Source organism: Lysinibacillus sp. fls2-241-R2A-57 (genome assembly GCF_030209535.1).
GTDB lineage: Bacteria > Bacillota > Bacilli > Bacillales_A > Planococcaceae > Lysinibacillus.
In genome coordinates this window covers 1-47,990 of record NZ_JARVRU010000133.1, presented here as the reverse complement: position 1 = coordinate 47,990, position 47,990 = coordinate 1, and the positions used below count along the sequence as shown (strand labels likewise).

The 47,990-nt window shown below is 36.1% G+C and carries 41 protein-coding genes and 1 other annotated feature; of the genes, 28 read left to right on the top strand and 13 right to left on the bottom strand.

Annotated features, from left to right (window positions below; genetic code table 11):
• Nucleotides 1-143 precede the first annotated feature (143 nt).
• Complete coding sequence (locus tag QRN68_RS19235) at nt 144-1,292, top strand: DUF418 domain-containing protein (protein WP_285398509.1); 1,149 nt, start codon at nt 144-146, stop codon at nt 1,290-1,292.
• Between the two features lie 78 nt (nt 1,293-1,370).
• On the opposite strand, the gene QRN68_RS19230 is transcribed toward QRN68_RS19235, so the two are convergent.
• Nucleotides 1,371-2,066: a helix-turn-helix transcriptional regulator gene (locus QRN68_RS19230; protein WP_285398508.1), complete on the bottom strand. Its 696-nt coding sequence runs from the start codon at nt 2,064-2,066 to the stop codon at nt 1,371-1,373.
• Nucleotides 2,067-2,369: 303 nt separating this feature from the next.
• Here QRN68_RS19230 and QRN68_RS19225 point away from each other — a divergent pair, with 303 nt between their 5' ends.
• From QRN68_RS19225 to QRN68_RS19200, 6 genes are all read left to right on the top strand, one after another.
• A complete protein-coding gene (locus QRN68_RS19225) occupies nt 2,370-3,980 on the top strand; it encodes a flavin-containing monooxygenase (protein WP_285398507.1) in 1,611 nt (536 codons plus the stop codon).
• A gap of 43 nt (nt 3,981-4,023) precedes the next feature.
• Nucleotides 4,024-4,749: an SDR family NAD(P)-dependent oxidoreductase gene (locus QRN68_RS19220; RefSeq protein WP_285398506.1), complete on the top strand. Its 726-nt coding sequence runs from the start codon at nt 4,024-4,026 to the stop codon at nt 4,747-4,749.
• 19 nt (nt 4,750-4,768) lie between these two features.
• Nucleotides 4,769-5,722 carry an alpha/beta hydrolase gene (locus tag QRN68_RS19215; RefSeq protein ID WP_285398505.1) on the top strand — a complete coding sequence of 318 codons (954 nt, stop codon included), beginning with the start codon at nt 4,769-4,771 and terminating at the stop codon, nt 5,720-5,722.
• Between the two features lie 396 nt (nt 5,723-6,118).
• On the top strand, nt 6,119-6,280 hold the full coding sequence (locus QRN68_RS19210; protein ID WP_285398504.1) for a hypothetical protein: 162 nt from the start codon (nt 6,119-6,121) through the stop codon (nt 6,278-6,280).
• 12 nt (nt 6,281-6,292) lie between these two features.
• Entirely contained in the window at nt 6,293-6,460 is a 168-nt protein-coding gene (locus QRN68_RS19205; RefSeq protein WP_285398503.1) for a hypothetical protein, read from the top strand.
• A gap of 83 nt (nt 6,461-6,543) precedes the next feature.
• The gene (locus QRN68_RS19200; protein WP_285398502.1) at nt 6,544-6,969 is read left to right on the top strand and encodes a universal stress protein; all 426 of its coding nucleotides are present in this window, start codon (nt 6,544-6,546) and stop codon (nt 6,967-6,969) included.
• 109 nt (nt 6,970-7,078) lie between these two features.
• Here the strand turns inward: QRN68_RS19200 and QRN68_RS19195 are convergent, their stop codons facing one another.
• The 8 genes from QRN68_RS19195 to QRN68_RS19160 form a co-directional block, all read right to left on the bottom strand.
• On the bottom strand, nt 7,079-7,936 hold the full coding sequence (locus tag QRN68_RS19195) for a DUF6612 family protein (RefSeq protein WP_285398501.1): 858 nt from the start codon (nt 7,934-7,936) through the stop codon (nt 7,079-7,081).
• Between the two features lie 347 nt (nt 7,937-8,283).
• Nucleotides 8,284-8,445 (bottom strand): hypothetical protein, encoded by a 162-nt coding sequence (locus tag QRN68_RS19190; RefSeq protein ID WP_285398500.1) that lies wholly within the window; start codon nt 8,443-8,445, stop codon nt 8,284-8,286.
• A gap of 643 nt (nt 8,446-9,088) precedes the next feature.
• Complete coding sequence (gene qoxD, locus QRN68_RS19185) at nt 9,089-9,373, bottom strand: cytochrome aa3 quinol oxidase subunit IV (RefSeq protein ID WP_285398499.1); 285 nt, start codon at nt 9,371-9,373, stop codon at nt 9,089-9,091.
• Entirely contained in the window at nt 9,373-9,972 is a 600-nt protein-coding gene (qoxC, locus tag QRN68_RS19180) for a cytochrome aa3 quinol oxidase subunit III (protein WP_285398498.1), read from the bottom strand. The genes qoxD and qoxC overlap by 1 nt, the downstream gene beginning before the upstream one ends.
• A gap of 1 nt (nt 9,973) precedes the next feature.
• On the bottom strand, nt 9,974-11,917 hold the full coding sequence (gene qoxB / locus QRN68_RS19175) for a cytochrome aa3 quinol oxidase subunit I (protein WP_285398497.1): 1,944 nt from the start codon (nt 11,915-11,917) through the stop codon (nt 9,974-9,976).
• A gap of 27 nt (nt 11,918-11,944) precedes the next feature.
• A complete protein-coding gene (qoxA, locus tag QRN68_RS19170; RefSeq protein WP_285398496.1) occupies nt 11,945-12,919 on the bottom strand; it encodes a cytochrome aa3 quinol oxidase subunit II in 975 nt (324 codons plus the stop codon).
• An 834-nt stretch (nt 12,920-13,753) separates the two neighbouring features.
• On the bottom strand, nt 13,754-14,596 hold the full coding sequence (locus QRN68_RS19165; RefSeq protein ID WP_285398495.1) for a DUF2785 domain-containing protein: 843 nt from the start codon (nt 14,594-14,596) through the stop codon (nt 13,754-13,756).
• A gap of 374 nt (nt 14,597-14,970) precedes the next feature.
• Complete coding sequence (locus QRN68_RS19160) at nt 14,971-15,438, bottom strand: hypothetical protein (protein ID WP_285398494.1); 468 nt, start codon at nt 15,436-15,438, stop codon at nt 14,971-14,973.
• Nucleotides 15,439-15,669: 231 nt separating this feature from the next.
• On the opposite strand from QRN68_RS19160, the gene QRN68_RS19155 reads away from it, so the two are divergent.
• From QRN68_RS19155 to hemL, 15 genes are all read left to right on the top strand, one after another.
• Complete coding sequence (locus QRN68_RS19155; protein WP_285398493.1) at nt 15,670-16,659, top strand: hypothetical protein; 990 nt, start codon at nt 15,670-15,672, stop codon at nt 16,657-16,659.
• A gap of 112 nt (nt 16,660-16,771) precedes the next feature.
• Nucleotides 16,772-18,061, top strand: a complete 1,290-nt coding sequence (tig, locus tag QRN68_RS19150) for a trigger factor (RefSeq protein WP_285398492.1) — start codon at nt 16,772-16,774, stop codon at nt 18,059-18,061.
• A 797-nt stretch (nt 18,062-18,858) separates the two neighbouring features.
• Nucleotides 18,859-20,130, top strand: coding sequence for an ATP-dependent protease ATP-binding subunit ClpX (gene clpX, locus QRN68_RS19145; protein WP_285398491.1), 1,272 nt, complete (start codon nt 18,859-18,861; stop codon nt 20,128-20,130).
• A gap of 231 nt (nt 20,131-20,361) precedes the next feature.
• The gene (gene lon / locus QRN68_RS19140; protein ID WP_285398490.1) at nt 20,362-22,686 is read left to right on the top strand and encodes an endopeptidase La; all 2,325 of its coding nucleotides are present in this window, start codon (nt 20,362-20,364) and stop codon (nt 22,684-22,686) included.
• Between the two features lie 4 nt (nt 22,687-22,690).
• Nucleotides 22,691-23,272, top strand: a complete 582-nt coding sequence (gene yihA, locus QRN68_RS19135) for a ribosome biogenesis GTP-binding protein YihA/YsxC (RefSeq protein ID WP_285398489.1) — start codon at nt 22,691-22,693, stop codon at nt 23,270-23,272.
• A gap of 119 nt (nt 23,273-23,391) precedes the next feature.
• Nucleotides 23,392-23,565 carry a YjfB family protein gene (locus QRN68_RS19130; protein ID WP_285398488.1) on the top strand — a complete coding sequence of 58 codons (174 nt, stop codon included), beginning with the start codon at nt 23,392-23,394 and terminating at the stop codon, nt 23,563-23,565.
• 170 nt (nt 23,566-23,735) lie between these two features.
• Nucleotides 23,736-25,406: a hypothetical protein gene (locus QRN68_RS19125; RefSeq protein WP_285398487.1), complete on the top strand. Its 1,671-nt coding sequence runs from the start codon at nt 23,736-23,738 to the stop codon at nt 25,404-25,406.
• Nucleotides 25,407-25,578: 172 nt separating this feature from the next.
• Nucleotides 25,579-27,030, top strand: a complete 1,452-nt coding sequence (locus QRN68_RS19120) for an S-layer homology domain-containing protein (RefSeq protein ID WP_285398486.1) — start codon at nt 25,579-25,581, stop codon at nt 27,028-27,030.
• A 17-nt stretch (nt 27,031-27,047) separates the two neighbouring features.
• Entirely contained in the window at nt 27,048-29,954 is a 2,907-nt protein-coding gene (locus QRN68_RS19115) for a VWA domain-containing protein (RefSeq protein ID WP_285398485.1), read from the top strand.
• Between the two features lie 588 nt (nt 29,955-30,542).
• A complete protein-coding gene (hemA, locus tag QRN68_RS19110) occupies nt 30,543-31,907 on the top strand; it encodes a glutamyl-tRNA reductase (protein WP_285398484.1) in 1,365 nt (454 codons plus the stop codon).
• Between the two features lie 196 nt (nt 31,908-32,103).
• Nucleotides 32,104-32,931, top strand: a complete 828-nt coding sequence (locus tag QRN68_RS19105) for a cytochrome C assembly family protein (protein WP_285398483.1) — start codon at nt 32,104-32,106, stop codon at nt 32,929-32,931.
• 18 nt (nt 32,932-32,949) lie between these two features.
• The gene (gene hemC / locus QRN68_RS19100; RefSeq protein ID WP_285398482.1) at nt 32,950-33,882 is read left to right on the top strand and encodes a hydroxymethylbilane synthase; all 933 of its coding nucleotides are present in this window, start codon (nt 32,950-32,952) and stop codon (nt 33,880-33,882) included.
• Nucleotides 33,872-34,627 (top strand): uroporphyrinogen-III synthase, encoded by a 756-nt coding sequence (locus tag QRN68_RS19095; protein ID WP_285398481.1) that lies wholly within the window; start codon nt 33,872-33,874, stop codon nt 34,625-34,627. Before hemC ends, QRN68_RS19095 begins: the two co-directional genes overlap by 11 nt.
• Before the next feature lies 1 nt (nt 34,628).
• On the top strand, nt 34,629-35,609 hold the full coding sequence (gene hemB / locus QRN68_RS19090; RefSeq protein ID WP_285398480.1) for a porphobilinogen synthase: 981 nt from the start codon (nt 34,629-34,631) through the stop codon (nt 35,607-35,609).
• Nucleotides 35,610-36,902 (top strand): glutamate-1-semialdehyde 2,1-aminomutase, encoded by a 1,293-nt coding sequence (gene hemL, locus QRN68_RS19085; RefSeq protein WP_285398479.1) that lies wholly within the window; start codon nt 35,610-35,612, stop codon nt 36,900-36,902.
• 355 nt (nt 36,903-37,257) lie between these two features.
• Here the strand turns inward: hemL and QRN68_RS19080 are convergent, their stop codons facing one another.
• Together QRN68_RS19080 and QRN68_RS19075 are read right to left on the bottom strand one after the other, a co-directional pair.
• Complete coding sequence (locus tag QRN68_RS19080) at nt 37,258-37,656, bottom strand: hypothetical protein (protein WP_285398478.1); 399 nt, start codon at nt 37,654-37,656, stop codon at nt 37,258-37,260.
• Between the two features lie 97 nt (nt 37,657-37,753).
• Nucleotides 37,754-38,317 carry a hypothetical protein gene (locus QRN68_RS19075; RefSeq protein WP_285398477.1) on the bottom strand — a complete coding sequence of 188 codons (564 nt, stop codon included), beginning with the start codon at nt 38,315-38,317 and terminating at the stop codon, nt 37,754-37,756.
• Nucleotides 38,318-38,603: 286 nt separating this feature from the next.
• On the opposite strand from QRN68_RS19075, the gene QRN68_RS19070 reads away from it, so the two are divergent.
• Nucleotides 38,604-39,053: a hypothetical protein gene (locus QRN68_RS19070; RefSeq protein ID WP_285398476.1), complete on the top strand. Its 450-nt coding sequence runs from the start codon at nt 38,604-38,606 to the stop codon at nt 39,051-39,053.
• A 331-nt stretch (nt 39,054-39,384) separates the two neighbouring features.
• Here the strand turns inward: QRN68_RS19070 and QRN68_RS19065 are convergent, their stop codons facing one another.
• Both QRN68_RS19065 and QRN68_RS19060 read right to left on the bottom strand, forming a co-directional pair.
• Complete coding sequence (locus QRN68_RS19065; protein WP_285398475.1) at nt 39,385-39,837, bottom strand: hypothetical protein; 453 nt, start codon at nt 39,835-39,837, stop codon at nt 39,385-39,387.
• Between the two features lie 109 nt (nt 39,838-39,946).
• The gene (locus QRN68_RS19060; protein WP_285398510.1) at nt 39,947-40,894 is read right to left on the bottom strand and encodes a phosphotransferase enzyme family protein; all 948 of its coding nucleotides are present in this window, start codon (nt 40,892-40,894) and stop codon (nt 39,947-39,949) included.
• Between the two features lie 906 nt (nt 40,895-41,800).
• On the opposite strand from QRN68_RS19060, the gene QRN68_RS19055 reads away from it, so the two are divergent.
• From QRN68_RS19055 to QRN68_RS19030, 5 genes are all read left to right on the top strand, one after another.
• Nucleotides 41,801-42,313: a GNAT family N-acetyltransferase gene (locus QRN68_RS19055; protein WP_285398474.1), complete on the top strand. Its 513-nt coding sequence runs from the start codon at nt 41,801-41,803 to the stop codon at nt 42,311-42,313.
• Nucleotides 42,314-42,774: 461 nt separating this feature from the next.
• Complete coding sequence (locus tag QRN68_RS19050; protein WP_285398473.1) at nt 42,775-43,221, top strand: SRPBCC family protein; 447 nt, start codon at nt 42,775-42,777, stop codon at nt 43,219-43,221.
• 281 nt (nt 43,222-43,502) lie between these two features.
• Nucleotides 43,503-44,243, top strand: a complete 741-nt coding sequence (locus QRN68_RS19045) for a valyl-tRNA synthetase (protein WP_285398472.1) — start codon at nt 43,503-43,505, stop codon at nt 44,241-44,243.
• Between the two features lie 248 nt (nt 44,244-44,491).
• Nucleotides 44,492-44,743: a hypothetical protein gene (locus tag QRN68_RS19035; protein WP_285398470.1), complete on the top strand. Its 252-nt coding sequence runs from the start codon at nt 44,492-44,494 to the stop codon at nt 44,741-44,743.
• A gap of 50 nt (nt 44,744-44,793) precedes the next feature.
• Nucleotides 44,794-45,081: a binding site (T-box leader), on the top strand.
• A gap of 127 nt (nt 45,082-45,208) precedes the next feature.
• Nucleotides 45,209-47,854, top strand: coding sequence for a valine--tRNA ligase (locus tag QRN68_RS19030; protein WP_285398469.1), 2,646 nt, complete (start codon nt 45,209-45,211; stop codon nt 47,852-47,854).
• Nucleotides 47,855-47,990 lie beyond the last annotated feature (136 nt).

The following is a 47,990-nucleotide window of genomic DNA, read 5'->3' as shown; positions in this document are numbered from 1 at the left end:
GCTACAAAGCGCCCAGTCGGAACGGAAATCAACCACACGTTTTGGTGAAGAGCCAAATTTTAAGACCACCTTAAGATAACTATTAAATGGCGATAAGGTTATTTCGTTATCCTTTGATTAAATGAATGGAAAGGGGAAACATGGTGGGAGTGAAACGGGTTTCGTTTATTGATAGTCTACGTGGATTTAGTTTGCTAGGGATTTTGCTCGCTAATTTAGTAGTTTTTCAATATGGTATGCATGGAGCCTTAAAAAATTTATCGTCGCAAAGTGCAGGGGATTTTGTAAGGGTGTTTATCGGCGGATCTTTTATGCCTATTTTTACGCTGTTATTTGGATTTTCGTTTATAAAGTTAATTGAATCTGTTCGTGAAAAAGGGCTGAAAAGTCGGTGGGTTATACTTCGACGAAGCATGGGGCTTATTTTATTAGGCTGGCTGCACACTACTTTTATATGGGAAGGTGACATACTCCTATTTTACGGTATTATGATTTTGTTTTTGTTACGATTCATTAATCGAAAAGCAAAAACGATCATCATATGGGCTAGTATCTTCTTTGTATGCTCAGTTGCATTTATGATGAATATTAACTTGGATTTTACGGCAAATCAGCAGGAGATAGATGCGTATATTGAAAAAGCAAATAACGTTTATGCACATGGTAGTTATTTAGATGTCGTGAATCATCGTTTAAGTAGGCTGATGCCTGAACAGGAAGAATCAATTCTATTACTAGTAGCACCTTTATTCTATGTACCGTTGTTTTTACTTGGCATGGCTCTTGCGAAAATGCGAGCATTTGAAAATATGGAGCGGGAGCAAAAGTGGTATAGGTTAGGTATGATACTTGTACCGATTGGATTATTATGTAAATATTTGAGCTTAAAAGAAGGAGATTTATCGACTATGCTTCAGATGAGTGGGGCACAAGTTCTAGCGCTAGGTTATGTATGTGTGGCTGCTTTACTCTATAAGAAATGGAGTACGTCATCTTTTATTTATGCTCTTGAATGTGTTGGCAAGCTTTCTCTAACTAATTATTTAATGCAATCTATTATTTGTACAACTGTATTTTTTGGATACGGTTTTGGGCTGTACGGAAAATTAGGAATCCTGAATGGGATGTTATTTGGGTTAGTAATTTATTGTGCGCAATGCATAGGCAGTGTATTGTATTTAAAAAGATATAAACGTGGTCCATTTGAACATGCTCTAAGGATGTGGACGAATTGGTCCCTTGATGGTCGATTAAAGCGAAAAGAACAGAATACAAATTATATAATAGAGTGATTGAAAAGAAACTTTCTATAATAGATTTCAAGTTAATAACTTTACAAAGAAGGGGATGGGAGAATCCCCTTCTTTTATTTATAAAATAATGCCTTGCTGAAAAAGTAAACTAATAGCATGGGATCGGTTTTTAGCCTTTAGCTTTTTAATGGCTGACTTTACATATTGATTGATCGTTAATTCGCTTAGATCCATAATATTTGCAATTTCCTTCGTACTATCTCCGTTAGCAACCAGCATCATAACCTCTAACTCCCGTTTACTAAGGGAAATATCTTTACTTTTCCTATTGGATTGAATTAATAGATGTCCAACCATATGACCAAAGCTAGTTAAATCATCTAGAAACGTATCGTTTATTTCGATATCGTCTTTAAAGTGAGTGCTACAAATATAGCCAAAAACATATGGTCCGATAAATATAGGCACGATTAAAAGCTTGTTGTGTTTAGAGTCGACAACATATTTAATACTAATGTTTTTTAAATAATCCATGCCTGTACAATATTTTGCCTTTTTATCGATAATGGCAGAATAAATTATTGGAAAACTACGTATCTCCTCTCTAATTTCTCCGATATGAGCTCCTTCAGATTCATTTAAATAAATAATGCCTTCAGCAACAAATCCTATTGGAGAATATCTCAATAAATAAGCATCTTTAATAGGTAATGAGTTCAAATATACCTGCAAAATATGTATCAATAACTCTTCATGATTTGAAAAATTATCAATAGTGTCAAAATGTTTTTGAATGGTATAAAGACTTGGCATGATGTATCCCCTTTTTTAAGTATATACTACGCATAAAATGAGGAATTTTCAATATTTTCTGTAAACTGTAGTATTAATGCTAAGATATTCATTCTTTTCTTTGAGTATTGGATTTGTGGAACTGTGGAAGTAAGTTTCTATGACTGTTTATAAATTTACGATTCATCACCAAAAGTTGTAGATGAGATTTGTTAAGACGTATGCCATTTATCGGATGCTCCCAGGAAAGCGCCCAGTCGGAACGGAAATCGACTACACGTTATGGTGATGAGCCGAATTTATGAGGTGGGGGAGGAAGAGTGAGTGAAAAATCATTCAATCAAAGAGGTAGATGCTGTCGTACTTGGAGCAGGGTTTGCAGGACTTTATATGTTATACCAACTAAGGAGTAAGGGATTTTCTACAGTCGTTTATGAAGCAGGGGACGGAGTAGGGGGCGTATGGTATTGGAATCGTTATCCTGGTGCTAGATGTGACGTTGAAAGCATTTATTATAATTACACGTTTTCAAAAGAATTATATGAGGAATGGAATTGGACATCTAGATTCCCGGAGCAAGAGGAAATATTAAACTATTTAAACTATGTAGCAGATCGTTTTGAGTTGCGTAAGGATATTCAATTTAATATACGTGTAAATGCTGCTCACTTTGATGAGGAGCGTAGTAAGTGGCTAATATATTTAAATAATGGCAGTCAAGTGTATGCAAAGTATTTTATTACAGGAATAGGCTGCTTATCAGCTGCAAATATTCCAAACATGAAAGGATTAAATCAATTTAAAGGTAAGTGGTATCATACGGGGCATTGGCCACATAAAAAAGTTGATTTTACTGGAAAACGAGTAGGGATTATTGGGACAGGCTCGAGTGGAATTCAAGCAATTCCAGTATTGGCAAAAGAGGCAAAGCATTTAACAGTATTTCAGCGTACACCACAGTATACAATTCCTGCACGAAACCATTTTTATGATGAGGAATTTATTCGAAGTACAAAGGAAAATTTTGAAACATTAAAGCAAGCTATGAGGAATTCTGTAGCAGGTTCACCTCACCAACAAAATAATCGATCTGCTATGGAGGATAGTGAAAGTGAACGGCAGCTAGTTTTTGAGGATGCTTGGGCAGAAGGCGGATTTGCTTTTGCGATGTCTTATAATGATTTATTAACAAATGAACAATCGAATGAAAAGGCTGCAGATTTTATCCGCTCGAAAATCCGTGAAATTGTCAAAGATCCAAATGTAGCAGAGAGGCTAAGTCCAAAGTATATGTATGGTACGAAAAGACAAGTACTAGATACCGATTATTTTGAAACGTACAACAGAGACAATGTTTTATTAGTTGATATAAAGGAATCAGCAATAGAAGAAATAACAGAAACTGGTGTTAAAACAGTGGATGAACAATATGAATTAGATATTCTTATTTTCGCTACTGGTTATGATGGTATGACAGGTCCATTGTTTAAAATCGATATTAAAGGAAGAGACGGCATTGCATTAAAGGATAAATGGGAGAACGGTGCGTCGGTTAGAACGTATTTAGGCTTAACGACAGCAGGGTTCCCAAACTTGTTTATGATTACAGGTCCCGAAAGTCCATCGGTGCTTGTCAATATGCCAATTGCTATTGAACAGCACGTTGAATGGATCGCTAATTGTATAGAATATTTACGTGAGCACGACATAGATTTAATGGATACCAATGTGCAGGCAGAGGAAGAATGGAGCAAGCATTGTCGTGAAATTGCAAATACAACATTATATGTTAAAGGCGACTCTTGGTATACTGGTGCCAATATTGCTGGAAAGCATCGAAGTTTTTTAATTTATCTTGGTGGATTTGATTATTATACAAAACGTTGCAATGAGATTGCCCAAAACAATTTTGAAGGTTTTACGTTGCAAAAATAAAAAACAATGTCTTAATCAATGTACAAGGAAGGGAGAACTAGGGATGAAACAGCAGGTAGCAATTATTACGGGAGCTGGGAGCGGTATAGGAAGAGAAACTGCTAAACTTTTAGCGAAAAAGGATATGGCGATTGTTTTAGTAGACTTTGATGACAGCAATGGTCAAGAGACTTTAGAAGCTGTAAAAGAACATAATCAACATGCTATTTTTGTACATGCAGATGTGTCCAAAAGTCAGGATGTCAAGAAGTATGTAGCAGCAGCAAAGGAGAACTTTGGGAAGATTGATATTTTTATTAATAATGCTGGTATATTAAGCCCTCCATCTTTATTAGGAGATTTAGAAGAAGAGACATTTGATAAAGTTATAGCAGTTAATCTTAAAGGAGCATTTCTAGGCTTAAAATATGTATTAAAAGAAATGGAGCAACAAAAATCAGGAGTTATTGTGAACACTGCATCTGCAGCAGGCATTCAAGGTCAGCCATATTTAGGTGGCTATGCAGCGAGTAAACATGGTGTCATTGGACTAACAAAAACAGCAGCCATCGAATATGGTCCTAGTGGAATAAGAGTAAATGCTATATGCCCTGGTGGTGTTGTAACGAATATGACGAAGGGATTAGAGTCGAGTCCAGAGGAAAACGGACCTATGCGAAGACTCGCAACACCAGAAGAGATTGCAAATGTGATCGGTTTCTTAATTTCAACGAATGCTTCTTATGTAAATGGTGCAGTTATGACGATTGATGGTGGATTAACATCTTAATGATGAAAGGATGAAAAGGATGGAAAATCGTATTAACCCAGAATTAAGAGAAACGTTATCACTATTCCCGCCTTTAGATTTAGACAATGTAGAGGCTACTAGAGAGGGGATGGCTGCTACTGCTCAACCTGCTGCAATAGCTGACAATATTTCTGTTGAAAACAAAGTTATTCAAGGACCAGATGATAATGATTCACTGCGTTTAAGAATTTATAAACAGAAGGAAAAAAAAGGGGATTTACCAGCACTTTTATGGATTCATGGAGGGGGATATGTAATAGGTGCTCCAGAGGGCGATGATTTACTATGTCAACGTTTCGTGAATGAAGCAAATTGTATCGTTGTGTCAGTAGACTATCGACTCGCACCTGAGCATCCATATCCTGCACCACTCGAGGATTGCTACGCAGCTCTAAAATGGATAGCTGATCATGCAATTGATCTAGGCATTGATAGTGCCCGTATTGGCATAGCTGGAGCAAGTGCGGGAGGTGGGTTAACAGCAGCCTTAGCATTGCTAGCTCGTGATAGAAATTATCCTAAGCTTAGCTTTCAAATGCCACTTTATCCAATGATTGATGATCGCAATAATACGCCTTCTTCTTTGGAGATTACAGGACATATGATATGGAATCATGATTTAAATCAAAAGGGTTGGGAAATGTATTTAAATGGGGAGAATGGTAGTGATAATGTGTCACAATATGCTGCAGCTGCAAGAGCAGAAGACTTATCTGGTTTACCATTTACTTATACATGTGTTGGTCAATTAGATCCTTTCCGTGATGAAACATTACAATATGTAACAAGGCTATGTCAGGCTGGTGTTGATGTTGAATTTCATTTGTATCCGGGCTGTTATCATGCCTTTGAAAGCATCGTTCCAACAGCAGCAATTAGCCAAAGAGCAGCAACAGAATATGTTGAGGCCGCTAAATATGTTTTAAATCGTAATGTTTCTGTTCATTTATAGTCTAAAAATATAAAATCCGCTAGACAGGAATAGTCTGGCGGATTTTTAAGTTGTTTTAGTTGTTTTCTAAACATCCGCTGAAAAGAGGAACTTCACCTCCTTTGAAAACGCCTGAGTGACCAATATCGTGTTGGCCTAAAATCTCTGGTGGATGTCGTCTATCTTTTCCATTGGGTTTAGATACCTAGGGAGAGGGGATTGAATCTAAAGTTAAATTACTCTAAATAGGGAATATGTCTAAGAAGTTTAGACAACTACGAATGTTAAGCCAATAATTTATATCTTTTAGCCTTCATGCAATTGGTACGTTATAATCAAAAACAATAAATATAATTGTCAGAAAAAAATACCAACATTATAATAGTGATAATAGAATCTACTTTATGAGGTGAGTTAATGGAAAAAGCAGCTAGTTATGACTTTCTTAATTCATACCAAAAATTGCAGCAGGAACGACTCATCAATCGAAAAGAAGAGTATTTAGAGGTGCTGGAAAAAACAAAGGCTAAAGGTGAAATATTAGAGTTTGAAAGCATAATGGAAAAGGCGTCTAAGTGACGTCTTTTTCTTTTGGAGTTAAAAGAAAAAGGTGAAGAAAAGTTAAAGAAAAATATCATTCCGAAATTGCTAACAATGCTTCTGTTCGTAGGATGCTCTGAAGGTAGCGAAAAACGGCAAGGGATGGTTCTTCAGCTCTTTACATCGAGCAATGATAAGACTTGGGCTCTTTGGGAATAAATTATGACAATAACTGTATCGAATTCCATTTGTGATATAATGATAAAAAACATTCAATTATGTTGAGGACAAGGAGAACTACTATGCCAAAAAATAATTATAAAAAAATTGCTGTGGCAATTGATTTTTCAGAACAGTCATTAAATGCATTCGAACAAGCTACTGAATTAGCATTACAGTATGATGCAACTTTAATGTTAGTTAATGTCGTTGATACAAAGTCCTTTGGGTCAATTTCCGCTTATGATTTAAAATACGCTGAGGAATTAAAAAAAGAGAATATAAGTAAAATAGAAAATCTAAAAAAGACAGGGTTAGAAGCAGGGGTGAAAGAAATTGAAACTGTAGTAGAAACTGGTTCTCCGAAAGGGATTTTAACTCAACTACCTGATGTTAGCTTAATTGTATGTGGCGCAACAGGGTTAAATCAGTTTGAGAAGATGGTACTAGGTTCAGTTGCAGAGAGAATCGTTCGACATGCTAAATGCGATGTTCTAATTGTTCGTTAAAAAGGTGTTTTAAATTGAATTGGTATTCCAAATAAAAAGAAATCTGCGTGCAATTCCTATAGGAAGCACGCAGATTTCTTTTTTATAAACTTTGAAGATACTATGTTAATTATTGTGGTGTTGTTGCTGCCTTATCGATAATGTCTTGTGGGATGTCAATTGTTTTTAAGTTATTGAATTCAGTATAAGTCACAACTGATTTTGTTGACGTTGATATTTCCTGATCTTCAACTTTCATTTTTATATCAAAATTCATATCCATTTTTTCTGTATCGAAAGTTTCTTTATCGATTTGCAGAACGTAATTTAATTTATCGATTGTCATGTTATCAAGTGGATTTTCTTCAAGACCAAGGTCTTTCATTGACTTTTTCATTTCAGAATCGATAAGTTCTTTAAATTTATCACCTTTTGCTTCTAACGTTAAGATATATGCATCATCAGTTTGCTCAAATTTGAAATCACCGATAAACTTTTTAAGCTGCTCTAATTGTTCTTTAGCGTTTGCAGATGATGCCGTTTGCTCTAAAACTGCATCAAATTGTTCGCTTGGTAATTTAAACCAGCCGTCAGTTGTTGGATCCTTCATGAAAAAGCCTTGATCCTTCTTCATGTACATATCGATCGGCATATCCATAGTTTTGCCTTCAGTAGTCATATCAGGCATTGTCATTGATCCTGTTATGTGCGCAGCAAGTGGATCAGAGATTACATCCATCTCCATTTTTGAATCCATGGCAATCTCCATAGCTTGATCACCTGATCCAGCTTTTGTTTTTTGAGACATCTCCATTTTTGCACTCACGCTTTTAACGTCTGCTTGACGCTCTACCGCTTTGTCATAAACTTGCTCTAAAGTGAGATCACTTTTTTTAGTTGAGTCTTTCGTTGGGGTAGCGCTACTGTTACAAGCAGCTAGTGTTAGTGCTAGTGCTCCAACACTTAAAACTTTAAAAACTTTGTTCATTAATTTCATCTCCTATTCTTAGTAAAAAACAATATCTACTAGTATACATTACTATAAAAGGAAAAGTTTCATTATTTATAAAATAATGCTAATTCAATGTCGAAATAATAGTAAATTCCTAATTTATCCTTATGTTTATAAGTCTTCGTGCTTAGTTAAATAACAAGAAAAAGTAGTACATGAATAATGATTGATGTAAAAAAATTCTTTATTAGCTATAGTAAAATATTGCAAAGGTGGTATAAAAGTGGCTCTTCACCAAAACGTGTGGTTGATTTCCGTTCCGACTGGGCGCTTTGTAGCTGCCGCTTTGCTTTCGCTACAGAAAACATTTGTTGTTGCTGTCGCTACGCTTTCGCACAGATAAAACAATTGCTGACGCTTCGCTTTCGCGCAGATAAAACAGCCGCTTTGCTTTCGCTCAGAGCAGAGCTTCCTGGGGGCGTCCGATGAGCCGCTTCACTCGCGTTGCTCGCTCCAGGGTCTCGGACCAACACGATGTTGGTCACGAAGGCGTTATCACAGGATGTGATGCTCTTAGTCTTCGTTCCTCTATCGCTGATCCCCAAGGAGTCGCCCAGTCGTAACGAAGATCAACTAAAATACAGCGCATATATTTTAAAAAATGTCATCCACAACTTTTGGTGATGAGCCATAAAAGTCAGTAAGCTAACGCTAGTAATCAGTTTTTTTGCTAGAAGATTCAAATGATGTTGATGTTGTAGTAAAGGAGTATTTCAACTAGTATCTTATCCCTTGCTGCTGACAGTGATTTTATGCACTTAGCCTAAAATAAGTTTTGTAAATACTCTCTAAAAGCCGAGATTTTCAAGTTAAAAGGCTCATCATCACTATAATGTGTGGTTGATTTCCGTTCCGACTGGAGCTTCAGGGGGTGTCAGTTGAGCTAGTTGATAGATTACCTTACAACTTTTGGAAATTGATGTTTGACTTGAAATAGGTGAGCACAGGATCTAGTGTTGATTCAGTGTTCGAGGCATTAGAGTTATTCGTTGCTATTAGAGCATAAAATAATTAGGACTAACTGTACCTAATGTGAGTTATGCGAAAGGGCGTTCATAAACTGACGAAAAAAATTTTTTCCAAAAAGAAAAAGCCGAGAAAATGAAATCATTTTCTCGACTTTTTTTATCAGTTATAGCCCCAGATCATTGCGAATAATGTACCTAGGATTGTAACAACACCTACGAATACTGCATATAAAATCGTTATATATAACGCTTTCTTATCTTCAGATTCACCGATGTGCATGAATAATACTAATTGTACAGTTGCTTGTGCAATAGCAGTCACTAGTAAAATACCAAGTGCCATGTTAGCAGACATATCAAACTTAACAACAGCTAAAGCTACAACTGTTAGTAATAGTGAGAAGGCAAAGCCCATCACATGTTGTTTTGGGAATAATTCCTTCATCAGCTAATCAGTCCTTTCAAGTAGACGAAGCTGAAGATGAAAATCCAAACAACGTCTAGGAAGTGCCAGTACAGTGAGAAGATAAACGCTTTGTTAGCCGTTTGTGGGTTTAAACCACGTTTTGCTACTTGGATTAAAATTGCAACGCCCCAGAAGAAACCGAATGTTACGTGGGCACCGTGCGTACCAAGTAAAGTCATTAATGCTGATAAGAATGCGCTAGTTTGAATTGTAGCACCTTCCTGAACATAAGTGACAAACTCATCAATCTCAATACCTAAGAAGCCAAGACCTAATATAAGCGTGATGATGAAAAATGTCATCATCGCTTTTTTATTGCCAAGGCGCATTGCATGAACACCAAGGCCAATTGTGAAACTACTTGTTAATAATAAGAATGTTTCCCATAATACTGGTGTTAATTCAAAAATTTCAGCGCCATTCGGGCCACTACCTGTACGTGTATGAAGTGTGAAATACACTGTAAATAGTGTGGCGAATAACATGATTTCGGCACCAAGGAAAATCCAGAAACCAAAGATTTTCAGGCGATTTTCCTCTGTACTATATTCTAATGGAAGTGAAGAATCGATTTTCATTTTATTTATCACCTCTCAAGCTTTTTTCAGTTGCCATAACTTCTTCAACTGAAATGTAACGACCATGATCTTTTTCAAATGAACGATGTATCATAAAGCCAAATACACATAGCATACTAATGATGGCTGGAGTCCATAAACTAAATACAGCGAAAAATGCTGCAAGGAAGAAGAATCCACTCATCCAGAAAGGTGCGCCAGTGTTGTTAGGCATATGAATTTTTTCGATCTTACCTGCTGTAATATCGCGACCTTCTTTTTTAGCGAACCAGTATTCGTCTAAACGTGAAACAGTCGGAACTACTGCAAAGTTGTATTCAGGTACTGGAGAATGAGTAGCCCATTCTAACGTACGACCATCCCAAACATCTGCTTTTTCATTACGAGGCATATGTTTCCAGCTGTAGTAAATGTTGTATACGATTAACGCGAAGCCGACAGCAAGACCAATTGCTCCGATGAACGATACCATGCTCAATGGACCATATCCAGTTGAAGCAGAGTAAGTGTACATACGACGAGCGTAACCATCTAAACCTAAAATAAATAGAGGGAAGAAAGCTACGTTGAAGCTAATTGCGATAAACCAGAAAGCAATTTTCCCTAGTTTTTCGTTTAATCGGAAACCGAACATTTTTGGCCACCAGTAGTGGTAACCTGCAAGTACACCGAATACTGTACCTGGAATTAATACATAGTGGAAGTGGGCAACTAAGAACATCGTATTATGATATTGATAGTCCGCACTAGACATTGCTAGCATTACCCCTGTTACCCCACCAATTGTGAAGATTGGAATAAAACCAAGTGCATAAAGCATAGGGGTTGTAAATTGTATTTTACCGTGCCTCATTGTGAGCAGCCAGTTAAATATTTTAACCCCTGTCGGAACAGCGATCGCCATTGTTGTAATAGAGAAGAAGCTGTTTACCATAACGCCGTGACCCATTGTATAGAAGTGGTGGGCCCATACTAAGAATGATAGTAACGAAATAACAACCATACTCATAACCATTGATTTATAGCCGTATAAGTTTTTACGTGCAAATGTCGCAATGATTTCTGAGAAAATACCGAATGCAGGTAGGATAACGATATAAACCTCAGGATGTCCCCAAACCCAGAATAGGTTGGCCCAAAGCATGTCCATACCACCATTTTGCATTGCAAAGAATTGTGTACCGAATTGACGGTCAAACATCATTAATGCAAGCGCTACAGTTAATACTGGGAAAGCGAATACGATAATAACGTTTGTAATTAAAATTGACCAACTAAACATTGGCATTTTCATTAATGTCATACCAGGTGCACGCATTTTAATGATTGTCGTGATGAAGTTAACACCAGTCAGTAACGTACCAATCCCTGATAATTGTAAAGCTAAAGAATAGTAGTTGTTCCCAACAGTTGGACTAAATTCTGTCCCTGCTAGTGGGAAGTAGGCTGTCCAACCAGTATCTGGTGAACCACCAATGATAAATGATAGGTTTAGTAAACCGCAACCAGCAGCAAATAACCAGAAGCTGACTGCATTCAGACGTGGGAAGGCAACGTCACGTGCACCAATTTGTAGTGGGATAACAATGTTCATTAAACCAATTACGAATGGCATTGCCATGAATAAAATCATGATTATACCATGTGTTGTAAAAATCTCATTATAGTGTTGTGCATCAAGAAGTCCATTATCAGGAACTGCAGTTTGTGCACGCATTAACAATGCATCGATACCACCGCGGAATAGCATCAAAAGTGCTGTGGCGATATACATAATACCGATTTTTTTATGGTCAACAGTTGATAGCCAGTTTTTGTAGAAGTAGCCCCATTTTTTGAAATAAGTAAGGCCAACTGCGATAACCACTGCTCCAACTATGATACTAATAGCTGCCCCCATAATCATCGGTTCTTTCAGTGGATGGAAAATTTCTTCCATGCTCATTGGATGCGCTCCTTTCATGTTTAAAAATTAATGTGAATTTGTTTCTTCAGACTTTTCTTGTGAATGATCCTCATGATTCATTTTAGAGTGATCCTCTTGGTTCATTTTAGAATGATCCATTTCATCTTTAGACATGTCCATGTCACTATGATCCATGTCATCCATTTTCATGTCACCGTGTTCCATAGGAGCAGGTCTAAATTCTAAATGTGTAGATGAATAGCTTGAACGACCAACATGTTCAGCAGCTAATAGCTCATCAAATTTTTCTTCTGTTAATGGTTTTTCGTTTGCCTTTACATCGGCAACCCATTTATCGAAGTCTTCTTGTGTCATCGTTTGCGCTTCAAATTCCATTTCAGCAAAACCACGACCGCTGAAGTTAGAGTTACGACCCATGAATGAGCCAACGTCATCTGCTGCAAGGTGAATAGTGTTTACCATGTCACTCATCGCATATTTTTGACCAGCTAACTGAGGAATCCAAAAACTTGTGATTGGTCCGAATGAGTAAAGTTTGAACTCAATTGGACGGTCGGTAGGCATATTAACATAGTTCACAGTTTCGATCCCTTGCTCTGGATAGCTAAAGTGCCATTTCCAGTTAGAGGATGATGCATAAATCACAAGTGGTTCTTTATTGTCATAACCTTCAGGTTGAGACTCAACTGTACTTGTTGTTTTTACTGTAACAACTGCTAAGAATGCTACGATGATAATTGGAATAACTGTCCATATTATTTCAAGTAGATGACTACCCTCTTCGTGAGGAGGCTCATAATCGGCAGGTGTTTTTGAAGCACGGTATTTAGTTAGCATAACTACTAAAAGCACGTACACGACTAGTAATATAAAGGCCATTGTAATAATGGATAAAATAATTGTGTCTGATAATGTTTTGGCATTCGGACCCTTTGTATCAAAGACTGTTAGCGGCTCACAGCCAGTAAGAATTGCTAACACACCAAATGCTAAAAACATTAAGCTTAACTTTTTCTTCATGTTTGTCTCCTTTCTATAAAACGGCTATTCATAAATTGCATGTGTTTGAGTATAGATTCGAATTTATAAATAGTGGGTAAATAAGGTCACCTCTTTTAAGTGTCGTACCAATCAAATAATAAGAAATGCTTACAATGGTATGGTTCAATATGAAACATTGAATCTAGTATTTGATTGGTCTAGTGCAAGCGTTCGCAAAGTTATTAATCTGTGTAATCGATTTGTAGACAATGTGTCATAAATCGACAGAACAAATGTCGTTGTTTGCAACAGTGATTATACGCCTCGTTTGAAAGAAAAAAAATTATTTTGTTATTGAATTAATAGCAAACAGGGGATGAATATGAACATTTTTTGAACAAAAAACGTTATTTCAATATTGGTATTATTATGTTTTATAAAATAAACACTGTTAAAACGTTGAAAATACTGAGTTTATCATCTTTAACTAAGTAAACAGTTTTTTTTGTGAAAATATCATTTCACATTTTAGACGTCAATTTGTAATAAAATCGGCGTCAGTTTAAGGTATTGAATACTTTTTTGTTGCGTTTTTTTAAAAAAAAGAGTAGATGAAAAGCAATAAAAAGCGATAAAAAGGATATATCAGGATGAATTCTCAATGTTAGGAACGAATGGGAAGGATGATTATGGAAACTGATATTAATTATGTTAATATAATTACGCAATTCCATAAGTTGGATTAATTATGTTTTTTCTGAAAAGTAAAAAAGTGTCTCGAAGTAAAAATAGCAAACTAAGAATATTCCTAGTTTGCTGAATTTAGGTTGTGAGGACGAAAATAGAAGTTCTAAGAAGAGAGAATACGAATTTTTACGCTCCGAGCTTTAGCCATTTTGCTACTTGTCCATAGATGGTATTTTGAAGTTTTGGGGCTAGGTTATTCATTTTTAAGGCGAAATACAATGTTTTCATTAAATTTAGTGTGCTTGTACGTCCACTAAAAAATGATTCGTTATAGCCTTGTGTCATTAAATGAATTTCAAATTTATCAAATACTTGCTCGATAAATTCTATTAATGCTTCCTCGGAGTAGTCACAAGCCAATAACGCTTCAACTATATTAACTAAGCGTTCCTCTTCGTCGTTGACAAAGACAGTACCTTTCCAAGAAACAAGTTTCAATGCATGCAAAATTGAAGGTGCATGCTGTAAATCAAACTTAGGGTGTTTAATCGTCATAGCTGCTAAATCGGCACCATGTGCAATACTATGCGCCCAACCCTTGTCTTGAACAAGACCTCTTGTATCTTTTTCCAATAATAAATAACGACCAATCTTTTGAAAGAAAATTTGTAGGCGCTCATCATTTAAGATTAGTAGTTCGGCATCCTTTGCAAGAAGATTTGCTACAAGTAAAGCTGAAAATGAACGTTTAAAGACATGATCTGTCATTTCTTCACCTATGTTTCCGTATAAAAAATCGTCACCTGTTGCTGTATCAAATAAATATTGAAGCTGTTGGTTGCTTAGTAAATTGTCACTGAGTAAATCAATAAAAGTGCGATAAATTAATTGGTCTCGTAATTCTGCATCTGGTGAACCGATGTGCGTTAACATTTCTTGTAACAACCAATCGCCATCTTGTAACAAAAATTGTTGGCGCGCTGAGTGTGTCATAGTTGAAAATGATTGTAAAGCATTTTTGATATTCATATGTAATTCCTCCGAAGTTAAGTTAATTCTCTATAAGAGTATTTTTTTCTGTTCCTTATAGATCACTTGTCATTGTAATTACTTTTATAACAACAATGAGCAGGCATAGTAGAAATGCTTATATGGAGCTAGGTCTTTTTATTATAGCGCTTCAACGGTAAATGTGTTGATTTGCAAAGTTTTCTAGTGATATAGGAGTATATTCAGAATGGGAATTCCAGAATCAAGAGAAAGTTGATATGATAGACAAGCAACAAAAATGGATAGACTGATTAAGGAAACCATCTCTGGGTTCATTTCACACCGTATGTGGTGTGAGTCTTCAGCTGAATGAAGATAAAAAGACATACCTATATAAGTATGTCTCGTCCTAGTTATAATATAACGGCTGACTTTATACCGAGCGGCCATTCAGTAAAGGTATTTTGATTGGTTTTTATTTCTACAATAATATTTGCATTTTTTATGACATCGATTAGCCATTCACTATAATGAAGACTCGGCTGGGAGTGTTGTAAGATGCGTTGCATATCTTTTTTGTCGATACTTAGAAGCTTGTAGTTGCATTCAATGTGTACACTTTGGGGAATAATAATAAGTGACTCATGTTGGTGTCCGATGGAAATGGAACCAGGGATGTAACCTTGGATACTTATAATATGTGTAATCGCTTCTTGTGTGTACAAATCAATCTTGGTGCGTGTGAGTATTTCAAATTCAATTGGATAATCCTTTTGATGGGGACCGTCCGCAGTGGAAAATGAAATAACTTTAATTGATAGTGCCTCAAACGTAGGAGAGATGCGACTATCGAATTCACTGACTGTATCCATTAATTGCATATATTCCACTCCTTGTGAAGAAATTGTTCTTATAATAAGGGATGAGTAATAAATGATAGATATTATTAATTATAATACAATTGATTACAAAACGTGGGATATAATGGCTCATCACCAAGAGTAGGGAATGACAACGTATGCCATGTATATAAGTGGAGTGGAGTTGGACACCTATTAGGAAGCATTTTGATTGATCTAATAAAATGAAATAGTGGTAAAGAGGTGAGGGGAATGACAAAACGAAAAAGGCATGTTATAAAACATGACAATATTGTTGTTTTTCCTGGTGCTGTTCAGACATTAATACGTGAAGGACATATGTATGCGGAAAATTATCAATATGAAGAGGCTGTGGCAAGCTTTGAAAAAGCATTTTTATATGAAGATGGAGATGAATTAGCTTTAAGTGCCTATGCTTTCGCTTTATATGAATTAAAGGCATACGATAAAGTCAAAAATGTTTGTGAGCAATTGCTTGCCATGGGAACGACATTGTATGTGGAAGTAATGGAACTGTATGTTACTGTATGTATGCAGCTAAAGGAATTTCATCAAGTAGAGTCGATTATTACGGCATTGATTGAAGAAAATGCACTTCCGTTAGAAAAGCTTGAGAAATTTGAGCGTTTGAGAAGCTTGAATCAAGAAGTAGCTAAGAATCTCCAAAAAAAAGAGGATGCACAGCGATTGTTAGAAGAGCAAGAATACGAACTGTCGAAGTTTAGTGCATTAACACCAAACGAACAATCTATTCGATTGCATCGCTTAATGGATACGAATGTACGACAATTAAAAACAGATTTGAAAGCTATTATTGAAAGTCCAACGATCCATCCATTTATCCAGAGCTTAGCGCTAATACTATTAGTGGAACAAGAAGTATCAATTGAGATTACTGTTTCAAAATTTAACGAAAAAATGATTATTAATCCTATCAATTTAGTACTACCAAATCAGTTGCCTCAGTATGGGGAAGTGAAAAAAATAATTGAAAATAAATTAGAGCAAGACCCATCGACGTTGGAAATGGTACAATATTTAATGGCAAAGCATGCCATTGTGACATATCCGTTTGAATGGCACCCGTTCGAAGCCGATGATATTGCCTATAGTTATATTGACTTTGTACAATCAATGCTCGGGAAAGTGCAGGAAATGGACTATGAAATCATTGACTTTTTACAAATGTTAGAAAAATTAACGGAACTACATGAAGTATGAAATAAGTTGAAACTATACGCATCTATGTTATACTAAAATGGTTGTCAAAATCGTAGTTACGAATGAATTGTCTAACATTTAAACTTGATTATTTATTTGGAGGTATTTATACATGTCAGCAAAATGGGAAAAACAAGAAGGTAATATCGGTACTCTTACAATTGAAGTACCAGCTGCAGAAGTAGACGCAGCAATGGAACAAGCATTCAAAAAAGTTGTAAAACAAATTAACGTACCAGGTTTCCGTAAAGGTAAAATGCCTCGTAAAATGTTTGAGCAACGCTTTGGTATCGAATCTTTATACCAAGACGCTTTAGAAATCATCGTTCCTGATTCTTATGCGAAAGCTATCGATGAAGCTGGAATTATGCCAGTTGATTACCCAGAAATTTCTGGTACTGAAAACTTCGAACATGGTAAAGATTTCACATTTACTGCTCAAGTAACTGTGAAACCAGAGCCAAAACTTGGTGAGTATAAAGGTTTAGAAGTTACGAAACTTCCAGTAGAAGTTACTGATGAAGAAGTAGAAGCACAAATTCAAGACCAATTAGCTCGTAAAGCTGAGCTTGAAATTAAAGAAGACGAAGCAATCGTAGAAGGCGATACAGCAGTGATCGACTTTGAAGGTTTCGTAGGCGAAGAAGCATTTGAAGGTGGTAAAGGTGAAGACTATCCACTAGAAATCGGTTCAGGTTCATTCATTCCTGGCTTTGAAGAGCAACTTGTAGGTATTAAAACTGGCGAATCAAAAGACGTAGTTGTTACTTTCCCAGAAGAATACCATGCAACAGAATTAGCTGGTAAAGAAGCTACTTTCAAAGTAACTGTAAAAGAAGTTAAAACAAAAGTTCTTCCAGAATTAAACGACGAGTTCGCTAAAGAATTAGACCCAGAAGTTGAAGGCGTTGAAGCTTTACGCGCTAAAATTAAAGAGCAAACTGCTACACAAAAACAAGCAGAATCAGATGCAACTCTTCGTGATGAGTTAGTAGAAAAAGCTGCTAAAAATGCAGAATTCGAAGTACCAGCTGGTATGATTAACTCTGAAACTGATCGTATGTTACAAGAATTTGGTCAACGTTTACAAATGCAAGGTATGAACTTAGACCTTTACTATCAATTCTCAGGTCAATCAGAAGAAGATTTACGCGGACAAATGAAAGACGAAGCAGAAAGCCGTGTACGTGTATCTTTAACACTTGAAGCAATTGCTGAAGCTGAAAAAATTGAAGCAACTGAAGCTGATATCGATGCTGAATTAGAAAAAATGACTGCTCAATTCAACATGACTAAAGAGCAAATTACAGGAGCTTTAGGCGGTACAGCGGTTCTTGAAAATGACATTAAAATTCAAAAAACAGTTGAATTTTTAGTAGAAAACGCTAAAATTACTGAATAAGATTTTTTTGTAACTGGATAGATAAATGAAAACAAGGTACGGCATTAAACCGTGCCTTGTTTTATCACATATATTTTTCTTTAGGTTAAGCTAGATTCCCCTTTAGGTTTAGTTCGACATTAGTTAATTATTATTGATGTTACGACTACTTTCACCGCAAAAAGCATTCTCTCAAAGGAAGTACTTTTTTGAAGAAGGAATTAGTAGAGCCTTTACAATTCTCTTATACATAGTATTGTTTGACTTTTCACACGATGCTAAATTTAACTTTTTCAGCGGGTGTCCAAACATCAGTTGAAAGCATTCAGCAGAGCAGAGCTTAGTTTTTTATCTTCATTCAGTGGATGTCCAAACATCCACTGAATGAAGATAAAAAATGTCTGATCTCTTCCAAACGAGAAACAATGCTCTGAAGTTTTAAACTATATAGCAAATACATCCTCTTGCTGAATGAAGTAAGCCTCTGGCGAATGTAAAAGATTTTAAAGAAATGCAAGTTACTCATTAGAGTATCTGTCGCTTGTACTTAAGAGCTTGACGTAAGCTCTCTGATTGCTACGAGTTTCTGAAGAACGAGTGAGTTACACATGCATAGAAATAAAAGGTATAATTGTAAATTCGTCGAGTTAAATAATTGTAGCTTTGCGGTAAATATTAGTGTTTCCGCACTATGCATGTCGTAAATATATTTTAAAATCTCGAACCATAAACGCTGTGGTGTAAATGGGTGCAGACAATTTATTTGATAAAGATTCAATAATCTTGTAAGATTGTTGCTTGAATAGGGGTGAAACATATTGTTCAAATTTAATGATGAAAAAGGAAATTTAAAATGCTCATTCTGTGGAAAGCCACAAGAACAGGTGCGTAAATTAGTTGCAGGTCCTGGTGTTTATATTTGTGATGAATGTATCGAGCTTTGTTCAGAAATCGTTGTAGAAGAGCTGGGCGTTGAAGAGGAAATTGAATTTCAAGATATTCCAAAACCGAAAGAAATCTTAGCGATTTTAAATGAGTATGTAATTGGACAAGAACGTGCTAAAAAAGCTTTAGCAGTTGCGGTTTACAATCACTACAAACGCATTAATACAAATAGTAAAATTGATGATGTAGAATTAGCAAAATCGAACATTGTGTTAATCGGCCCAACTGGTAGCGGTAAAACTTTATTAGCTCAAACATTGGCGCGTATACTAAACGTTCCTTTTGCTATTGCGGATGCTACTTCTCTAACGGAAGCGGGCTATGTAGGTGAGGACGTTGAAAATATTTTATTAAAATTAATTCAATCGGCAGATTACGATATTGAGCGTGCTGAAAAAGGAATCATCTATATTGATGAAATCGATAAAGTTGCACGTAAATCTGAAAATCCATCTATTACGCGTGATGTTTCTGGTGAAGGTGTACAACAAGCCCTTCTTAAAATTTTAGAAGGAACAGTTGCGAGTGTCCCACCACAAGGCGGACGTAAGCATCCTCACCAAGAATTTTTACAAATCGATACTACAAACATCTTATTCATTGTTGGTGGCGCGTTTGATGGAATAGAATCCATTATTAAACGCCGTCAGGGTGAAAAAGTAATTGGCTTTGGTTCAGATCCAAGCAAAATCGATGCGGATGAAGGCTCAATTATGGCAAAGTTGATTCCAGAGGATTTGTTGAAATTTGGTTTAATACCAGAATTCATTGGTCGATTACCAGTACTTGCGAGTCTAGAGCAATTAAACGAGGCTGCGCTTATACAAATTTTAACGGAGCCTAAAAATGCACTTGCCAAGCAATATCAAAAAATGCTTGAACTCGATGGTGTTGAGCTTGAGTTTGATGAAGGTGCCCTTGCTGAAATTGCAAAAGAAGCAATTGAACGTAAAACAGGTGCACGCGGTCTTCGTTCAATTATTGAGTCAACAATGCTTGATGTAATGTACGAATTACCTTCACGTGAAGACGTGAAAAAATGTATCATTACTGCAAAAACAATTACGGATAAAGAAAAACCGAAATTGCTTCTTGAAGATGGCACTGAACTCGATGAAGGTAGCGACACTAAAACTTCAGCATAACGAACAGGCGTTGCTGTCTATTGTTATGAGATAAAGAGTAATTTAGCTGACTTCGATTGTGCAATATTCGCACATATCGACAGTCAGCTTTTTATTCATTCGTACATAAAGCTGACTGTAATTAGATGAAATTTTTGGCTCGCTTGATAAACTAGTGTGAATCGGCTTTTTAGACACATACTAGTAACGCGGGATGTGAACAAGAAAATTTTGACGGAGGTGAATACCCGCATGGTGACAATACAAAAAACAACAAATGTACCATTATTGCCTTTACGTGGACTTTTAGTATACCCGTCGATGGTGTTACATATTGATGTGGGTAGAAATCGTTCTGTAGCAGCGCTAGAACAAGCAATGTTAGAGGACCAATTGATAGTATTGGTAACACAAAAAGAGATGCATGATGAACAGCCTGAAGAGCAAGATTTATATACAATTGGTACGATTGCATATGTCAAACAGATGCTAAAATTACCGAATGGAACACTGCGTATTTTAGTGGAAGGTGTAGCACGTGCTACATGGAGTAACTATCAAGCGTTGGAAAAATATACGGTTGTTGACATCGATGTTAAAGAGGAAACGATCGATAAGGATGTTGAAACACAGGCTTTAATGCGTACGTTGTTAACGTATTTCGAAAAATACGCGAAAGCCTCCAATAAGATAACAACTGAAACCATTAGTACTGTTGCAGATATTGAAGAGCCAGGACGTTTAGCAGACATCATTGCATCACATTTGCCATTTAAGATTGCTGATAAACAAGAAGTATTGGAGATGCTCAATGCCAAGAAACGTTTAGATCATTTAATTATTCGTTTGCATGATGAGCAAGAAGTGCTTGATCTTGAGAAGAAAATTAATTCAAAAGTTAAGCAATCTATGGAACGTACGCAAAAAGAATATTATTTACGTGAACAAATGAAAGCTATTCAAACCGAGCTAGGAGATCGTGAAGGAAAAACTGGTGAAGTAGCTGAATTACGTAAGCGTATTGATGAAATAGGAATGCCTGAATCAACGAAGGAAGCAGTGCTTAAAGAGTTAGATCGCTATGAAAAGTTACCAGCAGCTAGTGCAGAAAGTGGCGTAATCCGAAATTACATTGATTGGATTGTATCACTACCATGGACAAATGCGACTGAGGATCGCATGAATATCGAACATGCAGAGAATATTTTAAATCGTGATCATGACGGATTAGAAAAAGTAAAAGAACGAATATTAGAATATTTAGCTGTACGTCAGTTGAAACAATCGTTACGTGGTCCAATATTATGTTTAGCTGGCCCTCCTGGTGTCGGTAAAACGTCATTAGCTCGATCTATTGCAGAAAGCTTGGATCGCAATTTTTACCGTCTTTCATTAGGTGGGGTACGTGACGAATCAGAAATTCGAGGTCATCGTCGTACGTATGTTGGGGCTATGCCGGGCCGTATTATCCAAGGTATGAAAAAGGCAGGGACGATTAATCCTGTGTTTTTACTAGACGAAATTGATAAAATGTCTAATGATTTCAGGGGTGATCCTGCAGCAGCAATGCTTGAAGTTTTAGATCCAGCCCAAAACAATACATTTAGTGATCATTACATCGAAGAACCTTATGATTTATCAAATGTATTATTTATTGCAACTGCCAATGATTTAAGTTCAATCCCAGGGCCGTTACTAGATCGTATGGAAGTAATTTCAATTGCCGGCTATACAGAAATTGAAAAGGTGCAAATTACGAAAAATCATTTAATACCAAAACAATTAAAAGAGCATGGCTTGAAAAAAACGCAGGTTATCATTAAAGATGAAGCGGTAGTAGATATTATTCGTTATTATACACGTGAAGCAGGTGTCCGAGGACTAGAGCGTCAAATCGCAACTCTATGTCGTAAAATCGCTAAGATTATCGTTTCTGGTGAGAAAAAACGAGTAACCGTTAACTCAAAGTTATTAGAAGAGTTAATTGGCAAACATCGCTTCCGTTATGGACAAGCAGAGAAGGAAAATCAAGTCGGGGTAGCTACTGGGCTTGCTTATACAACTGTGGGTGGTGATACATTACAAATTGAGGTATCATTAACACCTGGTAAAGGAAAATTGCAGCTAACTGGGAAACTAGGCGATGTCATGAAGGAATCTGCTCAAACGGCTTTATCGTATGTTCGTACAAAGATGGAAGAGCTAAAAGTGGATGCAGAATATTTTGAAACACATGATATTCATATTCACGTTCCTGAAGGAGCTGTACCAAAAGATGGACCTTCTGCAGGTATTACAATGGCAACCGCAATTGTTTCCGCAATTTTACTTCGTCCAATACGTCGTGAGGTTGGCATGACGGGTGAGATTACATTACGCGGGCGTGTGTTGCCGATTGGTGGCTTAAAGGAAAAAACACTCAGTGCACATCGAGCAGGCTTAACGACAATTATTTGTCCAAAAGATAATGAGCGAGATATTGAGGATATTCCTGAAAGTGTACGCGAACAACTAACATTTAAACTAGTGTCATCGGCTGACGAAGTATTAGCCTATGCACTGGACGGAGGTTTTTAAGAAAATGAAAGTCCATAATGTCGAAATGGTCATAAGTGCTGTAAGACCGGACCAATATCCAGAAGATGGACTGCCAGAATTTGCACTAGCCGGTCGTTCAAATGTAGGGAAATCTTCCTTCATTAACCGAATGATCGGTCGTAAAGCTTTAGCACGTATTTCTTCTAAGCCCGGAAAAACACAAACACTGAATTTTTACAAAATCGAGGAGCAATTGTTTTTCGTAGATGTTCCGGGCTATGGTTATGCAAAGGTTTCAAAGACTGAGCGTGAAGCATGGGGGAAAATGATTGAGCGCTATCTCACAGGGCGTAATGAATTAAAGGCAGTCGTACAAATTATTGATTTGCGTCATCCCCCTACAGATGATGATTGCATGATGTATGATTTTTTAAAGCATTACAATATTCCTTGTATTGTCATTGCAACAAAGGCAGATAAAATTCCAAAAGGTAAATGGGATAAGCATAAAAAAATCGTGAAAGAAACGTTGGATATGGCGAAAACTGATCCAATTATTGTTTTTTCTTCAGAAAAAGGAATTGGCTTTGAAGAAGCTTGGCGTACGATCGAAAATAAAATGTAATAAAAGAACATCTATTGCGTCTAATATTTAGGACAGTAGATGTTTTTTTGTTTAAAAATGGAGAAAATCGCTTGATGATTGAAACATTTGACCGATAAATCAGATAGGAGGTGGACTATATGGATATCGCGGCTTTATCAATTGCAATGAACCAAACGACTTTAATGCAAAATGTATCGCTAGCTGTAACAAAGCAAGCTATGGATATGCAACAACAAAATTCAGAACAGTTAGTTGAAATGTTAGATGCTCCACATCCGACATCCGGACATACAATTGACATTCAAGTGTAATGGGGGGAAAAGGTAGCTTGAATTTAGAAGCTACCTCTATCTTTATGTCTAATGGTAGCTGTTATAAAGAAAGTACAATGCGCTAAATTGTAACTTTTTGACTAGGAAAAACTACCAATAGTACGATATACTATTTATAAATAACCAAATTTTAAAGGAGGCGGGATTTGTTGAAGAAGGTTTCATACATACTACTGATTTTATTTCTAACGGTTCTCGGATTTTCATCAAGTCAAACAGCTAATGCTGCGCAAATGGTGACTGGGACTTTTGTTGATGTAACATTTTCAGAATATGCAAATTCTAACGGAGTAGTAGAAAAAAAGCTTAGTAAAATTACTTTGCAAAATGATAGCGGTCAGACAATAACATACAATATAAATGATAATGCCCGCTTGTATATTAATAATACAGTAACAACAATTGAAGGCTTTAAGATGGGGATGAAAGTAGAAGCGGATATTTCCCTTCGAAGTGTTGTTGAGCTTCGAGGTACTTCCAATATTACAACAGAAAAAGAAACAGAAAAAGAAACTACACCAGTTGGACAAAATGCTAAAAAAATTGCTGGAGTAGTGACAAGTATTGATCCAAATGGGTTATTCATTACGATGAAGCCAGATATTGGGGGGGAAACAACCTACTATATAAATAAAGATACAAGCTATCAAAAGAACTCTTCGGCTGTAGATATTAGTGCACTGTACGTAGGGGATCGTGTAAAGCTTAATCTTAAAAATCAAAACACATCTATTGTCACAAAAATAGAAATTAGTGAGACAGGTACATTAGTTGAAAACCTTTATAAAGGTGAAATACAAGCAGTTAATGCCAATACAAATAAGTTAACTGTCAAAAATCAAAATGCATTTGTAAATTGGCAATTTGGCTCAAGCACATCAACAGCTTTATCAACGATGGATTTTTCATCAAAGGTACCTATTTATGTTGGAAATACAAAGATTGAAAAAGGTCAGCTGAAAAATTACATTGGTAGTGAAGCATACTATGCGACCGTTAAACAATTCGGTAAAGAAGTCATTGAGAAGATCGTTGTTTTGAAAAATAACGAGCGAACGTATTATGAGCCTATGCTTTCTGTCGATACAGACTATCAATTATTAAAACTTAAATCGGCAGGTACATTGTACTTCCACGATGGAACGATATTAATTCGAAATGGTCGTTTAATCGAGCCTACTGGATTGATGGCTTATGGTACGGCATTTGTTGTTTCAGATGGTGCTGCACGCGATCATTATGCACAAGTTGTACAAGTGACAAGTGATAGCTTTATGTCACCAAACTTAGCAGGTCATGAATTATATTATGGACGTTTATCACAAGCGGACGGCTATTTAATTGAAATTGATGACGCAATGAAGATTGAGTCAAATGTTTTCAAGAAAACAGATCGTACTGTACTATCAGTTAGTAATTCAACGAAGGCAATAGTCGATGATGGCAACAAAATATATAGTGTAGTTCCTGATATTGAGCTTCATTTATCTGAAGGTGAATATGGTTATTTCTATGTGAAAGATGGACATGTACAGGCTCTTCATATTCTTAATAAAGCTAAGCCTGTTGCACCATTGATGTTAACTGGTAAACTACAGTCAGTAAAATCGACTTATCCAGCTACGATTAATGTAAAGAGCGTTAGTCAATGGCAAAATGGCCGTTGGTATGAAGCTGGGGAAATGATGGATATGAACATTAACCAAGCTACGATTATTAAAGCTGGTAAAGTAATTCAGCCATCTGATTTAAAACCATCTGATCGTTTAGTAGTATTATCGGATCGTTTTGTCAAAGCTCATTTTATATTAGTTGATTAAAAAAATAGAATCTGCAAATCTTCTGCAAATAGTATGCTCAATTTTAGCTACGTAAAATGCTTGAGCGTACTTGCAGAAGACGAGCAGATTTTAAACTTGATTTGAATAACATATTTGACAACTTTGTATATGAACTATGCATTTGAATGAAAGAGAGGGGACACAACAACGAATGCGAAAATATTTATCTAAATTAATGTTAGTTGTTCTTGCTTTTGTACTTATTGGAGTTACTAAACCAGTAAATGCATCAGCTGCCACATTAGAAACAACAGGTGCAGTAAAAAATGAATATACATATGAGGAAGCTGTTTTTCTTACAGGAACACCTATTATATTTAAAGGCACTAGTAAAGACATTAAAATCACACAAAAAGAATCTAAAGGAAAGTTAACTGAAACACATAGTTTAAAGTTAACAGCAAGTAACGGTGCTACACTGACAAGAAATATTGCATATGAATCAGATGTAGTGGATCATGCTTCGATTGGTCAAAAGACATCTAATGGTGTAGTGAAAAAATATACAGAGAAAATTGTCGTTGGGAAAACTACATACACATTGGTAGATTACCAATTTTCTCAAGGCACAGTAACGGACAATCGCGCAGCCTCTGATTATTACTCAGGCAATGTAATTTCGAGAAAAACATATGCTTATCAGACTGGGACTGGGAAAAATACAGTCAATAATACTATAACGATTGATACTGATAGTCGTCATGCTGGCTATGAAAACTTCTGGGGAGCAACAGAAACGCAAATTACAGAAGCTGTATATAATTATAGTGATGGAAAGACAAGCCATGTGAAAAATCGTTTATCTACAAGCAAATCACGTGTACTAAACTATGAAGAAAACCTAGGGAGTTTAGGGAGCTTTGACGGTGGTTATGCGGTTGTCAGTGAAAAGGATGTTATTTCTGAATATACGTATGATTTAGGCTCTGGACAAAAAGGTAAAGTTGACTTAGGCAAAGAATATATGCCAACAATTGAACGTTTAATCATTCCAAAGTTCCGTGATTTAACAAATCATTACGCTAAGAATGCTATTGAAAAATTATACTCTTTAGGTATTTACTCTGATGCAAGTAACTTCTTCTCACCAAATACACCAATGAAGAGAATTGATTTTACTACGGCAATTGGTAAGGCAGTTGACTTGCGCGTTATGGAAGATAATAAATCGAAAAAAACAACGGCTACAAGTGTGTTTAAAGATGTGAAACGTTCTACAAAAGATTATGCCTATATTGAATCTGCAGTCAATAAAGGAATTATTAAAGGTGTGACGCCAGAGTATTTTAAACCAGATAATCCAATTACACGTGCCCAAGCCGCTACGATTTTTGTTCGTGCATTAGGGCTTGAAAACAAAGCACCAGACCCAGGTTATGTAACAAAATTTACGGATGATGCGCAAATTCCATCATACGCTAAAGATGGTATTTACATTGCGAATGAATTAGGTTTAATGAATGGTGACCCTGTAACAGGTCGATTTAATCCAAACCAACCGTTAACGCGAGCACAAGCATCTGTAGTGCTGGAACGTTTCTTAAATTATTTAGAAAACGACTTAAAACAAAACTATCGCGATGACATCTTGTTCTTTAACTAAAGAAAGGACTGAAACAAATGACATATGCTAAAAAGGCATTAATATCACTGCTTTGTTTTGTATTAGTCTTAGTGACAGCAACTCCAGCTGTTACTCAGGCAGCTACGACAATTAATGATGTACCAACAAATAGTAGTAAATATAAAGCTATTTCATGGGCAGTTGATAATGATTTACTTTCATTGAATAACGCTAATAATTTTTTACCTAATGAACAGATAACTGAGCGAGAGCTTGTAGTAATGTTTGCAAAGCTTGATAAAAACTATGCACTAACATATAACGACAGTGTAGCCTATAATTTTTATAGTGATTTTTATTTACCGTTTAGTGGTACCTACACTACGGCTAATCGTTCAAAAGCTGTTACACGAGGACAGTTTGCACGTATATATGCTGCATTTAAAGGCTTAGATTTAGATGAGCCTCAGGCAGTTCAATATTTATACACTAACGATATTTCAACAGGAAGCACTGGCAAAAAGACATTTGCCGATTTTAATCCTTCTACAAAGCTAACTCGTGGAGATATTGCTGAATTTTTATACCGCGGTGTGCAAAGCGGCAATTTTGCTGTACAAGGGTTAAAACGTGCTGCAACAGGTCATGATAACGATAAAATTACTTTACCTGCTGGCTTTATGGGCTCAAATAGCGCCGACTTTGAAGTGCCAAAGGATAACTCCGGTGATTTTACTGGACCAAAATATGTTAATAATGCACTACAAAGTATCGAAGTTGAAAAACCAGATTTAATCGCAAATGATCAAGATTCAACGCTAATTACTGTATCTTTAAAGACTTGTAATGGAGATCCAATTCCTGATGATAAGTCTTACACATTCCGTGTAACTTCATCATATGGCGCAAAAATAGTTGACACATCTGGCGAAGCTGTTCGCAATGTACAATCAGACGGCTCAACTGTATCTGCTATTGTTATTGCACCTAAACTAACAAAATCTGTACGTGATACAATTTCGTTTGAACTTATTAACAACACAGACCCTGCTATGAAATGTCTTGTAGGTGAAAAACTAAATGCGCAGGTACGTTACTCACCTCAGCCAGAAATGCGCATTGATTACCAAGTGTATGATCCGGCAAATACTGATGATAATGGAAGTGTAACGCCTCCATATGTACCGTTTGAAAAATTACCGGAGTTCTTTACAGAAAACATCATTAACGTCCATTGGATTGATCCAGAAGAAAAGCTATTTAGTATTGGACAACAAACAAATGTAACGAATGCTTTAGGTCAAGTAGAAAATACTTATTTACAATATGGTGGCAGTGATAAAAAATATCCTGCACTAAGTTATAAAAATGCCATTTTACAATTTGAAAACTACAATATTTCAGTTTGGCTATTTGAAACGATTATTAAACAACGCTTAAAAGATTCTGTTAATGATAAAAAGACGATTGAAATTATGTATATGATTTCAGATGATGGGCGTCCGATTTATCGTATTCAAGGAATTGATGATGCGATTGCCTCACAGGTTGAGAACATTAACCCAGTTGGTTCTATTATTCAACTAATGAAATATATGCCAGAGGAAAAGCAGCTGACGCTAGAACATTATGATAGTGTGATGAAAATTTATGCTATTTATACAAGCTTGAGTAACTATGATCGAACAGTATTATTAAAATACCAAGGTGGTAAATTACTCGGTCAAGTAGAAGCCTATAAAAAACGAGTGGAAGCATTAAAGGAAAGTGCGGATGCGGCGTCAAGACCGTCTGGAAAAGATCGTTATACAAAAGTAATGGTTACATTAGTGAGACCAGGTGGAGAACCTATTACTGACTATCAAGGAACAGTAAAAATTAAATTTAACGGTGTTGAGAAAACAGCTTCATTTGTTACAAATACCTCAGATTATCTAGATAAAACAGGTGGACCTGGAACAGCTGTAGCTTACTTCGACTCAATCATTTATGGAAAATCTAAAGTTGAAGCAACGCTAGTAAATAAAATTGATCCTCGTTATGCAACAATATTGAAGGATCTAAAAGATAAAACAGTTACGAAGGAAATTTTCACTAATCCTTACTTCAGTAAAAATTCGTGTTCATTAGCAACAGAGGTTGCATACGTAGTTGATTACTCTGCTTCTATGAAAGCTAGTGACCAGTCGAATTATCGTGGTAAGAAAATGATTGACGTAATCGAACAACTAAAGGCTAAAAACAATATTGTTATTGAAACTAATACAAAAGCTACTGTACTTGGAGAAGGCAGTACTGAAAATGTATTGAAAAAAGATCTTTATAAAGCATCGAAAGAGAAGGGTGCTACAGATATTTTTGCAGGTGTAGAACTAGCACTGTCTAAATTCTCAAATGATTCGAAGACGTCGAAATCTATCATTGTCGTATCAGATGGTAAGACAAGTAAATCGAAGATGACAAAAGTACTGAACGATGCGAAGAAACAAGGCGTTAAAGTTTATACAGTAAGTATGGGCAAAAAATCACAAGTCAATGATGCGATTTTAACGCAGTTGGCTGCTGAAACTGGTGGCGCTTATTATCACGCGAATGATAATTTACAATTACATCAAGTATTCCAAAAAATTATTGACTCAATTTTATGTAAAACATCTTCTTCAAGTTGCGTAAATCCTGAAGATTTATTTGAAGAAGCGACTGTTACATTACGCAAAGGCAATATTACAATGAATGCTAGAATTGATGGAAATTGTTCAAATGTTGCAAAGGTAAATGTACGTTTCACTTCCATAAGTGGTGATGTGCAATTTGAATTGACGAAGCGTAGTGATAATGTCTATATGCTAACAAAACCAGTTCAAACAATGCAGGACTTCAAAGTGAATGATGAAATTGAATTTGTAGCATATGATAAAGACGGTAAAATCATTGCTATAAAAACTGCGACAATAACAAATTAATAGATAAAAGTTATTTTTAGTGGCTGGGACATAACTGGCCAAAACCTAAAAAGTGCGAGAAATCAATTAAGAAACGTTGATTTCTCGCGCTTTTTTGATGTTAAAATTTAGTGTTGCATGAAGATAGATGTTGATATTGTTCAAAAGTTGGTCGATAAATCGATAAAGTTGGTCGATAAACAATCAAAAGTTCTCGACAAATCTCAAAACTGCAGCTCATTAAAGAGTTCTATTGTTGCCGTTGTGCTCCGCTCCAATTTCGCTGCAGAAAAAAAGCAAAGCGACAGTAACAAATGTTTTATGTAGCGAAAGCGAAGCGGCAGCGGCAAAGCGACCGGTCGGAACGGAAATCAACCACACGTTTTGGGAATGAACCATTAAAATTAATCAATTCTGTCCTTTAAAGACAATGTTCTGAACAAACATTAAATTTGAAACAAGACGTATAATTTGATACACTTAGTTTATAATAATTCTAATGTAGGTGTCGGGTGCAGTTCTTCATGACATGTTCACAAATAATAGATGAACTCTTGTCGAACTGTGCTATAATGAGATTTATGAATTAGAACGTGTGAGGTGTTATTCATGCATGCCATCGTAGTAGGCTTGAATTATAAAACAGCGCCAGTTGAAATTCGTGAAAAGTTATCATTCATAGAGAGTGAACTACCACAGGCAATGGAAGCGCTACAAAAACAAAAAAGTATTTTAGAAAATGTGATTGTTTCGACATGTAACCGCACAGAGATTTATGCAGTAGTTGACCAATTGCATACTGGACGTCATTTTGTAAAACAATTTTTAGCAAATTGGTTCGACCTACCTGTAGAATCATTTTCTTCATATTTAACAATTCGTGAAGAAGATGAGGCAATCGAGCATTTATTTAAAGTGACAGCTGGCATTGATTCGATGGTACTTGGCGAAACTCAAATTTTAGGACAAGTAAAGAAAAGCTTCTTAAGTGGACAAGAGATTGGAACAACAGGAACGGTATACAATCAGCTATTTAAACAAGCGGTGACATTTGCGAAGCGTGCACATAATGAAACGGCTATCGGTGAGAACGCGGTATCAGTCTCTTATGCAGCAGTTGAATTAGCAAAGAAAATATTCGGATCTTTAAAACGTAAACATGTGGCAATTTTAGGTGCAGGAAAAATGGGAGAACTTGCTATTGAGAACCTTTACGGTAGCGGCGTTGGTAAAGTAACTGTTATTAACCGTACGTTCGAAAAAGCAGAAAGTCTAGCAGCTAAATTCCACGGTGAAGCAAAATCAATGAAGGAACTACAATGTTCGTTATTAGAAGCAGATATTTTAATTACCTCTACAGGTGCAACAGATTATGTTATTGACTATGAATTGATGGAATTTGTTGAACGTTTGCGTAAAGGTAAACCATTATTTGTCGTAGATATTGCAGTTCCACGTGATATTGATCCACGTGTTGGAGACTTACCAAACGTTTTCTTATATGATATAGATGATTTACAAGGCATCGTTGAAGCAAACTTAGCTGAGCGTGAACGCGCTGCGGCTGATATTACTTCAATGATTGGCAAAGAGGTTACACAATTTAAAGATTGGGTTGCGACTCTTGGCGTTGTCCCTGTCATCTCGGCTTTACGTAAAAAAGCGAGTCGTATTCAAGAAGAAACAATGATTAGTATCGAAAATAAAATGCCAGATTTAACGGATCGAGAACGTAAAATTTTAAGTAAGCATACAAAGTCTATTATTAATCAATTGTTAAAAGAACCAATTTTACAAGCTAAGGAAATGGCAAATTCATCAAAAGCAAATGAACAGTTACGTTTATTCCAACAAATTTTCGGTATTGAAGATGCTGTGGAAGCTGAAATTAATGCAATGACAAAGCAAGAGCTTGAACGCAAAGAACACTTACAGTCATCACAATCTTCTACTGAACCAAAGTACTCTTTCTAAAGATGTCTAAGTGTTCGTGGTGCAACTTTAGAATTAATAGTTGTTCCTTTGAGTTTTTTCCCGCGAACGAGATTTTCTACTGATATTAATTGAGGCGTTTTCGTATCTGTATGGTAAACTAAGGATACGAAAACGTTTTTTTTTCTAGGCTAAAGTACAGCACTTTAGCACTTTCGATATAAAGAAGGGATGTCTATTGACTGATTTGACAATGACAAGGCTCTACGAAGTGATGATCGTCTTGTATGCGATCAGTCTAGTATTTTACTTTACTGATTACTTTTATAAGCAAGTACGCGCAAGGCGAATTGCTTTTTGGCTTGTTTCATTTGTATGGGTAATTCAAGGTGCCATTATATTATTAACTTTTGTGGAAACGAAGCGTTTTCCGATTTTATCCTTGTCTGAAGGGATTCTCTTTTATTCCTGGCTGCTCGTGACATTATCTATTATTTTGCACTGTATTGCACGAGTTGATCTTCCGGTGTTTATTATTAATATACTAGGGTTTTTGTTCGCTAGTATTTTTACTTTTATGCCGAAACGACCATCGGGAGCAGTAAGCGATACTTTAATTTCGGAAATGCTTTTTATTCATATATCATTTGCGATGTTATCGTATGCAGCATTTACGCTAACTTTTGTTTTTGCGATATTGTATTTAGTATTATATCGTCTGCTCAAAAAGAAAAAATGGTCACATTTATGGACAAGGTTGCCTTCATTACAGCAGACGAGTAGCTGGATGAATGTGTCATTTTTCATTGGTATTCCAGTGCTATTTTTAAGTTTAGTTTTAGGGGTTGAATGGGCACTACTAACGCTAGAAAGTCTTTCGATTTTTGATGCGAAGATTATTGGGTCCTTTATTATTTTAATATTGTATTGCTTTATATTGTATGTGAATCGTAAAAGTAAGCTGACTGGAACAACTTATGCGTGGGTACATATATACGCTTACATATTAGTTGTTGTTAACTTCTTTTTAGGAAGTAGTTTATCGCGATTCCATTTATGGTATTAGAAGAGAGGTTGGAGACTGTTGAGAAAAATTATTGTAGGTTCTAGGAGAAGTAAGCTAGCTTTAACACAAACAAATTGGTTTATCAATGAGTTAAAAGCTGCTGGTGTACCATTTGAATTTGAAGTGAAAGAAATTGTCACGAAAGGCGACCAAATTTTAGACGTGCAGCTATCTAAAGTAGGTGGTAAAGGACTTTTCGTAAAAGAAATTGAACAAGCACTTTACGACAAAGAGATTGACTTTGCTGTTCATTCTATGAAGGACATGCCTGCAATACTGCCTGAAGGATTAGTAATTGGCTGTATTCCGCCACGTGAAGATGCGCGTGATGCATTTATTTCAAAAGGACATGTGAAATTTGCCGATCTTCCAGCAGGAGCTGTTGTTGGGACAAGTTCTCTTCGTCGCAGTGCTCAACTATTAACAGTCCGTCCAGATATAGAAATTAAATGGATTCGTGGAAATGTAGATACACGCTTAGCAAAACTTGAAACAGAAGAATACGATGCAATTATTCTTGCAGCAGCAGGGTTAAAACGCCTTGGCTGGAGCGATGATGTTGTTACTGAGTTTTTACCTGTAGAAGATTGTCTACCAGCAGTAGCACAGGGCTCTTTAGGTATTGAATGCCGTGAAGATGATACGGAGCTATTAGCAGAATTAGGCAAGTTAACAGATAGCATTACATGGCAAGAAGCGCATGCAGAACGTGCTTTCCTAGCGGCTATGGATGGTGGCTGTCAAGTACCTATCGCAGGATACGCAAAGTCTAATGGGGAAGAAATTACACTAACTGGTCTTGTTGCTGCACCAGATGCCTCAGTTGTTTACAAGGAAACAGTAGTAGGTACTGATGCGGATGTGGTTGGGAAAGAGCTTGCTGAGATTTTAACGAAGCAAGGTGCTTTTGAATTAATTCAACGAGTAAAGGCAGAGCAAGATGCAAAATAATTTACCTTTAGAAGGTAAAACGATTATTTTGACAGGTACATCTAAGACGACAACAATTATAGATGACATTACTGCTTTAGGTGGCCAAGCAATAATTACCCCATTGATTGAAACTTGCGAGCTTATCGATAAAAACGATGATGTGCATTTAGAGCTTGCTCGTCAATTTGAATGGCTCATTTTTACGAGTCAAAATGCCGTAGATGCTTTTGCTAGTAAAATGAAACGTTTTAATTTGAGTACAGAGAATTTTCAAGTAAAGATTGCTTCAATTGGAACTAAAACTACTACAGCTTTAGAAAAGCTAGGATTTCATGTGAGCTTTATGCCTTCTATATTTAGTGCAGATGTATTTGTCAAAGAATTTCCTAACGTAGCAGGTAGTAATCCTACTTGTCTATTTATTCGTGGTGAAAAAGCGAAAAAGACATTGAAGGAAGGGCTACCCTTTAATTTGAAGGAATGGACAGTTTATGAAACGATTGAGCGACACGATCAAATACAAGTAATTATTGATTGTATCCGTACGAATAGCGACGTCACAGTGATTTTTGCTAGTCCTTCCGCTGTTGATGTCTATGCAATGGATGTAGCTTCGGTAATTGGTTGGAAGGCAGCACGTGTGGCAGCGATCGGTCATATTACAGAAGCGGCTATTTTAAATCACGGTGCGACTGTGGATGTTATGCCGAGCGTATATACAATGCAAGCAGTCTTCGAGGAAATAACGAAAGTAGGAGAATAAAATGACAAAATTACAATTTCAAAGACATCGTCGTTTGCGTGCAAATGCTGCAATTCGATCAATGGTAAAAGAAACATACTTACACAAAGAGGATTTAATTTATCCAATTTTCGTTATGGAAGGCGAAAATATCAAAAACGAAGTACCTTCTATGCCAGGCGTTTTTCAATTTTCATTAGATAAACTTGAAGCTGAGATTGATGAAGTTGTTGCTTTAGGTATACCTGCTGTTATTTTGTTTGGCTTACCTGCAGAAAAAGATGCAGTCGGAACTGGTGCATTCCATGATCATGGTATTGTGCAAGAAGCAACACGAATTATTAAAGCTCGCTACCCAGAGCTTTTAATCATTGCAGATACATGCTTATGTGAGTTTACAGACCATGGTCATTGTGGCTTAATTGAAGGTGATCAAATTTTAAACGATCCTTCATTAGATGTTTTAGCACGTACAGCAGTATCACAAGCAAAAGCTGGTGCAGATATCATTGCTCCATCTAATATGATGGATGGATTTGTTGCTGCAATTCGTGCAGGCTTAGACGAAGCAGGCTTTGAAAATGTACCGATTATGTCATATGCTGTAAAGTATGCATCTAGCTACTATGGCCCATTCCGAGATGCAGCTGATGGTGCACCTCAATTTGGTGATCGTAAATCATACCAAATGGATCCATCGAATCGTATGGAAGCATTCCGTGAAGCAGAGTCGGATATTGCAGAGGGTGCAGATTTCTTAATTGTTAAGCCAGCTCTAAGCTATTTAGATATAATTCGTGATGTGAAAAATAACTATACATTACCGATTGTTGCATACAACGTTTCTGGTGAATATGCAATGATCAAAGCAGCAGCTATTAATGGCTGGATTGAAGAGAAAAAAGTAGTGCTTGAAACATTACTTGGTATGAAACGAGCAGGCTCTGATTTAATCATTACGTATCATGCTAAAGATGTTGCACGTTGGTTGGAGGAGAAATAAATGGCGCGTTCTTACGAAAAATCAAAACAAGCATATGCTGAAGCAATTAACTTAATGCCAGGAGGCGTAAGTAGCCCAGTACGTGCATTCAAATCCGTAAATATGGATCCAATCTTCATGGAATCTGGTCACGGTGCTATTATTAAAGACATTGATGGCAATGAATATATTGACTATGTATTATCGTGGGGACCTCTAATTCTAGGTCATACGCATCCAGAAGTTGTACAAGCAATTGCAGAAACAGCAGCGAAAGGCTCTTCGTTTGGAGCACCAAGCTACACAGAAAATCGATTAGCCAAATTAGTGTTAGATCGACTACCTGGTATGGAAATGATTCGCTTCGTTTCTTCTGGGACAGAGGCTACAATGTCTGCTTTACGCGTGGCTCGTGGTGTGACAGGGCGCGATAAAATTTTAAAATTTGAGGGCTCATATCACGGTCATGGAGATTCCTTGCTAATCAAGGCTGGCTCTGGGGTAGCTACATTAGGCCTACCTGACAGCCCTGGTGTCCCAGCGGATATTGCACGTAATACATTGACAGTAGCGTACAATGACTTAGAAGGGGCGAAACAAGTTTTCGAAAAGTTTGGTTCAGAACTTGCGGCAGTAATTGTTGAGCCAGTCGCAGGAAATATGGGCGTTGTTCCTCCACAACCAGGCTTCCTACAAGGCTTACGTGAATTAACAAAGGAACATGGAGCACTGTTGATTTTTGATGAAGTTATGACAGGTTTCCGTGTTGACTATGGCTGTGCACAAGGGTATTTTGATGTAACACCAGATATGACAACGTTAGGAAAAGTAATTGGCGGTGGACTTCCTGTTGGCGCATTTGCAGGGAAAAAGGAAATTATGGAGCAGGTAGCACCAGCTGGTCCAATTTATCAAGCTGGTACATTGTCAGGGAATCCATTAGCAATGACAGCTGGCTATGAAACATTATCTCGCCTTGATAATAGCACTTATGAATATTTCAAAAAGCTAGGTGATCAATTAGAGGCTGGTTTCCGAGAAGCAGCCACGAAATACAATATTCCGCATACTGTAAATCGTGCTGGTTCAATGATAGGTTTCTTCTTTACGAATGAAGATGTTATTGATTTTGCTTCAGCAAAAACGTCTGATTTACAATTATTCGCTGAATACTTCCGTCTAATGGCAGAGGAAGGTATTTTCTTACCGCCATCTCAATTTGAAGGTTTATTCATTTCTACTGCACATACGGAGGAGCATATCGCAAAAACGGTTGAAGCCTTCCATAAAGTATTTGCACAATTAGCAAAATAACAAGAGTGAGAAAATACGTTCTTTTTATGAAGTAGTGTAATGCTCAATCAATTAACAAATTAGTAACCACTTCTTATCAATTCTAACATTTGATAAGAAGTGGTTTTTTGTATGCTTTTAAAATTTGCATATGTGGACTTTATTGCGGATAGACGATTCATAAGACATCTAAGGTAAATGTTCGAAATTATAGATATTTTGAGAGATGATATTGAAGCATAGGATTCGTTTACGCAGGCTATCTAATTGTTGATATAGAGAGGTTGAGGAAGCATAACAAAAGGACTTGCATATATGAAAATCAATCATAAAAACAAGCCCTAATCTTATTAAATCTAAGCCCCTGTTAATTGAATTAACGATTGGGATTACGGTCAATAAACTCATCGATTTCATCTGATAACCTAAAAACAAGGTCAAAATAATCACTTTCTGTCATCGAACCTTTATCTCTCCACTTTTGCATTTCTTTATGGTGGAAATCACAAAAATAACCCACTAAATCATGTCTCGAAATTCCTTGTTTTTCTGCCATATCCATAATAGAAAGTCCCTTTTTCCAATATTCTTCATATTCATCGAGACTCATTCCTAAAAAATTGGATATTGCATCATAATCGTATTTGACATGGTAAACTACAGTTCCTTCGTCACTTTCTCCTTGTTCTTGTTCATTTTTTTCTGCATGGACAATTAATGAAAAAAATAGAGCTAAGGTAAAGAAAAGAAGTAATCCTTTAAAAACATACTTCAATATAGAATCTCCTTTTTTCTAATTGTGTCCAAGTTTTTTTATATTATGTCTATTATTTTAAAAAATATAAATTAGCAAGCCTTTCCTGACTCTAAATTTATCCTTCTTTATCGTAAGTGTTCCTTGTAAGATTGAGCTTTGGCATATAAGTACCTCCACCTGCTACCATTTCTTTTGTTTCAACATCATAAATTGCATATCTACCTCTAAATTCTTTTTCTGTATCTTTAAAGGAATAAAAGAAATAAACTTGCCTATCAGGGCTAACGGTCTGATGGTAGTTAATAGCTATATCAGGGTAGGGGCGAAGAATATTTCCATCAAAAGTTATATAATTTAATCCTTCTACCTCTTTAAACAATAGCTTTTTTCTAATATTTACAGATGCATCAGGCATTTCTTTAAAAAGAACAGTATCCAAATGTCTTTGCTGTTGCTTATGTCTTTGATAAAGCTCCTGATGTACAGGATACTTTAGGTCTCTTAATGCCTGGTAAAATTCATCTACAGTTTCATCAAAAACTTTTTCCTTATTTGCAGGATATAAATATTCAATTTTATCTGAGGGTGTAGTTTGTGAATAAACAGGATTTCCTAATATCATGGAAAGACTGAACGAAAATATAAACGTATACAAACTAATTAAGAATAGATTTTTCATGTAAGTTACTCCTTTAAGAAGTAACTTACCCTAAATATTTTTTAACTATCCTGCACACCGTTAGTTAAAAGACTGAATAATCAGTTGTGTGGTAAAATGTAACGCATTTACAAATATTGATGTGGGGTGAATGTGTAAGCTTATAAAGCAAGGTACGATTAGATTGCAGTAGCACATCAACAATAAGTTGTTGTGCTTTTTGATAGAATAATATTTTTATCGAAAATGTATAGGTAATAATCTATAATTAATTAGGGATAAATAGTACAAAAGGAGAAATAAGTAAATGAAGAAGATAGGAATGTACATTGGTATAACAGTTATGGGCATAATAGCTGTATTTGCAGGTAATTTACTTTTTACTGAATACCAATCGTACAAGCTTGAAAAGGAAATAGAGAAATTAGAAAAAGAACAAGAGGAAAAAGAACTGGCAGAAGCAAAGGAACTTGCTTTGAGGAATATTAAGTTTGACAAACCTATAATTATGCAAAATGAAGATAAATGGGAACTTGTAGTTACGAATCAGGGAAATCAAAATATATCTGGTTTCTTCTATGTTAAAATGTATGATGAAGATGGCAAAGAGATTTTGAGAGAATTTGTAAGTATTCCTGCGGGACAACTAAGCCCTTATGGAGAATTTATTTATAAGGGTGAGATTGATAAAGAATATAAAAACAAGGTTCATAATTATAAAATTTTAGATGCTGAACTATATGCTCGTGAATATTAGCCAATTTATTAAAAGAATCTCTTACTTAATATAGATGCATACATAGTTATTCTTGGGAAATTGTTTTTTTGTAGAACATCTCAATGAAGTGGTGTGCTTTTTCTGTTACACATTTTTACTTCGGTTCTTGGAGCTTATTTTACAGCTTATGAACGTTGAATCAAGAGCAGAGGATTTCATTTACACAGGTTGTTTAATTATTGTACAGAGCTATGTATTGAGCTACAAGAGTGATTAAAGGAAGCATAACAAAAGGGCTTGTATGTAATGAATTTTTATCATACGCAAGCCCTAGATTGTTAGAGTTGAAAATTCGATATTGTTTAGAAAATTAAATCTTTGGAATTGCGCCCGAATTATTTTCATAAACAAACTTTGAACAAAGACCCCAATAAGAGGACTCGTAATATTCAGGATATTCAATGAGAAGTTGAGAACGCTCAATCCACAATTTAAGTTCTTTTGATGTGGTTGTATTTTCAATCGTATCTAGTAATTGAAATAGCTTTTGAATTTTTCCACTGTCTCCTACCCGAACCGTATCTCCTGTGAAAACATATAAGGTATTAAGGAAATAAGAAGTATGTTCACATTGCTCATCTTCAACAAATGTACAAATCATCGGTATATTTTCAAATTTATAGATGAAGAGTTCCCAATCTTGCACAGGTTCCATTTCATCACTATATGCCCATTTTTTGATTTCTTTTTGTGTAGGATTCCAAGGGTCTTTAAACATCATTTTGTACTCCTTTAAATTTAAACTAGCATTAATTATCTTCAAAATTATAACATGGAAGATTATTCGTTGGTAGTGGAATGGTAAAAGTGCTATGAATTAGATTAACTGTTACAGCCTACCGAGACGATTATTCAACAAAGAACCGTTTAGGTTAAATATTTGGAATGGAATGATTTAATTCAAGTCTCAATCTATAATGGTTCATTATTCTTATCTGTTCTTCAGTTAGTTTTTCTTTGTCCCAGTACATGTGCATCAAACTGTATTCAAATATTTCTTTTAATTTAATAAATAAAGGAAGTTTATCTAACATTTCTGAGGATAGTTCATTTTCCTCTTGGTATCCTTCGATGATTGCTTTTGTAATACTTCGCCCATATTCAACTATGTTACCTCCACCTACAAACGAATACTCCAACGCACTGTAAATTGGAACTGCTAAATCAAAAATATAAAAATGCTTCTCACAATCTTGAAAATCAACCATCGTCAAATTCGAATCATTATCAACCAAAATGTTTTCTAACCATAAATCGCCGTGTAACAATCCATAATTCGAATTATTTTTTGGTATTTTTTTTATAGATGATAAAACCTCTTTTGCAATATCTCTAATAGCACATTCTTCTTTAGGAATATATTTGAGAAAGGCATATTCTTCGTTATCATGCCAATCGTTGATATATCTAATTGGATGTATTTCTTCAAACTTCTTGGATATACGATGTAATTTACCCATTTGCCTACCTAATTCTTTTAATATTTCTGCATTCCATTCATTTCTTGGTAGATGTACACCAGGAGCCGATTTATAAAGAACAATTAAGACTTCTTTGTTTTCAAGAGTTATCTTTTCTATAGCCTTACCATTAATAGAAGCTATTGTTGGTGATACACCCAACCCTTCTTTAAATAAGAAATTCGTATAATTAACTTCTTCTAATTGTTCATCAAAACTTTTATAGTTTGTAATTCTTGCAAAGTAATCACCATCTTTTGCAATGCACCGAAACATCTCATCTGTTACTGATTCTACTTTAATTAAATCTACTGAATATATTGTGTTAAGTAGTTCAAGTATCTTTTGTACCAAAATTATTCACCCCCTTCTTTAATTCTAATAACCTGCAAAAATCGTTAAGCTAACATATTCTATATTCGGAATAAAAATTTTAATAATCCTGCTCCGTTAGTTGTTGAATAATTGAATAATTAGTTGTTTGGAATAGTGTAACATATTTCCAAATGTTGATGTGAAGATGTGTGTAAGCTTATAAAGTAAGGTGTGATGAGGTTGCGGTAGCGCATCAATAAGCTGACGTGCATTGTTAAGTCCCGCAGAACAGCTCTCAGAGGATTCGAGTATCGGATAGACTTATAACTTGTTTGCGAGGATTACGCTCAGGTCGTATGTGAAGGCATAACAAAAGGACTTGATGTGTAATTTTACTAACAAGCCCTTGATTGATGTAGCTTTGGCTATTGTATTGATTGTCGAAAAGTTGATAAAAGCTCCAAATGATTATTAATTCACCTCTATTTTTTCTGTTTCTTGTTATCAATAATTTTTAACAAAAAGAACAGTAGACTACAAGAAAAAACCATCGACATTATACCTGTAACCATACGCATTACAAAAGTATCATTAGGGAAACGGAATAAAATAAGTCCCAAACAATATATCCACGATATAACTGTAAATAATTTAAATAATATATTCATCATGAAATATTCTCCCTTAAAAGAACTGCTTTTTCCTTACTAACTGAAAATTACGTCTATAGATAATCGTAACACAGTAAAGTTTGAGTTGGTAGATAAATGGTAAATTGTGGCTGATTTATTGGAATCACAAATGATGAAATCAACAAAAGTTTGGCACACTAAGAACAATTGACTTGAGCGTAAACTTCAGTGATTAAGTGGTGCATTTCAATGAGTAGCTATGTAAACTAAAAAAGTAGGGATTTTTTGTAATTAAGAAGCGATATAGGGAGGTAAAAGAATGAGTCTAATAGTGAGAGAAGCATTAGTTTCTGATGCAGAAAAAATGTTGGAAATTCAACTGCAAGTTTTAACAGAACAGAAATATTTATTAACCACACTAGAAGAATTTAATCAAACTGTTGAAGAGCAAGAGAAATGGATTGAACAAAAACAGGTGAATGAACGTGATGTGATTTTCGTTGCTGAATTAGAAGGAGAAATAGTGGGGTGGTTAATGTTTCAATCGCCACCAAGAAAACGAATTTCCCATACAGGATCATTTGGGATGATGGTCGATTCCAACATAAGGGGTCAAGGAATAGGTACTTTATTGTTAACTAAGTTAATTGATTGGGCAACTGTTAATCCATTTATTGAGAAAGTTTGTTTAGGTGTTTTTTCAACAAATGAAAATGCCATTAAACTATATCAGAAAATGGGCTTTCTTGAAGAAGGTCGTAAAGTTAGAGAAGTAAAATTAGACAATGGTGAATACATAGACGACATTTTGATGTATAGATTTGTAAAATAACTAACTATAACGGCGCATTTTGTATGGATTGGATAAATAGATATTAATTGTTTTTAGAGAGCTATAACGGCTCTCTTTTTTAGGCTCTTCACCACTTATATACATAGTAAAATTTAACAAATATCAATCACAACTTTTGGTGATGGGTCTTTTTTATTGTTCTAAGTATTTTACGGACGTATCGGAAGTGCGTGTAATGGGCAATAGGAGCATGGTTACAAACTAGCATGCTAGAAGTATTTTCTGGCATGTTAGTTTTTTGTTGATAAAGTTATACAACATGCCTTTGTCTGCAATGTTTTTTTATTTTTACCCGTTAAAAGTTCATTGGAGTATCAATGAATGAAAATAATCGTTACTACTTGAAAAAAATTTATTAAAATTATAACTTTCAGCATAGCCAAATTGTGGGCGAAATCGTATATAATATAGCTATTCGTAAAAGAAAGTAGTGAATTGATATGGCAACAGGCACACATATGGTCGAAGTACCCGTAGGAATTGAAAATGTATGGGATTTCGTCAGTGATATGGAAAAATGGGCGAAACTTGTCCCAGGTTATAATGCACATGAAATGATTGATGAAAAACATTCAACATGGACGTTTAAAGGCAACGTTGGTGTTCTGAAAAAAACAGTACAAGTAGAGATTACTATTTTAGAATGGGCAGCGCCTTCAAAAGTAACATTCGAATTAAAAGGACTGTCTGATAACTTTTCTGGAAACGGTTATTTCCTTGCGGAAAGCATTGATGCAGAAAATACAAAAATGACAGGCTTCTTAGAAGTAACAGCAGGAGGATTAGCTGGTCCTGTTTTAAATCCAATCTTTAAGCCAATCGTACCAAAAGCAACACAAATGTTAACAGATCGTGTAGCAAATAAAATCAAATTGGTGAATGTATAATTACGCTGTTGAGACAACAGTAAAAAGGCATGCTAGAATTTTCTAGTATGCCTTTTTTAGGCTCTTCACCATAAAGTGGGTTGATTTTCGTTCCTGCCAGGCGCTTTCCTGGGGGCGTCAACTAAGCTTTTGTAAGTAATAAAATGTTAGTTATAAAGAAAGGTAGAAAAAATTTTTTCGTTATCATGTGGTGATTTTATTACGTAACCTATAGCATACTATCCTCCGAAGCTTCATATGATGCAAGGGGAGGGATTATTATCGAACACAAAACGTGGAATATGAGCGAAACTTTTAGTTTTCCTGGTTATGGCTATCCAATAGAAATAGCAGCTGTGCAAATTAAGCCGCGGTGGCAGACAATGCAGCTAGAAGATTCATTACGATTAATGGGTATTTACCACATCACCGCACATGTTCGCTTTGATTTTCGAGACATGCAAGTTTTCACGGGTAATGAAGAATTAGTACAAATCGATACACTTGATATTCAAGGAGATACTGGTTATTTTGAGTATGCAGTTCCTTTAAATGTGGATTTACCAAAAGATTCGACTATTGAAGATTTAATGGTAAAGGACATTAGACCTACATTGACAAATCAAATGTGTCAGCTTGAATGGACGGTTACAAGTATTTTTAATGAGCCTGAGCAAACATTTGAAAAAGCTCATGTTTTAGAAGAACAGTCTGTCACTGCAAATGCCTCAGCTCGAATAGAGAAGGTTACACATGTAGAAGAAACCGCACAAGTAAAACAACCTGCAGCTGTAGTTGCTTCTATACAAGAGGAAAAATCAAAGGCTGTAGCATTTTCAGTACAAAAGGAAAAGTCTGAAGCTGTAGTAGCTTCAGCACAAAAGCCTAACTCAGTTGAGCAAAAAACAGTGTTGAGAGAATCCTCAAGTCATATTGTAGTCCGTGAATCTAGCTCATGGCATGAAGTTCCATCAATGATTTGGGATTTAACAGAAGAATATACACCACTAAAGGTACGTGTTTCAAAGAATATCATTCAATAGTAAATAGCATAGAAGTAGCAGAAGCAATAGGATGATGAAATCGCCGGATGTTGGAATGATGATGACACGTATAAATTGAAAAGCACAAATTGGCACAATAATCGCTCTGCAATAAAAACGAACTTGTCGTAGCCATGGTGGTAAAAGCCAAGGATTATACTTACGGCGTCGTCGCATTTGAATTTTCACTTCCTTTTCTATTTATCTTCATTCAGTAGAAGATTCCTACCTCTGAAGGTGTTAGATGATTGCGGGTGTGGTTCCTTTTCAGTGGGTGTCTAACACCTACTGAAATAGAGGAACTCAGTTTAAGAACGCCACGTCCTGTGGTAATTTCTCTGTATCGAAAGCGTAATGCAAACGTAGCGTCAGCAACAACAAATGTTTTCTGTGCGAAAGCGAAGCGACAGCAACAAATGTTTTCTGTAGCGAAAGCGAAGCGTCAGCTACAATTACACCAAGGAGAAATTGATTTTGAATTACTTCTAAAAAATGACTAAACCACTTGAAAATCTGTACGATTCTGCGGTACAATGTGAAAAAGTCAAATATAGATGCTATGACAGGGAAGAGTAAATTAGTCGTACATTTTAAGAGAGGAAACGGTAGCTGAGAAGTTTCTATATGTACCTAATTGAATGTAGCCCTCGAGCAGCTTTAGTGAACTAACAGTAGTTAAAGCCGGTTAAACACCGTTACCGAATTGAGAGCCAGTAGTAAAAGGCTTAAGCAAGTAGTGTATTCTATTTCTTGATGAAATGTGTGTATAGTGACCGCTTAACTCGCCTCTGCTGGAATTAAAGGTGGTACCGCGAATTTAAACTCCTTCGTCCTTTTTGACGTTAGGAGTTTTTTTTATTTTCATTAAATCTTCTGGTAAATGTGCCTCAGTATGAGACATAAAAACAGAATGATTGGTACGATCTCATACCGATAAAATTAATAAGTCAACAGGAGGAGTCAAAATGACAGAAAACATTTCAATGCCTACAAAATATGATCCACAGTCCATTGAAGCGGGTCGTTATGAATGGTGGTTACAAGGAAAATTTTTCGAGGCGCAGCCTACTAGTGAAAAGGAACCTTATTCAATCGTTATTCCACCACCGAATGTAACAGGTAGACTACATCTTGGCCATGCTTGGGATACAACATTACAAGATATTTTAATTCGTATGAAGCGCATGCAAGGTTATGATGCACTTTGGTTACCAGGAATGGACCATGCAGGTATTGCGACACAAGCAAAAGTAGAAGCCAAACTACGAGAAGATAATATTACACGTTATGATTTAGGTCGTGAAAAATTCCTCGAAAAAACATGGGAATGGAAAGAAGAGTATGCTGGGCATATTCGTGATCAATGGGCGAAGCTTGGTCTTGGATTAGATTATTCTCGCGAGCGTTTCACACTTGATGAAGGTCTTTCTGATGCAGTTAAAACGGTTTTCGTACAATTATATGAAAAAGGCTTAATCTATCGTGGTGAGCGTATTATTAACTGGGACCCTGCTGCAAAAACAGCATTATCAGATATTGAAGTTATTTATCAAGATGTTCAAGGTGCTTTCTATCACATGAAATACCCATTAGCTGATGGCTCAGGATATGTGGAAGTAGCGACTACACGTCCTGAAACAATGCTAGGTGACTCTGGGGTAGCTGTTCACCCGAAAGATGAGCGCTATCAACACCTAATCGGTAAAACAGTGATTTTACCAATTGTTGGTCGTGAAATTCCTATCGTAGCAGATGACTACGTAGATATGGAATTTGGTACTGGGGTTGTAAAAATGACACCAGCACACGATCCTAATGACTTTGAGGTTGGTAACCGCCACAACCTTGAGCGCATTCTTGTTATGAATGAAGATGGTACAATGAACGAGCTTGCTGGCAAGTATAACGGGTTGGATCGCTTTAAATGCCGTAAGCAAATCGTAGCTGATTTACAAGAAGCAGGTGTGCTTATTCGTATTGAAGAACATACACATTCAGTAGGTCACTCTGAACGTTCTGGTGCTGTTGTAGAGCCATATCTTTCAGCACAATGGTTCGTTAAAATGCAACCACTTGCTGATGCTTCACTTACCCTTCAACAAGATGAGGAAGGAAAAGTAAACTTCGTACCGTCTCGTTTTGAAAACACATATTCTCGCTGGATGGAAAATATCCGTGACTGGTGTATCTCTCGTCAGTTATGGTGGGGTCATCAAATTCCTGCTTGGTATCACAATGAAACAGGTGAAATTTACGTAGGAACAGAAGCACCAGCAGATGCAGAAAATTGGACGCAAGATGAAGACGTATTAGATACATGGTTCTCGTCAGCGCTATGGCCATTTTCAACAATGGGTTGGCCAGATGAGACAAATGAAGAATATAAACGTTACTATCCAACAAGTACACTTGTAACTGGCTATGATATTATTTTCTTCTGGGTATCTCGAATGATTTTCCAAGGTCTTGAATTTACAGGTCAGCGCCCATTCAAAGATGTACTAATTCACGGTTTAGTACGTGATGGTGAAGGACGCAAGATGAGTAAATCACTTGGTAATGGCGTAGACCCTATGGACGTTATTGATCAGTATGGTGCCGATTCATTACGTTACTTCTTAGCTACTGGGTCTTCACCTGGTCAAGATTTACGCTATACAACCGAAAAAGTAGAATCCGTATGGAACTTTGCAAATAAGATTTGGAATGCGTCTCGATTCGCTTTAATGAATATGGAAGGTATGACATATGATGAAATCGACTTAACTGGTGAAAAATCAGTTGCCGATAAATGGATTCTAACTCGCTTAAATGAAACAATTGAACGTGTAACATCTCTCGCAGAACGCTACGAGTTTGGCGAAGTTGGCCGCGAACTTTATAATTTCATTTGGGATGATTTCTGTTCTTGGTATATTGAAATGGCTAAATTACCGTTAAATGGTGATGATGAAGCAGCTAAGAAAACGACTCGTTCTATATTAGCTTATGTTTTAGATCAAACGATGCGTCTATTACATCCATTCATGCCGTTCATTACGGAAGAAATCTGGCAGCACTTACCTCATGAAGGTGAATCAATCACAGTGGCAGCATGGCCAACTGTACGCACGGATCTTCATTTTGCAGAGGAAGCAGACAATATGAAGCTCCTAATGGATATTATACGTTCAGTACGTAATATTCGTGCGGAAGTTAATACACCAATGAGCAAAAAAGTGCCGTTATATATTTCAGCGAAGGATGCAGCAACGGTTACAGTACTTAATGCAAATAAAGCATATTTAGAAAAATTCTGTAATCCAGAGTCACTAACAATTGGCGAAGGCTTAGAGGCTCCTGGTCAGTCGATGACAGCAGTAGTAACTGGAGCTGAGCTATTCCTACCACTTGTTGGACTTATTAACTTAGACGAAGAAATTGCTCGTCTTGAAAAAGAATTAGAAAAATGGGCAAAAGAAGTGAAGCTTGTTACTGGTAAGTTATCGAATGAGAAATTCGTATCCAAAGCTCCAGAAGCCTTAGTTAATGCAGAGCGTGAAAAATTAGCCGATTACGAAAGTAAACATGCGGTTGTATTAAAACGTTTAGAAGAACTAAAAAATATGTAAGTTTGAGACAGCGGATGGCGATAAAGTCATCCGTTGTTTTTTTGTTCTAAACTATATAAATTGCCTTCCGAAGACTTTGTAATTGAGCTATTTATTCCTATTTAAGATTTTGTGAATAACATAATTCGTTGTTGAT

Bases quoted from the DNA above. Each gene is read 5' to 3' on its own strand.
- QRN68_RS19230 (WP_285398508.1), bottom strand. From the start codon at position 2,066: ATGCCAAGTCTTTATACCATTCAAAAACATTTTGACACTATTGATAAT.
- QRN68_RS19220 (WP_285398506.1), top strand. From the start codon at position 4,024: ATGAAACAGCAGGTAGCAATTATTACGGGAGCTGGGAGCGGTATAGGA.
- QRN68_RS19215 (WP_285398505.1), top strand. From the start codon at position 4,769: ATGGAAAATCGTATTAACCCAGAATTAAGAGAAACGTTATCACTATTC.
- QRN68_RS19210 (WP_285398504.1), top strand. From the start codon at position 6,119: ATGGAAAAAGCAGCTAGTTATGACTTTCTTAATTCATACCAAAAATTG.
- QRN68_RS19200 (WP_285398502.1), top strand. From the start codon at position 6,544: ATGCCAAAAAATAATTATAAAAAAATTGCTGTGGCAATTGATTTTTCA.
- QRN68_RS19195 (WP_285398501.1), bottom strand. From the start codon at position 7,936: ATGAACAAAGTTTTTAAAGTTTTAAGTGTTGGAGCACTAGCACTAACA.
- qoxD (WP_285398499.1), bottom strand. From the start codon at position 9,373: ATGAAGGAATTATTCCCAAAACAACATGTGATGGGCTTTGCCTTCTCA.
- qoxC (WP_285398498.1), bottom strand. From the start codon at position 9,972: ATGAAAATCGATTCTTCACTTCCATTAGAATATAGTACAGAGGAAAAT.
- qoxB (WP_285398497.1), bottom strand. From the start codon at position 11,917: ATGAGCATGGAAGAAATTTTCCATCCACTGAAAGAACCGATGATTATG.
- qoxA (WP_285398496.1), bottom strand. From the start codon at position 12,919: ATGAAGAAAAAGTTAAGCTTAATGTTTTTAGCATTTGGTGTGTTAGCA.
- QRN68_RS19165 (WP_285398495.1), bottom strand. From the start codon at position 14,596: ATGAATATCAAAAATGCTTTACAATCATTTTCAACTATGACACACTCA.
- QRN68_RS19160 (WP_285398494.1), bottom strand. From the start codon at position 15,438: ATGCAATTAATGGATACAGTCAGTGAATTCGATAGTCGCATCTCTCCT.
- QRN68_RS19155 (WP_285398493.1), top strand. From the start codon at position 15,670: ATGACAAAACGAAAAAGGCATGTTATAAAACATGACAATATTGTTGTT.
- tig (WP_285398492.1), top strand. From the start codon at position 16,772: ATGTCAGCAAAATGGGAAAAACAAGAAGGTAATATCGGTACTCTTACA.
- lon (WP_285398490.1), top strand. From the start codon at position 20,362: ATGGTGACAATACAAAAAACAACAAATGTACCATTATTGCCTTTACGT.
- yihA (WP_285398489.1), top strand. From the start codon at position 22,691: ATGAAAGTCCATAATGTCGAAATGGTCATAAGTGCTGTAAGACCGGAC.
- QRN68_RS19130 (WP_285398488.1), top strand. From the start codon at position 23,392: ATGGATATCGCGGCTTTATCAATTGCAATGAACCAAACGACTTTAATG.
- QRN68_RS19120 (WP_285398486.1), top strand. From the start codon at position 25,579: ATGCGAAAATATTTATCTAAATTAATGTTAGTTGTTCTTGCTTTTGTA.
- QRN68_RS19115 (WP_285398485.1), top strand. From the start codon at position 27,048: ATGACATATGCTAAAAAGGCATTAATATCACTGCTTTGTTTTGTATTA.
- hemA (WP_285398484.1), top strand. From the start codon at position 30,543: ATGCATGCCATCGTAGTAGGCTTGAATTATAAAACAGCGCCAGTTGAA.
- QRN68_RS19095 (WP_285398481.1), top strand. From the start codon at position 33,872: ATGCAAAATAATTTACCTTTAGAAGGTAAAACGATTATTTTGACAGGT.
- hemB (WP_285398480.1), top strand. From the start codon at position 34,629: ATGACAAAATTACAATTTCAAAGACATCGTCGTTTGCGTGCAAATGCT.
- hemL (WP_285398479.1), top strand. From the start codon at position 35,610: ATGGCGCGTTCTTACGAAAAATCAAAACAAGCATATGCTGAAGCAATT.
- QRN68_RS19075 (WP_285398477.1), bottom strand. From the start codon at position 38,317: ATGAAAAATCTATTCTTAATTAGTTTGTATACGTTTATATTTTCGTTC.
- QRN68_RS19070 (WP_285398476.1), top strand. From the start codon at position 38,604: ATGAAGAAGATAGGAATGTACATTGGTATAACAGTTATGGGCATAATA.
- QRN68_RS19055 (WP_285398474.1), top strand. From the start codon at position 41,801: ATGAGTCTAATAGTGAGAGAAGCATTAGTTTCTGATGCAGAAAAAATG.
- QRN68_RS19050 (WP_285398473.1), top strand. From the start codon at position 42,775: ATGGCAACAGGCACACATATGGTCGAAGTACCCGTAGGAATTGAAAAT.
- QRN68_RS19045 (WP_285398472.1), top strand. From the start codon at position 43,503: ATGAGCGAAACTTTTAGTTTTCCTGGTTATGGCTATCCAATAGAAATA.
- QRN68_RS19030 (WP_285398469.1), top strand. From the start codon at position 45,209: ATGACAGAAAACATTTCAATGCCTACAAAATATGATCCACAGTCCATT.